General features: G+C 39.3%; 28 protein-coding genes, 1 tRNA gene, 1 rRNA gene and 6 pseudogenes (1 of these 36 running past the window's edge). 11 read left to right on the top strand and 25 right to left on the bottom strand.

Annotated elements, in window-relative coordinates:
• From AYT27_RS09435 to AYT27_RS07000, 6 genes and pseudogenes are all read right to left on the bottom strand, one after another.
• A protein-coding gene (locus AYT27_RS09435; protein ID WP_223396394.1) for a DUF2087 domain-containing protein crosses the window boundary here: on the bottom strand, nt 1–90 show its 5' portion. Its footprint begins 78 nt before the window's first position; the window shows 90 of its 168 coding nt (coding positions 1–90); its start codon is at nt 88–90; its stop codon lies off the left edge, out of view.
• Between the two features lie 273 nt (nt 91–363).
• Nucleotides 364–561 carry a hypothetical protein gene (locus tag AYT27_RS09430; RefSeq protein ID WP_034448018.1) on the bottom strand — a complete coding sequence of 66 codons (198 nt, stop codon included), beginning with the start codon at nt 559–561 and terminating at the stop codon, nt 364–366.
• The gene (locus AYT27_RS09425) at nt 548–715 is read right to left on the bottom strand and encodes a hypothetical protein (protein ID WP_223396391.1); all 168 of its coding nucleotides are present in this window, start codon (nt 713–715) and stop codon (nt 548–550) included. The genes AYT27_RS09430 and AYT27_RS09425 overlap by 14 nt, the downstream gene beginning before the upstream one ends.
• 38 nt (nt 716–753) lie before the next feature.
• Nucleotides 754–1,158, bottom strand: a complete 405-nt coding sequence (locus tag AYT27_RS09420) for a hypothetical protein (RefSeq protein WP_034448014.1) — start codon at nt 1,156–1,158, stop codon at nt 754–756.
• A gap of 92 nt (nt 1,159–1,250) precedes the next feature.
• A pseudogene (locus AYT27_RS07010) lies at nt 1,251–2,384 on the bottom strand (MFS transporter); the annotation flags it as partial.
• 1,261 nt (nt 2,385–3,645) lie between these two features.
• Nucleotides 3,646–4,734 carry a DUF3792 family protein gene (locus AYT27_RS07000; RefSeq protein WP_011181084.1) on the bottom strand — a complete coding sequence of 363 codons (1,089 nt, stop codon included), beginning with the start codon at nt 4,732–4,734 and terminating at the stop codon, nt 3,646–3,648.
• A gap of 569 nt (nt 4,735–5,303) precedes the next feature.
• Here AYT27_RS07000 and rrf point away from each other — a divergent pair.
• Nucleotides 5,304–5,418 (top strand): 5S ribosomal RNA (gene rrf, locus AYT27_RS06995).
• Nucleotides 5,419–5,524: 106 nt separating this feature from the next.
• A tRNA-Met gene (locus AYT27_RS06990) sits at nt 5,525–5,601 on the top strand.
• 1,110 nt (nt 5,602–6,711) lie between these two features.
• Here AYT27_RS06990 and AYT27_RS09415 read toward each other — a convergent pair.
• From AYT27_RS09415 to AYT27_RS06970, 6 genes and pseudogenes are all read right to left on the bottom strand, one after another.
• Nucleotides 6,712–6,879, bottom strand: a complete 168-nt coding sequence (locus AYT27_RS09415; RefSeq protein WP_223396394.1) for a DUF2087 domain-containing protein — start codon at nt 6,877–6,879, stop codon at nt 6,712–6,714.
• A 273-nt stretch (nt 6,880–7,152) separates the two neighbouring features.
• Nucleotides 7,153–7,350 (bottom strand): hypothetical protein, encoded by a 198-nt coding sequence (locus AYT27_RS09410; protein WP_034448018.1) that lies wholly within the window; start codon nt 7,348–7,350, stop codon nt 7,153–7,155.
• Nucleotides 7,337–7,504 carry a hypothetical protein gene (locus AYT27_RS09405; RefSeq protein ID WP_223396391.1) on the bottom strand — a complete coding sequence of 56 codons (168 nt, stop codon included), beginning with the start codon at nt 7,502–7,504 and terminating at the stop codon, nt 7,337–7,339. The genes AYT27_RS09410 and AYT27_RS09405 overlap by 14 nt, the downstream gene beginning before the upstream one ends.
• 38 nt (nt 7,505–7,542) lie before the next feature.
• Nucleotides 7,543–7,947 carry a hypothetical protein gene (locus AYT27_RS09400; RefSeq protein ID WP_034448014.1) on the bottom strand — a complete coding sequence of 135 codons (405 nt, stop codon included), beginning with the start codon at nt 7,945–7,947 and terminating at the stop codon, nt 7,543–7,545.
• A gap of 92 nt (nt 7,948–8,039) precedes the next feature.
• Nucleotides 8,040–9,173: pseudogene (locus AYT27_RS06980) on the bottom strand (MFS transporter); the annotation flags it as partial.
• 1,261 nt (nt 9,174–10,434) lie between these two features.
• Nucleotides 10,435–11,523 (bottom strand): DUF3792 family protein, encoded by a 1,089-nt coding sequence (locus AYT27_RS06970; protein WP_011181084.1) that lies wholly within the window; start codon nt 11,521–11,523, stop codon nt 10,435–10,437.
• A gap of 431 nt (nt 11,524–11,954) precedes the next feature.
• Between AYT27_RS06970 and pyrF the strand changes: the two genes are divergently transcribed.
• Nucleotides 11,955–12,800, top strand: coding sequence for an orotidine-5'-phosphate decarboxylase (pyrF, locus tag AYT27_RS06965; RefSeq protein ID WP_011181159.1), 846 nt, complete (start codon nt 11,955–11,957; stop codon nt 12,798–12,800).
• 141 nt (nt 12,801–12,941) lie between these two features.
• On the opposite strand, the pseudogene AYT27_RS09395 reads toward pyrF, so the two are convergent.
• Nucleotides 12,942–13,489 (bottom strand): annotated as a pseudogene (locus tag AYT27_RS09395) (integrase); the annotation flags it as partial.
• A 1,714-nt stretch (nt 13,490–15,203) separates the two neighbouring features.
• Here AYT27_RS09395 and hisS point away from each other — a divergent pair.
• The gene (gene hisS, locus AYT27_RS06955; RefSeq protein ID WP_011181157.1) at nt 15,204–16,691 is read left to right on the top strand and encodes a histidine--tRNA ligase; all 1,488 of its coding nucleotides are present in this window, start codon (nt 15,204–15,206) and stop codon (nt 16,689–16,691) included.
• 225 nt (nt 16,692–16,916) lie between these two features.
• On the opposite strand, the pseudogene AYT27_RS09390 reads toward hisS, so the two are convergent.
• Nucleotides 16,917–17,460, bottom strand: a pseudogene (locus AYT27_RS09390) (integrase); the annotation flags it as partial.
• Nucleotides 17,461–18,348: 888 nt separating this feature from the next.
• Here AYT27_RS09390 and AYT27_RS06945 point away from each other — a divergent pair.
• Nucleotides 18,349–18,764: pseudogene (locus AYT27_RS06945) on the top strand (helix-turn-helix domain-containing protein).
• A 1,438-nt stretch (nt 18,765–20,202) separates the two neighbouring features.
• Nucleotides 20,203–20,421, top strand: coding sequence for a hypothetical protein (locus AYT27_RS09380; protein ID WP_223396399.1), 219 nt, complete (start codon nt 20,203–20,205; stop codon nt 20,419–20,421).
• Between the two features lie 715 nt (nt 20,422–21,136).
• On the opposite strand, the gene AYT27_RS06930 is transcribed toward AYT27_RS09380, so the two are convergent.
• A complete protein-coding gene (locus tag AYT27_RS06930) occupies nt 21,137–21,661 on the bottom strand; it encodes a peroxiredoxin (RefSeq protein WP_011181155.1) in 525 nt (174 codons plus the stop codon).
• Nucleotides 21,662–21,861: 200 nt separating this feature from the next.
• Here AYT27_RS06930 and AYT27_RS06925 point away from each other — a divergent pair, with 200 nt between their 5' ends.
• Complete coding sequence (locus AYT27_RS06925; protein ID WP_011181154.1) at nt 21,862–23,490, top strand: alpha-D-glucose phosphate-specific phosphoglucomutase; 1,629 nt, start codon at nt 21,862–21,864, stop codon at nt 23,488–23,490.
• Between the two features lie 1,692 nt (nt 23,491–25,182).
• Nucleotides 25,183–25,568, top strand: a pseudogene (locus tag AYT27_RS06920) (helix-turn-helix domain-containing protein).
• 689 nt (nt 25,569–26,257) lie between these two features.
• On the opposite strand, the gene fumC reads toward AYT27_RS06920, so the two are convergent.
• The gene (gene fumC / locus AYT27_RS06915; RefSeq protein WP_011181152.1) at nt 26,258–27,646 is read right to left on the bottom strand and encodes a class II fumarate hydratase; all 1,389 of its coding nucleotides are present in this window, start codon (nt 27,644–27,646) and stop codon (nt 26,258–26,260) included.
• A gap of 226 nt (nt 27,647–27,872) precedes the next feature.
• On the opposite strand from fumC, the gene groES reads away from it, so the two are divergent.
• The 3 genes from groES (at nt 27,873) to AYT27_RS06900 (ending at nt 31,306) form a co-directional block, all read left to right on the top strand.
• Nucleotides 27,873–28,169 (top strand): co-chaperone GroES, encoded by a 297-nt coding sequence (gene groES, locus AYT27_RS06910; protein ID WP_004857291.1) that lies wholly within the window; start codon nt 27,873–27,875, stop codon nt 28,167–28,169.
• Nucleotides 28,170–28,230: 61 nt separating this feature from the next.
• Entirely contained in the window at nt 28,231–29,874 is a 1,644-nt protein-coding gene (gene groL, locus AYT27_RS06905) for a chaperonin GroEL (RefSeq protein ID WP_011181151.1), read from the top strand.
• Nucleotides 29,875–30,973: 1,099 nt separating this feature from the next.
• Nucleotides 30,974–31,306 carry a zinc ribbon domain-containing protein YjdM gene (locus tag AYT27_RS06900; protein ID WP_011181150.1) on the top strand — a complete coding sequence of 111 codons (333 nt, stop codon included), beginning with the start codon at nt 30,974–30,976 and terminating at the stop codon, nt 31,304–31,306.
• A 262-nt stretch (nt 31,307–31,568) separates the two neighbouring features.
• Here AYT27_RS06900 and AYT27_RS06895 read toward each other — a convergent pair whose 3' ends face one another.
• From AYT27_RS06895 to bepD, 9 genes are all read right to left on the bottom strand, one after another.
• Nucleotides 31,569–32,147, bottom strand: coding sequence for a NifU family protein (locus AYT27_RS06895; protein ID WP_011181149.1), 579 nt, complete (start codon nt 32,145–32,147; stop codon nt 31,569–31,571).
• Nucleotides 32,148–32,203: 56 nt separating this feature from the next.
• On the bottom strand, nt 32,204–32,692 hold the full coding sequence (locus tag AYT27_RS06890) for a universal stress protein (RefSeq protein WP_034448192.1): 489 nt from the start codon (nt 32,690–32,692) through the stop codon (nt 32,204–32,206).
• A gap of 63 nt (nt 32,693–32,755) precedes the next feature.
• The gene (gene trpS / locus AYT27_RS06885) at nt 32,756–33,826 is read right to left on the bottom strand and encodes a tryptophan--tRNA ligase (protein WP_011181147.1); all 1,071 of its coding nucleotides are present in this window, start codon (nt 33,824–33,826) and stop codon (nt 32,756–32,758) included.
• A gap of 79 nt (nt 33,827–33,905) precedes the next feature.
• Nucleotides 33,906–35,477 (bottom strand): murein biosynthesis integral membrane protein MurJ, encoded by a 1,572-nt coding sequence (murJ, locus tag AYT27_RS06880; protein WP_011181146.1) that lies wholly within the window; start codon nt 35,475–35,477, stop codon nt 33,906–33,908.
• Between the two features lie 1,320 nt (nt 35,478–36,797).
• Nucleotides 36,798–37,076 carry a hypothetical protein gene (locus AYT27_RS06865; protein ID WP_034448099.1) on the bottom strand — a complete coding sequence of 93 codons (279 nt, stop codon included), beginning with the start codon at nt 37,074–37,076 and terminating at the stop codon, nt 36,798–36,800.
• Between the two features lie 180 nt (nt 37,077–37,256).
• A complete protein-coding gene (bepG, locus tag AYT27_RS06860) occupies nt 37,257–40,388 on the bottom strand; it encodes a T4SS effector BepG (protein WP_011181145.1) in 3,132 nt (1,043 codons plus the stop codon).
• 184 nt (nt 40,389–40,572) lie between these two features.
• Nucleotides 40,573–43,077, bottom strand: coding sequence for a T4SS effector BepF (bepF, locus tag AYT27_RS06855; RefSeq protein WP_011181144.1), 2,505 nt, complete (start codon nt 43,075–43,077; stop codon nt 40,573–40,575).
• Nucleotides 43,078–43,412: 335 nt separating this feature from the next.
• Entirely contained in the window at nt 43,413–44,807 is a 1,395-nt protein-coding gene (bepE, locus tag AYT27_RS06850; RefSeq protein WP_011181143.1) for a T4SS effector BepE, read from the bottom strand.
• A 325-nt stretch (nt 44,808–45,132) separates the two neighbouring features.
• Nucleotides 45,133–46,737: a T4SS effector BepD gene (bepD, locus tag AYT27_RS08835; RefSeq protein WP_011181142.1), complete on the bottom strand. Its 1,605-nt coding sequence runs from the start codon at nt 46,735–46,737 to the stop codon at nt 45,133–45,135.
• Nucleotides 46,738–47,157 lie beyond the last annotated feature (420 nt).

Below are 47,157 nucleotides of genomic sequence, written 5' to 3'. Positions count from 1 at the left end.
ATCTACCGTAAAGAGGTTGCATATCTTGAAGACTTCCGTTTCGCTATAGATTTTTTCCCTTTGAAAGGCTTGGACAATTTTTTGCAGCATTTCTTCTGTTTCTAAGTGTCGGTCACTTAAATTTTCTCTCTCCCGCTCATTTGTATCTTCTAGTGCTTTCCAGAGTGTTCTTTCCGCTTGAAATCCTTCTTTGGTGCTTTGAATAAGACTAAGATTTAAAAGACGATTGATGGATTTGTGAATTTGGCATCACAATCGACATGTTTGAGGATATCAGAAAGATTTCTCGCGCCAAGGATAATGGCTGGCATAAACAGTGCGAAGTGTCTATGAGGTCATGGCAGAGATCAGTGAATTACGGGTCTATCGTTTGTGAAGGGCTTCTTTTCCCATGGGTAAAAGATCATTGCGAATGGGCAGTTCATTGATTTCTATGAGTTCTGCTTGTAGTGATTGTGCGCGTACAATTTGTTCGGCAGGGGTGTGTTTGCGAATGATACCAAGACCACTTTGGCGATATTTGTGGTTTTCGGTGAGGGTTAAAGCCTCATAGGAGCCCATCAAGTCGGTAGAGAGTTTCTTCCCAAAAAGGGGTTCTGACACGGCGAACCCGTTGAGCTCCATCAAGAGCAACGGTTATTGTCATTGTTGGTTCATGAAGACAGAGATAACCATGAGCGGTAATATGTTCCCAAAGTGTGGTAACAAATTGCACATCATTTGCGGGCGTTCCAGCATCAATCCAAGCAAAATCTATTGGTCCCCAAGATTTGAGCGTTTCATCATCAAGAGAGAAGAAATATGGATAAATGTTACCATGTCTTTTTCAATGCTGTTGTCTTGGAGTGGTTTTTGCCATGCTTGTTCGGCGGATTGACCTTCTGCTGAAAAATCATCGATGGTGATCAATCGTGGTTGATAATTCTCAAGGACTCCTGAAGGGTCAAGAAAAGCTGTACGTTCTTCAAAAGTGGTAGATCTTAAAAGTTTTTTATCCTGTTGCCATGCTTGTTTTGCTTTTTGCAGTGCTGTAGCAATCAAGCATGTGCTATCCCCCGCACCGATTTCAAGGACTGTGCGCGGTTTTGCCATTTGAATGAGCGTGTAAAGAAGCTCAATACTGTTTTTTGTTCCCATACCAGGTTGTATCAGGGGCATCTTTTGATCCTTATCATTTTATCAATCGCAGCATCCCTGTTTTGACAAAAAACGCAGTTGTCTGTTCTATGGGGTGTTGAAGATGCATTCCTTTTTTTGCATAGTACTCTGTTCAAGATAAAACTTAATATGCCTGTGATCATGGTCGCGATACCAATGATAAACAGCGTGCTTTGGGTATGATGCACATGGACAAAATCCGCACTGATAAAACCAATGCACACTGATGTTTGTATGATGAAAAGATAAGCGGGCATTTGGCTGTTTCGCTGTTTTTTTCTGGATGGCTTTCATCATAAAACTTGTTATCAGTGCATTTTGCACACCGTTTGTACCCCCCAAGGATAAAAAAGGAAAGCATCATCAGCCACACAATGTGTGTGAGGGAAAAGCGGAAAATGCTAAAGCCGATTATTGCCACGGCTAGTGATGTTCCAGCAGCATTGCCAAAATGGTGGAAAAGACTAGAGAAACAGAGTCGACCAACCATGAGGCCAAGACTTATCATGCTTGTGATTCCATAGGTTTCTGCACTTAAATGCAGCTCGGTGCGGATGCGGACAATCGATAATACGTTGAGAGCAGAGGTGAGGATAATGGTGATGATGAGGAGGTAAGAGCATAGACGACATGTTTTTTACGCAAGAATCCCACTACATCTAATCCCTTTTTGATTTGCTGCGCTGTGTTTGTCGTTTGTGCATGAAGTTTTAAATTTTTAAAATAGTAGATGGTGATAAAGGCTCTGCATAGAGAACCATTATCGAAAACAGGAACAATCCTTTTTGTCCGTTTGATAGACCATACAATACACCGCCTAACAGTGGTCCGGCAATATAACCAAGATTACGGACTGTTTGGGTAATACGGTTTCATTGGTGATCATTATTTGCGAAGTCAGGTACAGCAACAAGAATTGCAGACCAAAAGAGTGAACCAGCACAGCCCAGTGTGAAAGAAAGGGTAATATAAAGCCAAAACTGGTTGACGACTACGGCTGTGGTTATGCATATTGCTTGAAATAATAGAATAATAGGCACTGTTCGTGCTGGCTGGAAGTGATGCAAAAAATGTGGGGCAAGGGGTCCTGCACAAATTCCTCCTATAAGCCCTGCAAAAAGCAGCTCTAAAATAGAGGCAGTACTCTTTGCTCAGTGTAAAGCAAATGTCATTTGAGCCGTTTTATCGGCAAAACCACTTAAGCCCAAAACGAGAAAAAGTCCCATTTAGGCGAAAATCATGGATTTTTTCTTTGTCACAATGCTCCCCAACATGCTAAAGCTTTTACGGCTTTTAAAATTTCCTCCTGCGCATATCTATAGGATTTATCATTTAATTTTGCTCTGTCTAGTTTTTTCCTGATGAAAGTTGGGAAAGGAATCCCTCTAAATGAGAGCTCTATTCAAAACAAGTGCAATGCCCATTTGCAGCGATGAGGAGTTCTTTATTTCGAAGAAGGGGGCCTATTGAAATTTTGTGAGTGGCTGAAGAATGATTTCACTCTCAATTTTAGTAAGTAATATTAAGAGGGGGAGCGATGTATAAACCCAAATTTGAATATCGCTACGCTATACGTCTTTAGAAACTACCTAACGTTGTTTCGATGTTTCTAACAATAAACTCGATAAGATTTTCTGCTTCATTTAAGTAAAATATCATATGTCATCTTCCTTATAGTTTGTCATAATCAGTGGAGGTTTCAGGTAATATCACCGAGAGGAATCTTTTATGAAATTTATTTTTTGTCAAATGTCATTTCGATTGAGAAGATCCTTGATCTCATCTCTTATACTTACATGCTTGTTTTGTTCGAGATATTTTTGAAAAAAAATCAAAAATAGTGTTTATTCTTCGCAATAATAATAAGAAAAAATAAAGTGATTTTTTCTTTTTCTTGAAAAAATAGAGTGAAGAGTTCTAAACGTTTCTCCTAAAGAAATAGTTTGAATAATGAATCATAGAGGAAATAAAAAATTCTGATTTTTTATGGCTTTATAGGTTTCATGTTTTTCTCAAATATAGATTTTTCATTTTTTAGATTATTATGCATATATAAATGTGCTTTCGTCATTATATGCTGTTTTTAAGCTTAGATTTTCAAGAAGGTCTGTTGATTATGTAAGTTGGGTAAAGCCTGTTTTTTTACAGGCTAGTGAGGGGGGAATGCATTTGTGCGATAGTTTGTTTATATGGATATGGAAATTTGGTATGATCATTGAAATGGAATGTCATAACAGTATCGCGTGATTGCGCAAGTGTTTTACAAGGCCCAATGATCGCGCTAATAAATAGGCTCTAATTGGTGATAGGAAAGGTGTGAAAATAACAACAGATTGGTGAGGGGGCAATGTTTTTTCCGTATGAGGATTTTTGAGTGATCTTATGGTATGTTATTGCATACAATAAAGCCATCAAGAAAATTGGCAAAAAAAAGCTGCACAGACTGTACAGCTTTTTATCACTTTCATACTTTGTGAGGAAAAGCTTTTAGAACATAAAAGAAGCCTTACGGATTCTGTAGCCATAATAACCAAAAACACTGGAAATCATAGCACCAATCAGGCTGCCTAAAAAGCCCCACCATCCCATGTGGGATGCTGTTTTCGTGGCTTTTTCGGCGGTATTTTTTGCTCCCTTCATGGCTTTCTCAAGATTATCAGAGAGCGTTTCAGCTTGTTCTTCAAGTGCTTTTAACGCTTTTTCGGTTTTTTCCTCTGCTGTTTTGTAAACATGAAGCGCATTGTTGGCTGCTGTTTGTGCATCCGTGCGTGTCATGCCATTGTTCATAAGGCTTTTGATGATATCGCTTTTATCAATCTTTGCCGTAATGGCTTCTATACGATCAGAAAGGCGCTCACCAAGATCTTTTAAATATGTGCGATAGTGAGATGGATCATTTTTGAAAGCTGTTATTGCCTCCCCAATATCCTTGAGAGCTGCTTGATAGGATGTTTTTAAGCGATCAGGATTGAGAGCAGGGATGTCGCTTTTGTTGAGAAGTGCGCGTAATTCATTGCCCAGTTTATCAAAATCAACGCCATTGTCTTTTGTCTTACGCAAAAACTGTTCAAAGCTCTCGCCATCGAATTTTGAAAAAAGGGGAGAAAAATTTGTTTTGAGGCTGTCTATGGTTTGTCCAATTGCTGAGCTATTTTCTACCGCAGCTTGAGCGCCTAGTTTTGCTGTACTTGAAACCACATGGATGGTTTGCAAGGTCATGAGAAGGGTTAAGAGAGCCCAGGTAAGAAAGCCATGAAGAGCGCCTGACGATTCTGCAAAACGTCCGGCAATAAAACCTCCCAAAGCAAGGCTGATCAGTGTAACGATAAGAGATCCTATGCCAAAGGAGCGTAACGAACCTTCAAAAGGGGTGGAAGACGTGAAATCCATTTGATTGAAGCCTAAGGCTGCAACGAGAAAAGAGAGACAGATCGAGGTGGCTAGAGCTGTCACCAGGCCGGCAAAAATTGCCGACCATGAAATCGGCGTATGAAAGAGGGGATACTGTTCCTCTACAGATGTTTTGCCTAGAAAATGGGTATCAAAGGCTGTGTCTTCAGGTATGCGGGTTTCCATGTGTTTATCTCCTTGAATGATGCTGGAGATACAATGCTTCCTGAACCATTATGTTCCAAAAGAGACAAATTTGTGCCCAAAATAGACGCAAAATACCAAAAATAAACACTGATTATCCTCCCTGAAATTATTATCTTGGGATTATAATACCCCAATGATAAAAGGTCTTGTGGTAAAATCTCAACCTAAAATAACTTTATCAAAAATGTTCGTGCTAAAAAAATAAGCTAGCTAAAATAAAAAAACAGAAGGGATATTTGTGCATTACGAAGCTATCTTATAAAGTGATATGGCTTGTTTTGTTCGTATTCTGTCATGAAATTTGAAAATATTTTCTTTTTTATGAAAACCATGTTACCGGTCATTTTGATAGGAAACAAGTATTCCCTGAGAACCGTGGTAGACTACCACGTTGATAGGTCAGGTGTGGAAGTGTGGTAACACATGAAGCTTACTGATACTAATCGTTCAATCGACTTGATCGTTCCCATTTCCTATAGTCATTCCCACAAAAAAATAAATAAAAGCAAAAAAGAATAGCTTCTCAAATTCCCTATGCATTTCGCTGACTTGGTGGTTATGGCGGAGTGAACGCACCCGATCCCATCCCGAACTCGGCCGTGAAACGCTCCAGCGCTGATGGTACTTTGCCTTAAGGCACGGGAGAGTAAGTCGCTGCCAGGTCTGCTAAATGCATAGAGAAAAACACAATCTTTAAAAGAATAAAAAAATCAATATAACAATTAAGCGTAGACAAAAAATTACGCTTATTTTATTTTATTCCCTATAGCGCGGGGTGGAGCAGCCCGGTAGCTCGTCAGGCTCATAACCTGAAGGCCGCAGGTTCAAATCCTGCCCCCGCAACCAAAAATCACATCAAACAAGTATCTCGCTCACAACCACATTCCCCTATTCACACCCTGCTTTGCACGTAAAAAGCTGCTATGATCGCAGATAAAAACAAAGTGGCAGAGTAAGCGCACCTGAAGCTATGGTTCTTGGGGGAGGGGATAATCGGAAGTCTTCTTGCGTAAAGAGAAAACCCTCAAAAATATAGGGAATGCCATTATGATGATTTGAGCACAAAGCTCTTCATCTTCCTTCAAATCAATGTCATACAACTCTCTCTCACCAAAGTACATCAAATAACAAATTCTTCTCTAAATCCTCTAACCTTCCTTCTATAAAAAAGAGGCTGTTTCCGATGATACATTAAATCTTTCTGCTGCGTTAACGAGATAGGAGAAATATAAAACTCCTTACAGGATTCTTGCTTCTCATCTTTTCGTTTCTATTTACATTAAATGATAGAACAGTCATAAAAGCTAAAAATAAGAGATCTATTTTTGCTTGGGAACATCGATACATAACTCACGCGTAGCTCTCCGCTCATGAAAGTGCAAGAAAAGGAAAAGGGGAAGCAGTGAAAAACGTAAAAGCCCCTTAAAATACTAAAGCTATAGTAAACTGGGGTCCTTCTTGGAAATCTTTCCCCTTAAAAAATAAAAGGGCACTCACTGTGTTTCAACTCTAGAATGGTCCATATAAATTATACTATAAAAAATTGCATTGCTTACTTTATGGGGAAAATGACTGAGATCGCTAACCATAATCACATTCCTTTTTTTGCATAGTGCTATTTAATATAAAACCTAACACACCTGTGATTATTGGGGTGATGCCGATGATAAGAGGGTGTATTGGGTGTAGAGCATACACATGTTTGTAGGATAAAAGAGAGGCGGGCATTTGATTGTGCTTCGCACGTAAAAAAAGAAAATGCTCATGTTTCCACAAGTATAAAATCCATTCTTTATTCTATCTTCATTGCAACAGTTTTGTGAAAAGTTCTGCAAAAATCATTTGTTTTTTTATGCCATTTGAAATGTAATCAGGGTAAAGCTTGCATCGAAAAAGATGATGATTTTATTTAAAGTTCCCTGCTTTTGAAATTATTCCCAAAAAAAATCGTATTTTTTAATGCACGCGTTGATGTTTGCCCCCATGGCGTTGTAAAAAGTCCCTCTCAACAAGGGTACGCCGTAATCTAGCAAAATCTACCGTAAAGAGGTTGCATATCTTGAAGACTTCCGTTTCGCTATAGATTTTTTCCCTTTGAAAGGCTTGGACAATTTTTTGCAGCATTTCTTCTGTTTCTAAGTGTCGGTCACTTAAATTTTCTCTCTCCCGCTCATTTGTATCTTCTAGTGCTTTCCAGAGTGTTCTTTCCGCTTGAAATCCTTCTTTGGTGCTTTGAATAAGACTAAGATTTAAAAGACGATTGATGGATTTGTGAATTTGGCATCACAATCGACATGTTTGAGGATATCAGAAAGATTTCTCGCGCCAAGGATAATGGCTGGCATAAACAGTGCGAAGTGTCTATGAGGTCATGGCAGAGATCAGTGAATTACGGGTCTATCGTTTGTGAAGGGCTTCTTTTCCCATGGGTAAAAGATCATTGCGAATGGGCAGTTCATTGATTTCTATGAGTTCTGCTTGTAGTGATTGTGCGCGTACAATTTGTTCGGCAGGGGTGTGTTTGCGAATGATACCAAGACCACTTTGGCGATATTTGTGGTTTTCGGTGAGGGTTAAAGCCTCATAGGAGCCCATCAAGTCGGTAGAGAGTTTCTTCCCAAAAAGGGGTTCTGACACGGCGAACCCGTTGAGCTCCATCAAGAGCAACGGTTATTGTCATTGTTGGTTCATGAAGACAGAGATAACCATGAGCGGTAATATGTTCCCAAAGTGTGGTAACAAATTGCACATCATTTGCGGGCGTTCCAGCATCAATCCAAGCAAAATCTATTGGTCCCCAAGATTTGAGCGTTTCATCATCAAGAGAGAAGAAATATGGATAAATGTTACCATGTCTTTTTCAATGCTGTTGTCTTGGAGTGGTTTTTGCCATGCTTGTTCGGCGGATTGACCTTCTGCTGAAAAATCATCGATGGTGATCAATCGTGGTTGATAATTCTCAAGGACTCCTGAAGGGTCAAGAAAAGCTGTACGTTCTTCAAAAGTGGTAGATCTTAAAAGTTTTTTATCCTGTTGCCATGCTTGTTTTGCTTTTTGCAGTGCTGTAGCAATCAAGCATGTGCTATCCCCCGCACCGATTTCAAGGACTGTGCGCGGTTTTGCCATTTGAATGAGCGTGTAAAGAAGCTCAATACTGTTTTTTGTTCCCATACCAGGTTGTATCAGGGGCATCTTTTGATCCTTATCATTTTATCAATCGCAGCATCCCTGTTTTGACAAAAAACGCAGTTGTCTGTTCTATGGGGTGTTGAAGATGCATTCCTTTTTTTGCATAGTACTCTGTTCAAGATAAAACTTAATATGCCTGTGATCATGGTCGCGATACCAATGATAAACAGCGTGCTTTGGGTATGATGCACATGGACAAAATCCGCACTGATAAAACCAATGCACACTGATGTTTGTATGATGAAAAGATAAGCGGGCATTTGGCTGTTTCGCTGTTTTTTTCTGGATGGCTTTCATCATAAAACTTGTTATCAGTGCATTTTGCACACCGTTTGTACCCCCCAAGGATAAAAAAGGAAAGCATCATCAGCCACACAATGTGTGTGAGGGAAAAGCGGAAAATGCTAAAGCCGATTATTGCCACGGCTAGTGATGTTCCAGCAGCATTGCCAAAATGGTGGAAAAGACTAGAGAAACAGAGTCGACCAACCATGAGGCCAAGACTTATCATGCTTGTGATTCCATAGGTTTCTGCACTTAAATGCAGCTCGGTGCGGATGCGGACAATCGATAATACGTTGAGAGCAGAGGTGAGGATAATGGTGATGATGAGGAGGTAAGAGCATAGACGACATGTTTTTTACGCAAGAATCCCACTACATCTAATCCCTTTTTGATTTGCTGCGCTGTGTTTGTCGTTTGTGCATGAAGTTTTAAATTTTTAAAATAGTAGATGGTGATAAAGGCTCTGCATAGAGAACCATTATCGAAAACAGGAACAATCCTTTTTGTCCGTTTGATAGACCATACAATACACCGCCTAACAGTGGTCCGGCAATATAACCAAGATTACGGACTGTTTGGGTAATACGGTTTCATTGGTGATCATTATTTGCGAAGTCAGGTACAGCAACAAGAATTGCAGACCAAAAGAGTGAACCAGCACAGCCCAGTGTGAAAGAAAGGGTAATATAAAGCCAAAACTGGTTGACGACTACGGCTGTGGTTATGCATATTGCTTGAAATAATAGAATAATAGGCACTGTTCGTGCTGGCTGGAAGTGATGCAAAAAATGTGGGGCAAGGGGTCCTGCACAAATTCCTCCTATAAGCCCTGCAAAAAGCAGCTCTAAAATAGAGGCAGTACTCTTTGCTCAGTGTAAAGCAAATGTCATTTGAGCCGTTTTATCGGCAAAACCACTTAAGCCCAAAACGAGAAAAAGTCCCATTTAGGCGAAAATCATGGATTTTTTCTTTGTCACAATGCTCCCCAACATGCTAAAGCTTTTACGGCTTTTAAAATTTCCTCCTGCGCATATCTATAGGATTTATCATTTAATTTTGCTCTGTCTAGTTTTTTCCTGATGAAAGTTGGGAAAGGAATCCCTCTAAATGAGAGCTCTATTCAAAACAAGTGCAATGCCCATTTGCAGCGATGAGGAGTTCTTTATTTCGAAGAAGGGGGCCTATTGAAATTTTGTGAGTGGCTGAAGAATGATTTCACTCTCAATTTTAGTAAGTAATATTAAGAGGGGGAGCGATGTATAAACCCAAATTTGAATATCGCTACGCTATACGTCTTTAGAAACTACCTAACGTTGTTTCGATGTTTCTAACAATAAACTCGATAAGATTTTCTGCTTCATTTAAGTAAAATATCATATGTCATCTTCCTTATAGTTTGTCATAATCAGTGGAGGTTTCAGGTAATATCACCGAGAGGAATCTTTTATGAAATTTATTTTTTGTCAAATGTCATTTCGATTGAGAAGATCCTTGATCTCATCTCTTATACTTACATGCTTGTTTTGTTCGAGATATTTTTGAAAAAAAATCAAAAATAGTGTTTATTCTTCGCAATAATAATAAGAAAAAATAAAGTGATTTTTTCTTTTTCTTGAAAAAATAGAGTGAAGAGTTCTAAACGTTTCTCCTAAAGAAATAGTTTGAATAATGAATCATAGAGGAAATAAAAAATTCTGATTTTTTATGGCTTTATAGGTTTCATGTTTTTCTCAAATATAGATTTTTCATTTTTTAGATTATTATGCATATATAAATGTGCTTTCGTCATTATATGCTGTTTTTAAGCTTAGATTTTCAAGAAGGTCTGTTGATTATGTAAGTTGGGTAAAGCCTGTTTTTTTACAGGCTAGTGAGGGGGGAATGCATTTGTGCGATAGTTTGTTTATATGGATATGGAAATTTGGTATGATCATTGAAATGGAATGTCATAACAGTATCGCGTGATTGCGCAAGTGTTTTACAAGGCCCAATGATCGCGCTAATAAATAGGCTCTAATTGGTGATAGGAAAGGTGTGAAAATAACAACAGATTGGTGAGGGGGCAATGTTTTTTCCGTATGAGGATTTTTGAGTGATCTTATGGTATGTTATTGCATACAATAAAGCCATCAAGAAAATTGGCAAAAAAAAGCTGCACAGACTGTACAGCTTTTTATCACTTTCATACTTTGTGAGGAAAAGCTTTTAGAACATAAAAGAAGCCTTACGGATTCTGTAGCCATAATAACCAAAAACACTGGAAATCATAGCACCAATCAGGCTGCCTAAAAAGCCCCACCATCCCATGTGGGATGCTGTTTTCGTGGCTTTTTCGGCGGTATTTTTTGCTCCCTTCATGGCTTTCTCAAGATTATCAGAGAGCGTTTCAGCTTGTTCTTCAAGTGCTTTTAACGCTTTTTCGGTTTTTTCCTCTGCTGTTTTGTAAACATGAAGCGCATTGTTGGCTGCTGTTTGTGCATCCGTGCGTGTCATGCCATTGTTCATAAGGCTTTTGATGATATCGCTTTTATCAATCTTTGCCGTAATGGCTTCTATACGATCAGAAAGGCGCTCACCAAGATCTTTTAAATATGTGCGATAGTGAGATGGATCATTTTTGAAAGCTGTTATTGCCTCCCCAATATCCTTGAGAGCTGCTTGATAGGATGTTTTTAAGCGATCAGGATTGAGAGCAGGGATGTCGCTTTTGTTGAGAAGTGCGCGTAATTCATTGCCCAGTTTATCAAAATCAACGCCATTGTCTTTTGTCTTACGCAAAAACTGTTCAAAGCTCTCGCCATCGAATTTTGAAAAAAGGGGAGAAAAATTTGTTTTGAGGCTGTCTATGGTTTGTCCAATTGCTGAGCTATTTTCTACCGCAGCTTGAGCGCCTAGTTTTGCTGTACTTGAAACCACATGGATGGTTTGCAAGGTCATGAGAAGGGTTAAGAGAGCCCAGGTAAGAAAGCCATGAAGAGCGCCTGACGATTCTGCAAAACGTCCGGCAATAAAACCTCCCAAAGCAAGGCTGATCAGTGTAACGATAAGAGATCCTATGCCAAAGGAGCGTAACGAACCTTCAAAAGGGGTGGAAGACGTGAAATCCATTTGATTGAAGCCTAAGGCTGCAACGAGAAAAGAGAGACAGATCGAGGTGGCTAGAGCTGTCACCAGGCCGGCAAAAATTGCCGACCATGAAATCGGCGTATGAAAGAGGGGATACTGTTCCTCTACAGATGTTTTGCCTAGAAAATGGGTATCAAAGGCTGTGTCTTCAGGTATGCGGGTTTCCATGTGTTTATCTCCTTGAATGATGCTGGAGATACAATGCTTCCTGAACCATTATGTTCCAAAAGAGACAAATTTGTGCCCAAAATAGACGCAAAATACCAAAAATAAACACTGATTATCCTCCCTGAAATTATTATCTTGGGATTATAATACCCCAATGATAAAAGGTCTTGTGGTAAAATCTCAACCTAAAATAACTTTATCAAAAATGTTCGTGCTAAAAAAATAAGCTAGCTAAAATAAAAAAACAGAAGGGATATTTGTGCATTACGAAGCTATCTTATAAAGTGATATGGCTTGTTTTGTTCGTATTCTGTCATGAAATTTGAAAATATTTTCTTTTTTATGAAAACCATGTTACCGGTCATTTTGATAAATGTATTTCTTTTTGGTTGTATTAGAAAGTTTAAAAAGACGCTTTATGAGGGTGTGGAATGTTTCATTCAACTTTTTTTAAAAATCGTAAAATCTACGGACCGCTTTGTATCGGTTTTGACCCTAGTCATAAAGTTTTACAATCATGGAATTTGAGCTGTGATTATAAAGGTCTCAAAGACTTTTGTGATATCCTGTTAACAGCGGTTGTGGGCAATGTGGGCATTATTAAACCGCAAGTCGCATTTTTTGAATTGTATGGTGTGGAAGGTCTTCAAGTTCTCAAAGAGCTTATTGAAAATGCACAGGAACAAGGTTTATTGGTAATCGCTGATGCAAAAAGGGGGGATATTGGGTCTACTGTTGAAGCTTATGGTCAAGCTTGGCTTGGTTCAAGCAGTGCGTTCAAAGCGGATGCGATAACTGCGAATGCTTTTCTTGGTTTTGATGCTCTTATCCCTTTGATAAAAATTGCAGAAGAAACAGGAACAGCAGTTTTTGTGGTTGTTCAATCCTCGAATCCGGAGGGAAAGCAAATGCGCAATGCGCTTATTGGTGATCAAACACTTTCTGTTCATTTGGCACAGCGTATTTGTGACTATAATAGCCAGTCTTTGGAAAAGAATTATTCTATTGGTCCCATTGGTGCGGTTGTTGGAGGAACACTCGGCAGTGAAGCAAAAGATACAATCAAACAGTTAAAAAATTGCTTGTTTCTTGTACCGGGTATTGGTGCTCAGGGAGGAACAATAACACAACTGACAAACCAGTTCCCTCAAAGTTTATGGCAGAATATTATTCCTTCTATTTCAAGGTCGATTACAGACGCTGGTTCCAATATTGTTGATTTAAAAACGCGCATCAATGACTTTGCTATGTGCGCTAAAAACGCGCTTATGTCTTGAGGACTTTTGTATAGGCACTCAATTGGCGAAGCTCTTAAGAGGAAGTTTTTATAAGAGTGCTTCTTTCAAAGAGTTAGCTTCGGCTTAGCCAAAATCAATCGTTGTTTTGTCTCTAAAGAAGCCTTTATGTGTCTTTCAGTTAAGATAAAGATTAAGATGGATAACGGTTTTCTCTGCTGTTGCAGTTTTTATATGCCAAATAGGAGCAAGGGTATTGCGTATCTTTGTTTGTGTCATTTTTGAAATGGGTATACAACCTAATTTGAGGAAAGTATAAAGTTGTAAAGGTGAAAACCAGTTCTCCCATTCTTGCCATCTCCTTTTAATTCTGCTGTATGGTTTTCAAAAGCACCCACGGCAACATCTTTTAAATAATGCGGAGTGTGCATTGCCTCACGCTTTTGTTTATTGCATTCTTTAATGGAGACAAGCCCTTAAACGTAAAACAGAACGCCATTGAGTTGCAGATTCACGTACTTGTTTTAAAAAAACATTTTTCAAGGCACCAAGCTCATTTCACGACGGAGTCTATGAAGGTAATGGGGCATTGTGTACCAACATCTTTACGCTTATAGAGGGGTAAGCCGGCACCATCATGTTTCTTTGCTAGCTCCCAATGTTGCTATAACCCTTGCACTGAGACGGTTTATAGAGGCATTTTTACTTTTTTCTTGTACAGTTTTACCCACACGCCAGCTCCATTTATGATGGGTAAGGGTGTAGTTTTGTTTGATTCAGCATACTCAGATTTAAAATGGAAGAATCTTACGATATTCGAGTCTCTCATTTAACATGAAAAACCTAATTTATCCTTATAAATCAATTTCTTATATATTTGATATTGGGAGAGAAGATAAAATACGTGAAAGAATGCTTAGGGAGGAAAATAAGCATTGGTGTTTTAAGAGGGAAAAAGAGAACGTGGTGATTATGGAAAACATGTTTAAGAGAAAAATTACTTCGATAGTAAATAAGTAAAAACAACACTCATAATGGGGATGTATGGGGCTTGTGCTTGAAAAGTAAGTTATTGATTTTTCTGTATAAAACATCAATATTGGTGCAATATTAGACAGTTTGATCTTGCATGTTTTTCTGTTGTGTGCACAAGTCACAAGTCACAAGTCACAAGTCACAAGTCACAAGTCACAAGTCACAAGTCACAAGTCACAAGTCACAAGTCACAAGTCACAAGTCACAAGTCACAAGTCACAAGTCACAAGTCACAAGTCACAAGTCACAAGTCACAAGTCACAAGTCACAAGTCACAAGTCACAAGTCACAAGTCACAAGTCACAAGTCACAAGTCACAAGTCACAAGTCACAAGTCACAAGTCACAAGTCACAAGTCACAAGTCACAAGTCACAAGTCACAAGTCACAAGTCACAAGTCACAAGTCACAAGTCACAAGTCACAAGTCACAAGTCACAAGTCACAAGTCACAAGTCACAAGTCACAAGTCACAAGTCACAAGTCACAAGTCACAAGTCACAAGTCACAAGTCACAAGTCACAAGTCACAAGTCACAAGTCACAAGTCACAAGTCACAAGTCACAAGTCACAAGTCACAAGTCACAAGTCACAAGTCACAAGTCACAAGTCACAAGTCACAAGTCACAAGTCACAAGTCACAAGTCACAAGTCACAAGTCACAAGTCACAAGTCACAAGTCACAAGTCACAAGTCACAAGTCACAAGTCACAAGTCACAAGTCACAAGTCACAAGTCACAAGTCACAAGTCACAAGTCACAAGTCACAAGTCACAAGTCACAAGTCACAAGTCACAAGTGATTGCATGCCAAAAAGAGGATGCATATGAGAACTATAGTCCTTTAAATGTAAGAGTTGTGGCAAAACGCGATGTTGCTAAAAATAAGAGGGTATTCGTCTCTGGTTTCTCTCATTTTTGATGAATGCGTGTAAAAAGATCAATACAGAGCTTACTCCATAATAAGTCAATATATTGATCTATAATCATAATTTTCCGTTATTCATACTTAATAAGAGTCTCGAATAACGTAAGATTTTCTCATTTCAAATCTGTGTATGCTGAATTAAACAATACCCTTGCACATCACAAGCGAGAGTAGCGTGTGGGTAAAAACTCTTAAAGACAGAAAAAAAATTTCTCTTCTCAACGCTCTCAAATGTAAAGGCTCTCACAACATTGGGGGCTGGCAAAGAGAATGATGGTGCAGCTTTGCTCCTTACATAATGCAAACTCTTTTATAGCTGATTATTCTAAAGGCGGTTGATATTCCCTTTGATAAAGCATAATCCGGTGTATGTGGCATTGAGGCATGTTGCCAAAGCACTCAGATTGATAAAGTCATTGCAGCGTTTGTTTCTATAAGATAAGACACATATTATCTGTGAACATAAATTGTTGCTAGAGAATAACATGTCATCGAAACAAGAAAAAACCAAAGCTCGTTTACCCCGTGGTTTTGTTGATCGCACAAGTGCACAATTATATGCAATCGAAGTTATGATTGCACAAATTCGTCAAGTTTATGAACTTTACGGTTTTGAAGCCCTGGAAACACCAATTTTTGAATATACCGATGTGTTAGGCAAGTTTTTACCTGATGAGGATAGGCCAAATGCTGGGGTTTTTTCTCTACAAGATGATGATGAACAGTGGATGTCTTTGCGTTATGATCTCACTGCACCTCTTGCCCGTTATTTTTCAGAAAATTTTGAAACTTTGCCAAAGCCTTATCGGAGTTATCGTCTAGGCTTTGTTTTTCGCAATGAAAAACCTGGACCGGGACGTTTTCGGCAATTTATGCAATTTGATGCTGATATTGTGGGAACGCCGACAGTTGCTGCAGATGCCGAAATTTGCATGATGGCAGCCGATAGTTTGCAAAAATTAGGATTTCAGCATCATGATTATGTCATTCGTTTGAATAACCGGAAAATTCTGGATGCTGTTTTGGAGAAAGTTGGCTTGGCGGGAAGTGAGCAGGCTCAAAGGCGCTTAACCGTTCTGAGAGCAATTGATAAACTTGATAAATTTGGTCTTGAAGGTGTACGTTTGCTTTTGGGAAAAGGGCGTTTGGATGAAAGTGGTGATTTCACAAAAGGCGCAGAGCTTAAGGACAAAGAGATTGATGGTATTCTTTCCTTGCTTACCATAGAGGTTGGAACTGCAGAGGAAACGTTTGACGCTCTTAGAAAAATCGTTGACCAGAGTGAGGAAGGGCTTGAAGGGGTTCGCGAACTTGAGGAGATGCAGGCAATTTTTGCTGAAAATGACACTCAAAACCGTATCAAAATTGATCCCTCAGTTGTGCGTGGATTGGAATATTATACGGGACCTGTTTTTGAGGCAGCATTGCTTTTTGATGTTCTCAATGATGATGGCCAAAAAGTTGTTTTTGGCTCCGTTGGTGGAGGCGGGCGCTATGATGGGTTGGTGGCACGCTTTCGTGGTGAAAATATTCCAGCAACAGGTTTCTCAATTGGTGTTTCACGCTTGATAGCTGCTTTGCAAAATCTTGGAAAATTGCCTGTAAAAGAAAAGACTGGGCCTGTTGTGGTGCTGATGATGGATAAAGAACCAGAAATTGTTGCACGCTATCAAAAAATGGTCATGCAGTTGCGTAGTGCGGGGATTCCTGCTGAACTCTATTTGGGGGCATCAGGGATGAAAGCACAGATGAAATACGCGGATCGCCGTCAGGCGCCTTGTGTGGTGATCCAAGGTTCTCAAGAGCGCGAGAGTGGAACAATACAGATCAAAGATTTGGTTGAAGGGGCACGTTTGTCTCATGAAATTAAGGATAATCAAACATGGCGTGAAAGCCGACCAGCGCAAGTGACGGTTGATGAAGAGCAATTGGTCAAAACGGTACAAGATATTTTGGCTGCTCAAAAACGGTAAGAGAACAGTTTTTAGACAAGAGATTGTTTAGTAGATTTCGGAAATTCTCAATTCAATTTTCAAAATCTGTATTTTGCTTGTGCAGATATGCTTACGGACAAGTTCAAGATTGCATCGTTTTTTAGTTGCGCAGTATAGGATGGAAATCCTTTTAAGTGGGAAAAAGGCGTTTTATTATTCCTAATAAAACACATGCTTTAGCTGTTGCTTGTCAATCAACATTTAACCTAGTGCAGCAGCATGTTTGAGATGCAGATCAATACGGTTCAGTGCTCTACGAACAGTTTCAGCTTTTGTATGCTAGATAGGAGTGAGCGTATTAAGTCTCTCTATTTTTGTAATTGTCTGAAATGGATATACAGCCTAAGTTGGGAAGAATATAAAGCCGTAAAGGTGAAAACCAGCTTCCATCTTTACACTCTCCTTTTAATTTGGCTTTATAACTTTCAAAAACATCTACGATACTGTCTTTTAAAAAGTGGAGTATGCGCATTGCCTCACGCTTTTGTTTCTCACGTTCTTTAATGGGAGCAGGCCCCTAGAACAGAACGCTATTGTGTTGTGTATTATTCACACACTTGTTTTAAAAAACATCTCTTAAAGCACCCAAGCCCATTTCACGATGGCGCTCGTAAAGAACCCATGAATAGGTATAACGGTAAAGCCATTGGATAGCACCCTCTTTACACTTATGAAGGAGAAAGCCGGCACCATCATTCTCTTTGTCAGCGCAAAATGTTGCACCAGCCTTTGCATTAAGACGGTTCATGAGAGGGCATTTTTATTTCTTTCTTTACGGATACCTACACGCCCACCCTATTTTTTATGTGCAAGCAAATAGTTTTGATTGCTTTACTATTATAAACAGCTTTGAAATGAGAAAAGCTTACGATATTTGAAGAACGAATTCAAGTTAAAAATAATAATTTATCTTTATAAATCAATATATTATCAAAATGTGAGATAGGTAACTCTCTTGTGAACACAATTTTCAATTTGATGAAGTTGAAACAAATAATATTATTGCAAATACAATTTTAGCAATCATCTAGAATAGAAAAATGATGAAATATTTTTTAATTTTTATCATCATATCTATACTCAATGCATTATCATTTTTTTATGGGGATGCCTTTTTAAGATGCCGTTTCAGTGCCATGAGAATCTCTCCCTAGAAAATCATGATTTCACAACCGCGTAACGTAAGAAGGATAAAATAAGCCATTTGGTTATTGGTTAAGGAGGTTGTTAGGCGCCTCATAGGGAGGGTCTTGACTTTAAGAATCGAGTCTTGTTCGCCTCCTCAATAAAAGCGGGTCGGATATCGTAATTTTAGAAAGCAGTTATTAACAGTTTAAGAAGCGACCACCTCTCTTCTTCAAAAATGATCCATTAAGAAAAGCTGTTTCAATTTTTTTAGCTTCTTTAAGACCAAGCATTGTAAATCCTCTGCAATTACTTTATGATTTAAAAGGTATTTTGGTCGCGTACGCAACGACCAATAGAGCCTTGAAAACCCGAAACCTCGATACATAAGAATGAACCCACTGATGTGGGTATTCCGAAATTCCGGGAGATTTTGCTATGTCCAGGTGCTACAAGCACTAAAAGCAAAATGCTGATTCGAGGTCAGTGTTTTCAAGCTCCCGGAATACCAATGCGAGGGCGCTCGCAACCGGTGGGGGAAATGCAAGCCAAAAATCTTCATCAAGCAAAAAATCTTTATAATGACATTTTCGTGGGCAAAAAAATTCGCTTTAGGCGAAAAATGCTGAAAATGTCTCAAAAAACATTGGCTGACCACTTGAGGGTAAGCTCCCAACAAATTCAAAAATATGAAACAGGATTAAATCGTGTGAGCGCGGGGTGTTTAAAGGAAATTGCTGATATCCTGAATGTTTCTATTGCCTTTTTTATGCCGATTTCTTAACACAACAAAAGCACCCCACCCAGCATGATGAAATCATCTCGAGCAGAGAGGAATACCTGCTTTTAAAAAGATTTCGAGTTCTCACCTCAGTAAAACAAAGAGCAATTTTACAATTAATCTCTGATCAGAATGAAAGTTTTTAAATTTATGCTCTAGGGTGCTATACTCTCTGCTCATAAGCATTCATGCGTCTTTTTTAAAAGGTAGCCTCTCTTCTTTAATGTGAATGCTTTTTAATTTTAGACGATGCGTACTTAAAGAGTGCTGTTTAGATGCTGGGTATCTTTTTACTTCCTCTCCACCCTAAAAGACAAAAGTTTCTACCACAACTGGTCTGTAAATAGCTCGACTTCTTGTTTAGCGGATTTCCCTTGGCTTCTACCCATGGGCTTCACTTCACAACGTTCTCCAGGCAAGTCATGCTCTGAATATTTACTACACTCGCCAATAAAAATACCACATGGCTAAATTTAATATCTTATATCATCGCTCTAAATAACAGTGTTTTACGGCATAACACAATAAAACACTTCATTGCAGAAAAGAAAAGCATGAAGAAAGAGCAAGATCTATTTGCATCAGCGATAAAGACGTAAAAAACCTAAAAAGGAAAAATCATATAAAAAACTGCAAGAAACAGCAAAATTATCTCAGAACCAGAAGAAGCATAAAAAATGGGCCATATAAACCCATTTCCTTTTATCTTTATGAAAGGATTTAAAAATGTCCATTCGACCATCAGGCGTTGGTGTGTCTTTCGTTTAAAATAAATTCTTTTGAGAGTGTGATAAGAGCATTTTAGTGAACCAAAATATAAGAGAAATTTGAGGTGGTTATATCATCACATTCAAAAAAATTGATTAGTCAATAGTTGATAAAAATATTGACAGTTCAAATGAGCTTATACGCTTTACCACATTCACGGTCGCTGTTATAAAATAGGCTTAGAAGCCTTGAGAAATGTTTCTTTAAAACAAGCATGTGAATTGGCAACACAATGGTGTTCTGTTTTGTATGAGGGATATGATTCTATTAAAGAGAACCCGATAAACAAAAATATGAAGTAATACATAGTCTTCATTATTTAAAAGACAGTGCGTGGATGCTTTTAAAAGCGGTGTCTTTGTACTCTCATTTGCTGGCATTAGATTCTCTGTATTTTCTTGTAGAAGCACAAAATTTAGCACGAGCAAAAGAGGAGAGAAGTCGAGAGTATTTTATTCTAGAAAACTTTTTTAAAGCTTCACAAAACAATAGAATAACTTTAATCAGACAATTTTTTACAGGAGGATATTTGGATAAATTGTAAGCTGTTAAAACAGTAACTAGTTGATAATATTTATTTTTTATAAACTCAACGTATTAATGGAGAAATACAATGGGGTAATACGATTTTACCGTGTTCTATGAAAGAACCTCTTTTATTCTTGAAAAACAGAGAATATTGGAAAATCATTTGCACTTTCTCTTTTAAACTTCAGATTTGCAGATCTCACCAAAATCACTGTCTCATGAACGTTCGAGAGGTGGCCTATGATTCTTTCTTGAGTTCTCATTTATTGTTTTGAAAAGCTTTTTGTTATGTTGTGGCAAGTGGGTAAAATGTTAGATGAGGATGATGTGAATTTATGGTTTAAGCAGAAAATATTGGATCATGGTATTCTCAATGAATTTTTGATCTGTAACTTTTTAACCGAAGAACCGCAATATCTTGATTTTGAAACTTTTAAAGAAAGTATTAATGAAGGAGAATGTAAAAAGATTGTAGCGAAGGAAACAAAAAAGATTGTTATTTCATAATTCTAGATATTGTCTGGTTTCCTGAATGTGATGAAAATTTTGCATTCAATGAGTCTGAAGAAACGAATGCAGTATTTGCGACAGAATACTCGAATAAACAACTACTGTAAAAGTTATTTTTTAAAAGAAATTAACTCTTAAAATGAATACTCTTAAAAAATAAAATTTAAGACAACTGGTTATCACAATTGCATCAAAGTTAATCCTCAGAGATATGTAGATTGAATTGTTATACGGAACCAGTTTTCAAGATGGTATTATTCTTTGCTGTTTTCGATGATAATAGATAAAAAATTGTTTTTGGATTTTAGAAGTAAACAGGCGCTATGATGAGCTGATAGGATGTTTTGGTGCTGAAAAATTTCAGCAACAGGTCTTTCAATAGTATTACACAGCTTGATAGTTGCTTTGCAAAAACTTTGAAAATTACTTGATCAATATTGATTCTTCAGAAATGTGTGGTGGATTATTATACGAAGCCGGTTTTTGAAATGGTGTTATTCTTTGCTGCTTTCGATGATGATGGATAAAAATTGTTTTTGGGTTTGTGTAAAGAAGTGGGGGCTATGATGAGCTGTCATGTTTTGGTGGTGAAGACATCGCGGCTTAACAGGTTTTGCAATTCAAAATTCGTAAAATAAAAACAGCACAAATTCCTTTGCGAAGAAAGTTGTGCCGTGAAGTTTTGTTTAAAATGCGTGTATTTGGTTGGAAATTAGCCTTTTAGGGTTTTTAAAACGTTTTGTGGTGAGGAGACTTCATAAGGATCTGTTGCGCAATTATCTGAAAAACCTTGTTCTTCAAACCAATGTTCAATGACACCATCATTGATCACAGCAGCATAGCGCCATGAGCGCATTCCAAAACCAACATTGTCTTTAGCAACCAGCATACCCATTTTTCGTGTGAATTCACCTGAGCCATCAGGGATTAATTTTACGTTTTTAATACCTTGTGCTTTTCCCCAAGCGTTCATGACAAAAGCATCATTGACGGAAAGGCAATAAATTTCATCAATGCCAACTTTTTTAAATTCATCATAGAGTTTTTCAAAATCAGGAAGCTGAAAGGTTGAGCAAGTAGGGGTAAAAGCTCCAGGAAGAGAAAAAAGAATAACTCGTTTCCCTTTAAAATATGCATCGCTGTTCACCTCTTGCCATCGATAAGGATTATCTCCACCAATTGATTCATCGCGTACACGTGTATGGAAAGTGGTGTTGGGAACTGTTTTTCTTATCATAATTATGCTCCTGTATTTTTTATGGGAATCGTGTTTTAAAAGTGATTTTCATCTTTAAAAACACATTGAAAAGGACGTCTTAAAGAGTCCCCTTTTTGGACAAGTTTGCAAATATTTCACTGCCGCGTCAAGTAGAATTAATAGTCGACTTTGGTGGAACTTCACTCTAAAATCGAGCAAAACATTATGAAGGTGCTTCCATGACTCTCATGACAGTTTTGACTAAGGCTTTTGATGATCAAAAACTTGGAACGTTTGGTTTGCGCAAAAAAGTGTCGGTTTTCCAACAGCCCCATTATGTTGAAAATTTTATTCAATCTCTTTTTAACAGCATTGGGTCTGTTGAGGGAAAACTGTTTATTCTTGGAGGAGATGGACGCTATTTTAACCGCAACCTTCTTCAAATTGTGTTGAAAATGGCCGCTGCTCATGGTGTTGCTTGTGTTAAAGTCGGAAAAGAGGGACTGCTCTCCACGCCAGCTGTCTCACATCTTATTCGTAAATATCATGCTTATGGTGGTATTATTCTCTCAGCAAGTCACAATCCTGGGGGAAGAGAGGGAGATTGTGGCATCAAGTACAATATTGCCAATGGTGGTCCTGCTCCCGCTTCTTTATGTGATGCTGTTTTTGCAGCATCTAAGCGTCTTTCTTCTTATCGGATTATGGAGGTACCAGATATTGATTTAGAAAGAGAAGGTACAACTTTTTTAGGACCCATGCAGATTGATATAATTGATCCTGTCGCCGATTATGTCGCTTTGATGCAGGAGATTTTTGATTTTGATTGTATTGCCAAGGCTGTTGCAGAAGGGCTCACTTTGCGTTTTGATGCATTGCATGCGGTAACAGGGCCTTATGCGCATGAAATTTTTGAAAAATGCTTAGGGTTTTCTGAAGGAACGGTGGTCAATGGCGTTCCTTTGCCAGATTTTGGAGGGAAGCCACCAGATCCCAATTTGCTTCATGCTAAGGCTCTTTATGATTTAGTGATGTCGGATCAAGGACCTGATCTTGGTGCTGCCTCTGATGGGGATGGAGATCGTAATCTCATTATGGGGCGTGGGCAATTTGTTACACCTTCTGATTCTCTTGCGATTATGGTTGATCATGCCCATCTGATTAAGGGGTATCGGCAGGGGATTGTGGGGATTGCTCGCTCCATGCCAACAGGGCGTGCGGCTGATTTGGTTGCTGAAAAAAAAGGATTAAACTTTTTTGAAACACCAACCGGGTGGAAGTTTTTTGGAACGCTTTTGGATGCTGGCTACGTGACCTTTTGTGGTGAAGAAAGCTTTGGTACAGGTTCTAATCATATCCGCGAAAAAGATGGTTTATGGGCTGTGTTATTTTGGTTGAATCTTTTAGCGGTGACAGGAAAAACTGTGGCACAAATTGTGCAGCAGCATTGGCGCACTTATGGGCGCTTTTACACTTTACGGTATGATTATGAAGAAGTAGAAACATGTAAAGCTTCCGCAATCATCAATGCATTACGTGCATATTTACCAAAACCAGGAAGCGAAATTGCGGGACTCTCTGTCGAAAAAGCAGACGATTTTACTTATCATGATCCTGTTGATCAAAGCATCAGTACTGGGCAGGGTGTGCGTATTTTTTTTAAAAATGGAGCACGACTCGTGGTACGCTTATCGGGGACAGGAACAGTAGGCGCTACCTTACGCCTTTATTTTGAGCAGTTTGAGGGCGATCCCCGTAAACATAATCAAGATCCACAAAAAGTGCTTCAGCCTGTACAACAGGCAGCCTTTCAATTATTAAACATAAAACAACATTTGAGGCGCACACAGCCTGATGTTATCACATAGAGAACGGTTTCACATTGTCTCTTTCTGGTAAAAAACATTAGTTTATAATGATAAATCATCATTTTTCAACTTTAATCAGAATTTCGAATACAGTAAGCTTCTCTTATCACAAGCACTTCTCAGATTGAATCAATTAAAAACACTTGTTTGCACGTCATAAGTGGAAGTAGCGTGTGGGTAAAAACTGTTAAGGACAAGAACTAAAGGGGTAAAAATGCTTCTTATGAATCGTCTCAAATATCAAGGGCTTGTCGCAACATTGGAAGTCTGGCAAAGAGTATGATGGTAAGCCGGGTTGTAGAGTCATATTTGCTGTTACAGATAGTTAATTTTTTCTCCCATGATGGGGGATTCTAAACCTTATTTTCTGGAAGGTTTCGTTCGCTTATAGAGAAGCGTTCACAATCTGATTTTCAAAAAAACAATATTCTATTTTTGGTAACAAGACCGTGAGTGTGAACACTGCGATGTTCTCATATAAACATAAGGAGCTATCCTGAGGAAGCAGACATTCTTTTATCTCTTGGGTATTTCTTGCAAATCAATCTTCTTTTGGGAATTCGGCTTACGGTTATAATCCTTACCAATCCTCAAATTTGAATGCTTTTGTGCGTAAAGTCGTGTCCTTTTTATGCATAAAAATTTCTTTAATTTTTTTAAACAGCGCTCGGTAAGATACGTTTCTTTAACGCTATAGCGTTATACGCAAATGAAAACTAAGCAGCTTATTTTTACGCTTCTTCGTTTCTTCGATTTTACGATTTTCAAAACTATCTAGAGCGATCTCTTTTAAAGAGTAGAAATTGCACATTGCTTTATGCTTTTGTTTTTCATGTATCTTATGGAGCATGTCCTTCACACAAAACAGAATCCCTAAAATAGAATGTTGTTGTATTGTTTATGAATGTGTTTGCTGTAAAAAACATGTCTTAATGCACTTAAACCTCTTTAATGGTGCCCTCCGTGAAGGGGGGTATAATAGTAAATCTATATTCTCAACTTTACGCTTATGAAAGACATGAAGGAGCAATTTGGCACCATCATTTTCTTTTCGAACGCTTCATATGAGAGAGTTTCTCAGGGCACTTCATAAGAAGTATAGTGTATTTTCAGCTTAAAATTTTAAGCGATTTTTACTCGACAGCAATTCCGCTTATAACGGTTTTTTGCTGCTCAAGGAGAGAGTTTTGATGATAACATAGTCCAATATTCAAAATTTTTACTCAAGTTATAAAGTTAAACGACTTATAAAGATAAAGGCGATCAATCCATACTTTTACTTAGCAAAGCAAAACACTTTTATTTGCTTTAGCAAGCAATATCCAATGCGCAAAATAGCTAAACTATTTCGAAAATTCCGAAGTCTCTCCTTTTCTCATTGTTTTTGATTGAATGAAAAACACGTCGCCTCTCATAAAAACAAAACTGTTTTAATTGTTATTGTAAATCCCCTGAAATTCCTTTATGACTTAAAAGATGTTTTGGTCGCATACGCAACGACCAATAGGGAAAACAAGCCCGAAAGCTTAATACATAAAAATGAACCCACTGATGTGGGTGTCCCGGGATTCCGGGAGATTTTGCTATGTCCAGGTGCCACAAGCACTAAAAGCAAAAAAAGCTGATTTAGGTTCAGTACTTTCAAGCTCCCGGAATACCAATGCGAGGGCGCTCGCAACCGGCGGGGGGAAGATGCAAGCGAGAAATCTTCGTCAAGACAAAAATCTTCATAATGACATTTTTGTTGGTAAAAAAATTCGTTTTCGGCGAAAAATGCTGAAAATGTCTCAAAAAACATTAGCTGACCACTTGAAGGTCAGCCCTCAACAAATTCAAAAATATGAAACAGGATTAAATCGTGTGAGTGCAGGGCGTTTAAAGGAAATTGCTGATATTTTGAGTGTTCCTATTGCCTTTTTTATGCTGATCTCTTCACACAACAAGAGCACCTTATCCAGCATGATGAAATCATCTCGAGCAGAGAGGAATACCTACTGCTCAAAAGATTTCGAATTCTCACCTCAGTCAAACAAAGGGCAATTTTACAATTGATCTCTGATCAGAATGAAAGTTTTTAAAATCATATAGAGGGCGCACATTGCTTCATATTTTTGTTTATTGCATTCTTTAATGGGGGAATGGCTTCCCATGAAAAACAGCGCACCATTGTGTTTTTTATGCACACCCTTGCTTTAAAGAGATATCTTCTGTTACTTCTCAGCTCATTTCATGATGTTATCCGTGAGGATAATCCAAGATCTATTGGATGCCACCACCTTTTGTGTAAGGTATAAGCCAGCAGCATTATTCTTTTTGCCAACCTCAAAATGTTGCGATATCCGTTGTATTGAGATGGTTTATGAGAGGTATTTTATTTCTCATGTTCAATGGTTTTTATCGACATACTCATCTTGCTTATGATATGCAAGCGAATGATTTTTATTGCTTCTGAATACGAGGGTTTGAAATGAGAAAATATTTTTGTATTCGAGGCTCTTATTTAACAAATAAAAAATTCATTATTATTTTTGGGGCTTGATCAGATAACAAAGGAAGGCACTCTTATGCCTTTGGTATGAGAAATATAAAAACTTTCTATGTCAATATGCCCAGGATCAAAAGTTCTCCAAGTTTTGCAAAAGGTTACATTTAACAGATTTTTGCAAGAGAGGATGGTAAACTATTTAACATACAAAAACATCGGACTATGGGATAGTCCGATGTTTTTACAAAAAGGGTTGTTTCAAGAAGATTTGTACCTTGTTCCTTATTGTGGATGGATCATCTTTTTGGGATCAACCAACCGATCATAATCTTCTCCAGAAACTCCTAGTTTGAGTGCTTCGGTACGCAAAGTTGTGTCATTTTTATGCGCTGCTTTGGCAATTGCGGCAGCTTTTTCATAGCCAATTTCTGGTGCAAGCGCTGTCACCAACATGAGAGAACGTTCCATGAGAGAATGAATGTGAACTCGATTGGCGCGTAATCCTTGAATACAATGAAGATCAAAAGAGCGCATGCAATCCCCAAGAAGCGTAATCGATTGTAAAACATTGTAGCCAATGACAGGTTTATAAACGTTGAGTTCAAAATGCCCTTGGCTTGCGGCAAATGTTACACTGGTATGATTGCCAAAGACTTGGCAAGCAACCATGGTCATTGCTTCACACTGTGTGGGGTTAACCTTGCCTGGCATGATGGAAGATCCTGGTTCATTTTCTGGTAAGCTTAGTTCCCCCAAGCCTGAGCGTGGACCGGATCCCAAAAACCGAATGTCATTGGCAATTTTAAACAGATCAGCTGCTAATGCATTTAAGCTACCATGGAAATGCGCAAGAGCTCCATGATGAGCGAGGGCTTCAAATTTATTGCTAGCGGTTTTAAAGGGTATTCCTGTAAATGTACTGATTGTTTGCGCAAAAGCTATGTCAAAGCCTTGCGGTGCGTTCAGCCCTGTTCCAACAGCTGTACCTCCTTGGGCAAGCATTTGAACATCACAAAGAGCATTTTCAATGCGTTGGCGGTTGGCTTCGAGTGCAGTGCGATAGCCCGAAAATTCTTGCGCTAAAGTTAAGGGTGTGGCATCCTGGGTATGAGTACGTCCAATTTTGATGATATCGGCAAATTCTTCTTCTTTTTTCTTTAAAGTGGTAATAAGTGCGTCAAGGATAGGAAAGAGGTGTTGGCGCGTTTGTAGGGTAGTAGCAATGTGAAGTGCTGTGGGAAAGGAATCGTTTGACGATTGGCTCATATTGACGTGATCATTGGGATGCACAGGTGTTTTGCTACCCAATTTTCCTCCCAAAAGCATATTGGCATGATTGGCGATCACTTCATTGACGTTCATATTGCTTTGTGTTCCAGAACCTGTTTGCCAAACAGAAAGGGGGAAATGCGTGTCAAATGCACCGGAAAGCACTTCATCGGCAGCAGTAATGATGGCTTTTCCAATGTTTTTTGCGAGTTTGCCTTTTTCCATATTCACAACAGCTGCTGCTTTTTTGATAAGGCTTAAGGCATAGATGATGGTGAGGGGTTGTTTTTCTATGCCAATATTAAAATTATGCAATGAGCGTTCAGTTTGTGCGCCCCAATAACGGTCTTGACGGACTGAAATCGTCCCAAAGCTATCCGTTTCTTGACGTGTTTCAACCATGGTTAGATCCTTTTGTGTTCAGTGGTTAATAAAAGAGATTAGATAACGCGAAATAGAAAAAGGAGGCAAGGCTTTGAAGTCTCCTAAGAGAAATTATTTTAGAGAGAATCCTTGACATTAGGAAGTGGCAATTTTATATTCCAGTCATTGTTAGCACTCTTTCTTAAAGAGCGCTAACAAAGACTTAAGATTAATTCATTTATATTAAATTTTAAGGATTTAAAATATGGCTAACATACAATTCCGCCCACTTCACGATCGTGTTGTTGTCCGTCGGGTTGAATCTGAAAATAAAACTGCTGGTGGGATTATCATCCCCGATACAGCGAAGGAAAAACCTCAAGAAGGTGAAGTTATCGCTGTTGGTAATGGAGCTCTCGATGACAATGGGAAGCGTGTGCCTTTAGAAGTAAAAACAGGGGACCGTATCTTGTTTGGAAAATGGTCTGGAACCGAAGTGAAGATTAATGGGGAAGACCTTTTAATCATGAAAGAGTCTGACATTATGGGGATTTTGGGTTAATCCAACCTCTCAATTTTTTTCATTTTCTACTATTTAGGACATAACTCCAAGGAGAAATTAAATGGCTGCTAAAGAAGTCAAGTTTGGCCGTGAAGCGCGTGAGCGTTTGTTGCGCGGCGTTGATATCCTTGCTAACGCTGTTAAAGTAACACTCGGCCCTAAAGGGCGCAATGTGGTGATCGATAAATCATTTGGTGCGCCTCGCATTACAAAAGATGGTGTATCCGTTGCAAAAGAAATCGAACTGGAAGATAAGTTCGAAAATATGGGTGCGCAAATGTTGCGTGAAGTTGCTTCTAAAACCAATGACATTGCTGGTGATGGAACAACAACGGCAACTGTTTTAGGACAGGCTATTGTCCAAGAAGGTGTAAAAGCCGTTGCTGCAGGCATGAACCCAATGGATCTCAAACGTGGTATCGATGCTGCTGTTGATGAAGTGGTGGCAAATCTTTTCAAAAAAGCGAAAAAAATCCAAACTTCAGCAGAAATTGCACAAGTGGGAACAATTTCCGCTAATGGTGCTGCTGAAATCGGCAAAATGATCGCTGATGCCATGGAAAAAGTTGGCAATGAAGGTGTCATTACCGTTGAAGAAGCAAAAACTGCTGAAACGGAATTAGAAGTCGTTGAAGGAATGCAGTTTGATCGTGGATATCTTTCCCCTTACTTTGTCACCAATGCTGAGAAAATGGTGGCTGATCTTGATGATCCTTACATTCTTATTCACGAAAAGAAACTCTCTAATCTCCAATCCTTGCTTCCAGTACTTGAAGCTGTTGTTCAGTCTGGTAAACCACTTCTCATTATCGCTGAAGATGTGGAAGGTGAAGCTTTGGCAACGCTCGTTGTCAACAAACTGCGTGGTGGTTTGAAAATTGCTGCTGTGAAAGCTCCAGGATTTGGTGATCGCCGTAAAGCCATGTTAGAAGATATTGCAATCTTAACATCCGGACAGGTTATTTCTGAAGATGTTGGCATTAAATTGGAAAATGTCACTTTGGATATGCTTGGTCGTGCAAAGAAAGTCAATATTTCTAAAGAAAATACCACGATTATTGATGGTGCTGGACAAAAGAGCGAAATTAATGCGCGCGTCAACCAAATCAAGGTACAGATCGAAGAAACAACTTCTGACTATGACCGTGAAAAATTGCAAGAAAGACTTGCTAAACTCGCTGGAGGTGTTGCTGTTATCCGTGTTGGTGGAGCAACAGAAGTTGAAGTGAAAGAAAAGAAAGATCGTGTTGATGATGCCTTGAACGCAACACGTGCAGCTGTGGAAGAAGGTATTGTTGCCGGTGGTGGAACCGCATTGTTGCGTGCAGCAAATGCCCTGACTGTTAAAGGAAGCAATCCTGATCAGGAAGCTGGTATCAATATTGTTCGTCGTGCACTCCAAGCGCCAGCACGCCAAATTGCTACCAATGCCGGTGAAGAAGCAGCGATTATCGTTGGCAAAGTGCTTGAAAACAATGCAGATACATTTGGTTACAACACCGCAACCGGTGAATTTGGTGATTTGATTGCTTTGGGAATCGTTGATCCTGTGAAGGTTGTGCGCTCTGCTCTTCAGAATGCTGCCTCAATTGCTAGCCTTCTCATTACAACAGAAGCAATGGTTGCTGAAGTTCCAAAGAAAGACACACCAGTGCCTCCAATGCCTGGTGGCGGAATGGGTGGAATGGGCGGAATGGATTTCTAAGCCCTTGATAAAGATAAAAGAAAACGGGCCTCTCTGGCCCGTTTTTTTGTAGGTTTTTCCTGTCTCTTATCAAATTTCTCCATTTTTTACGATTTTCTGGCTTTTATGTGATTTCGTGGTAGACAAGACATTGATTTATAAGAATAATTCACTCATTCATATATTGAATAAAAGCTGCGAATATCGTAGGATTCTCTCATTATAAACCCTCTTAAAGTGAATCAATGAAAATCACTTGTTTGCACGTCACAAGCAGGGATGACGTGTAGGAACTTCATAAAGAAAAACATAAAAATGCCTTTCATGAACCGTCTTAATGCAAGGGCAGGTGTAAGATTTTGAGCTGGCAAAGGAGAATGATGGTGCCGATTTGCTCCTTCATTAAGTGTAAAGAGGGGGGCACAATGGCTTTACCGTTATACCTTTCATGGGCTTTTTATGGGCGCTGTCGTGAAATGGGTTTGGGTGCTTTAAGAGATGTTTTTTTTAACAAATGCGTGCATGCACGACACAGTAGCGTTCTGTTCTTCATGAGAGGCGTAGCCCCATTAAAGAACGTGAGAAACAAAAGCGTGAGGCAATGCGCATACTCCACTCTTTAAAAGACAGTATCGTGGGTGTTTTTGAAAGTTGTAAAGCCAAATTAAAAGGAGAGTGTAAAGATGGAAGCTGGTTTTTACCTTTACGGCTTTATATTCTTCCCAACTTAGGCTGTATACCCATTTCAGACAATTACACAAATAGAGAGACCTAATACGCTCATTCCTATCTGGCATCAAAAGCTGAAACTGTTCGTAGAGCTTGTTTTTATGTGTCTCAAAGATGTATCGTTATTGTGCTATCAGGTGTTGTGTTTCTCTTATGCTTTTTCTTTTTTGCTCAAACTAAGTATTTTTATGGAAAGCATTTTTTTTTGAGAATGTTTTGTCGCGGTATTTTGTAAATTTTGTTCTCATTTATTGTGGTATGTTTCATTCTTCAGAGTTCTAGGGTAAAATGCTGTATTTGCTAGCTGTTTTGCTTTAGCAATGGACAGTAAGCACTTCTTACTCTATGAAAGCTTAGAGGAATGATTTTGCTTAAACAAAAGAGAGAATGTATGAACCAATACCCCAAATGTCCTCATTGTGGCGGCCTTTATACTTATGAAGAGGGTGAAAATTTTGTTTGTCCTGAGTGTGCACATGAGTGGCCACAAAAGGACGAAGATACTTCTGCTTCCAATATCGTTGATGCCAATGGCCAGATTTTGGCAAACGGAGATAATGTTATTGTGGTCAAAGACCTTAAAGTTAAAGGTGCTGCATCCGTTCTTAAGAGTGGTACGAAGGTGAAAAATATTCGCCTTGTGGATGGAGATCATAATATTGATTGCAAAATCCCTGGAATGGGCCAAATTGGCTTAAAGTCGGAATTCGTGAAAAAAGTTTAATTGGTTACAATGTTTGAAACATCGCTTGTTTGGTAAAATGTAGGTACACAGTTGAGGGGCTTATTTTAGGAAATAATTTACTTTTCATTCTCTTTAAAGAGATCGTCTCTAGTGTTGTATAGGAGTGATGAGATTTATCGGAGACTGACTTATTCGTAGCAATCATGTTCAATACTGTGGTGTTTTGTACTTCGACAGTAAGCCAGCTAAGGCCGCTATGGCGTTTGTGCTTTTAAGCACTCTTTTATCAGATCTCATTTGTTTATTGAGGCATGGCTTCAACACCTACAACTTCTGGAATAAAATGGCGTAAAAGATTTTCAATACCATGTTTTAGCGTTGCGGTTGAAGAGGGACATCCGGCGCAAGCACCGCGCATATTGAGGTAGACAATACCGTTTTCAAATCCGCGAAAAGTAATATCTCCACCATCATTGGCAACGGCTGGGCGAATACGTGTTTCAAGGAGTTCCTTAATTGTTAAGACGATATCGGCGTCTTTTTCGTTATAAAATTCTTCGTTAAGGGCGTGCGTTTGTGCTTGTCTTGTGGCATTGGTATTGATAACCGGATCACCAGACAGAAAATGTTCCATAATAGTACCTAAAATGGCTGGTTTGAGATGTTGCCACTCTCCCTCTTTTTTGCTCACGGTAATAAAATCATAGCCAAAAAAAACACCATTGACATTTGGAATATTAAACAGTTTGGCTGCTAAAGGGGAATTTTTAGCAGCTTCTTCACTGTCACGAAATTCTAACACACCTTCGGAAAGTACCACACAACCTGGCAGAAATTTCAGTGTTGCAGGGTTTGGTGTGGTTTCAGTTTGAATAAACATAGACTCTCCTTTTATGGGATGGATCAGGGCGCTTCTTGAATGAAGAATACACTATTTTAGGCAATGGATTCAATATCTTCATCAGCGAGATTACTTGGAATAACGATAACAGGGATTGAAAAAGCTGTTCCCCGATTGCCAATTAATTGCACAAGCGGTCCGGGTCCTTCTGTATGTTCACTGGCAGCTAAAACAATAAGTGCAATTTGCTTATCTTCGTCAATCAGTTTGGCAATCTCATCAATTTTTTTGCCTTCACGCACAGTTATTTGCGTTTCAAGGGAATGCGTAGTGCGTACATCACTGGCAATTTCTCCTAAAACTTTATGGGCAGTTTGTATTGCTTCTGTTCGCATAACATTGTTGACGCCCAAAAAATGTTGAAATTCTACACTATCAACAATACAGAGTAGTACCAATGTTTTTTTAGTATTTTGGGCATGCTGTGCAGCAAAGGCGACAGCGCGCCGACATTCTGGTGTCTCATCGATAATGACTAAAATTTTCCGCTTGTGATTTGTTTTCGCTTTGTTTTGCTTAGAAATCCTGAGGTTTTCTCTATTTTTTGCAGACAAATTCTTTACCCTTACAGCTTCAGCTTAATTGGTTCATATATTGTGCAAAAATCCAACAATTTCACGGACTTTTTTCATATTTTTTTCTGCTAATGCACTGGCACGTTGTGCACCATCGTGCAAAACAGAGTCAATATAACTACTTTCTTGATGAAGTCGACGGAGTTCTTGGGTGATTGGTGCAAGCTTCTCGACAGCAAGGTCAGCTAAGGTTGTTTTAAAAAGCGAAAATTGTTGTCCGGAAAACTCTGAAAGAGCTTTTTCTTTGCTTATTTGTGCAAAGGCAGCATAAATACCAAGCAGGTTATCGATTTCTGGCCGTTCTTCTAAGGCTGCAAGCGTGTCGGGAAGAGGGGCGGAGTCCGTTTTTGCTTTGCGTATTTTTTTTGCGATAAGATCAGCATCATCTGTTAGATTAATGCGCGAAAAATCGGAAGGATCCGATTTCGACATTTTTTTTGTGCCATCGCGCAACGACATAACGCGCATAGCTGTATCCCCTATCAGCGCCTTTGGAAGAGGGAAAAAAACTTGTTTTTTTTCCTCACCCATTTGCATTGTAACAGAAAAGTTTAAATCTACAATACGCTGTGCATAATCATTATTGAATTTTTGAGCAATATCACGGGTGAGTTCAACATGCTGTTTTTGATCTTCGCCCACTGGAACATGTGTGGCACGATAGAGTAAAATATCGGCAGCCATCAGACTTGGATAAGCAAAAAGTCCAAGGGATGCTTTTTCACGATCTTTTCCTGCTTTATCTTTAAATTGTGTCATGCGCTGGAGCCAACCAATACGGGCGATACAATTTAGAATCCATGCGAGTTCGGCATGTTGAAAAACTTGAGATTGATTAAAAATAATGTGTTTTTTTGGATCAATACCAGCAGCTAAAAAGGCTGCTGTAACTGCTCTGGTAGATTCACGCAAGGCAAGTGGATCCGGATTAACGGTGAGGGCATGCATATCAACAACGCAGTACAGACAATTATAGGACGTTTGCAGTTCAACCCAATGCTTGATGGCTCCAAGATAATTGCCAAGATGTAAGTGACCACTCGGTTGTACTCCGGAAAAGACAAGTGGTGTGAAGGTGTCCATAGGAGTGTTCTTTCTTTAGTAAAGTTATTTGTTTTATGTTTTTTTGACAAAGCCTCTTGCTGAAAGCAAGACAAAATATTTATAGGCGTTTTTTAAAGTTTTTGAGGGTGAGGAAAAAGGAACGGGTGTCCAGTAAAAAATAGGCGAAACAGTGTACCAAGAGTATGGCAACCATTATCCCTGCCAAGGTGGAAGCACGCAAGAAAAACGATGCTTGTGAGGATAAAGGGAAAGACAAAAAGTCAATCACATCAAAGACGTAATAAAGGGCTATAGTATTTAAAAGAGTGGTGATAATCAAACATGTTATTCGTTTTATCAGTTGTATGTCGTATTTCCAATAGCCACGTTGAATGAGAATAGTCCAAAGCAACAGTGCATTCATCCATCCAGAGGTAATTTCAGCAATGACAATGCCCCGTGCTGACAAAATTGGAAATAATATTAAGGCTAGGCTGATATTGATGAAAACGCAAATGCCTGTGATAATCATCGGTGTTTTTGTATCTTCATGGGCAAAGAAATTAGGAATAAAGATCTTTATTAGGACAAAAGCGGGAAGTCCTAGCCCATAAAGTTTAAGCAGTTGGGCAACATAGTGTGTTGACAAACTGGTAAATTGCCCACGTTCAAAAAGTAAACTAACAATGGGGGTGGAGAGTATTAAAAATGCCACAGATGCGGGGAGCGTTAATAACAGAGTTAATTCAATAGAGCGGTTTTGTAAATTATGAGTTTCTTTGTGATTTTTGCTGCGAAGGGCTCTTGTTAATTCTGGTAAAAGAACGGTCGCAATAGCAATTGCTATCACTCCTAAGGGCAATTGATAAAGGCGATCGGCATACATCAAAGAGGATACGGCACCTGATTGACTAGAGGCAATATTGGTATTAATTAACAAATTGATTTGTGTAATCCCTCCTGTAATAGCAGCAGGGAATGCTAACGTTAAAAGTTTGCGAACATTGGAGCTGAAACGGGGACGGCGGAGGAAAATTTTCATTCCACTTTGACGTAGTGCAGCCGCAATCAAGGTGAGTTGGAGAAGCCCTGCGGCCAAGACTCCCCAAGAAAGATTTAAGCCGATATGCCAAGTGTCAAGCTGATAGATCCAAGCATAGGCGAGCACGCTAATCAAAATAATATTTAAAAAGAGGGGAGCAATGGCTGCGATAAAATAGCGTCGCAAGGCATTGAGCATTCCTCCCATCATAGCTGCTAAAGACATACAAGTTAAATAGGGGAACATGATTGCTGTAAAATGAATCGTAGCGTTAAATTTTGTGGCATCCTCTGCAAAACCTGGAGCGATAATGGTTCGTACCAAAAAAGGCATGCTTAATTCCATGGCGATGGTTAAAAGGAGCAGCAGTGAGAAGAGAACGCCAAATACCTCTTCTGCGAATTTGCATGCAGTTTCTTGACCATCTTCAGTGATTCTTTTTGCAAAAAGAGGAACGAAAGCCGCATTAAAGGCTCCTTCAGCAAAAAAACGACGGAATGTGTTAGGAAAACGAAAAGCAGCGTTAAAGGCATCGGAAACAGGACCAGTTCCAAGGGCTGCTGCCATTAGCATTTCACGAACAAAGCCAAAAATACGGCTCATCAGGGTTCCAGAAGCAACGGTTGCAAATTTTTTAATCAGGATCATAAAAATATATCTGGTTTGTCATAAAAGAGAGGGAATGAAAAAATCAATAAAATCATTTTAGATTGTAAAAATTTGATTAGCGTGCCAATATAATACCACATTTTTAAAGCGTTGTACGATGGTGTTTATCCTTCTATCAACAAGAGGGCTTTTATGCTCTTTAAGCTGTATTTATTATTGCTTTCTTATATTTTGTCTTGCTTCGCTAAAACAATCAATATTCTTTTTTCTTAAGCTGAAGAGATAGAATAGTGCGATAAAGAGAAAAAAGGCACAGGGAATTGCGGAAGCTGGCTTATCGTTCGTTTTATCAGTTGTGTGTCGTATTTCCAATAACCACGTTTAATGAGGATAGTCCAAAGCAAGTGTATATTTCATGCAAGCTTATCATGTTTGTGCCTTGTTTCATTTTTTTCGGATAAGCGAGGGATGGGAGCTTTTTGCTCTGTTGCTGAAGAGGATTAGTTTGCACACTTCTATGGCAGTGGTTAAAAGGAACAGCAGCGAAAAGAGAACGCCAAACTTGTTCTTTTTATCCTTCAACTCTTCTAAAATAGAAATATAGTTTCGAAGAGTATTCATAAATGATCTAAAACGCTTCAATGTGCCACTAATAAATTGTAAGATATTGATTTATAGAAATAAATCACCGTTTTGCGTGTTGAATGAGAAACCTGAATATCGTAAGGTTCTCTCATTGCAAACTTGTTTATGTTGAATTAAAAAAACTATTTCTTTGGCTATCGTAAGTGGGGCTAGCGTATTGGGTAAAAACACTTAAAGAAAAGAGGTGAAAATGCCTTTTAATGAATTGTCTCAATACAAGGGCTGTCGCAACATTTTGAGCTGGCAAAGAGAATAAGGGTACCTCCTTGCTCCTTCATAAGTGTAAAAATTGTGGTGCTCAATCGCTTTATCTTTATACTATTCAAAGGTATTGGCGTGAAATGAGTTTGTCAGCATTGAGAAAAGTCTCGCTTTTGGATTGCACCTTGCCTAAATTTTGAAAGAACATTTGTTATGTGCTTTATTGGTTTGCTCTGAAAGGGAGTGTATAGTTTAGCTGTGTAACCATTTCAGGGTCATTTTAAACAGATGCTTGGCGGGTTAAATCTTTTAAATTATTCTTTTCTACAAGCATTTTATTTAATTTGTTTAGTTTTCTTTGGACTTCTCTTCCGGCGGTAAAAGGTTTTGTCAATTCTTTTTCTTTTATGACTTGTGTAAAGGTAGTACTACCATTTGCAAATGTAAAGGAGAGGTTACGAGTCTGTCCAGCCCATTCAAACCTATTTTTAAAGAGGCTGTGATGCATATGTTTTAGGGATGCAAAATTAAACTGTTCTGGTAGTGGTTTTCAGCGCAGTCTGGCCATTGCTTTTTTACATCATAGATACATTGTTTCTTTAAAGCGCTTGCCTCTTTGATCCCATGCTTATTTTTGAGTACTTTACTCTTAGAATAACAGAAATTCTTTGATGCTGAATTTATTTTTTCATGAGTTTTTACATCAATTTCTTGGCGGGTTTGTATCGATTCTTTTGCTATAAGAAATAAAGAATGGTTCGTTTGGTTTTTTTCATAGATATTTCCTTTCAAGCTTTCTCAATAGCAATATTTGTTTTTGAAAGCTTCTTTTGTGCACTCTCCACCTTTACGTTATTTTTATAGCTTTACTTAAAAGAGAAATGTCAATTTTTATGATTAAACAACATCTCTTCGACAATCTACACAAAACAATCGCACAAAGGGACCATATAAACACAGTTTCAGGTATGCTTATCTACTCATAGAAACTACTTTTGCAGTTTCAACTTTTGGCGGTCGAACTATCTGTTCTACTGCTTTTAATGATGTGATCTTTTTTGTCATTTGCGTTGCTTTAATTGCTGACATGTTGACTTTTGCAGTCTCTCTGCCATCACTTTTCATGATAGATTGATACAGACCAAGTTTTTCCTGCTGTTGAAGAATCTGGACAACGTCTTTTGTTTGTGTGAGGATTTGTGCAATTTTTTCTGCTTGATTTACTGATGTGCCAAGACTTTCAGCAAGTTTTGTATGAGATCTTTCACTTATAGCCTGAAGATCACTTGGTGAGAGACGGTCATAGAGTTTTTGAGAATAAGCCTTTACCTGTGTTCTCAGTTCAGGAGAGGTTAATAAAACTTCTTTCTGTTGTTCTTGAGTGAGAGAAAATAGATTTGTTATCTCTTCACTGGGTGTTTCTACCGACTGTGCACAGCGTTCTTGTTCCTTAAAATAGGCTTCTAGAATATCCTTTTCTGCTTGTTTTACACTATGTGCGTAACTAAAAATAGCATGGCTTAAGGGCAAAAAATTCTCTTCAGCATGGGCACGTGCTTCACTTTTTATCCCCAAAAAACTGAAGCCAACGATCTTACCACAAGAGGATGGAAAGTTTCCAACCTGGCGCGCGAACTTTTCTAACTCCTCGACATTCTTATTTGTCACTGGAATTCCCATCTTCGGCATTTTGCCTTCCAAAATATCGGGATTGCCATAAACAACACTACACAAAGTTTTAATTTTTTGCATGCTGCTTTTAACGACTTCACTTTCTCGAATCTTTGAAGCAACGTCCACGTAACTAAGAGGTGGAATTATTTCTTTTTCAATAAGCATTTTTTGCGTTTCTTGAGTGAAAGATACTGAAACTACTTTTGCGGTTTCAACTTTTGGCGGTCGAACTGCCTGTTCTACTGCTTTGGATGCTTCGAACTTTGTTGTAACTTCCGTTGCCTTAATTGCTGACATGCTGACTTTTGCAGTCTCTTTGCCATCACCTTTCATGATAGATTGATACAGACCAAGTTTTTCCTGCTGTTGAAGAATCTGGACAACGTCTTTTGTTTGTGTGAGGATTTGTGCAATTTCTTCTGCTTGATTTACTGATGTGCCAAGACTTTCAGCAAGTTTTGTATGAGATCTTTCACTTATAGCCTGAAGATCACTTGGTGAGAGACGGTTATGGAGTTTTTGAGAATAAGCCTTTACCTGTGTTCTTAGTTTAGGAGAGTTTGATAAAATTTCTTTCTGTTGTTCTTGAGTGAAAGAAAATAGATTTGTTATCTCTTCACTGGGTGTTTCTACCGACTGTGCACAGCGTTCTTGTTCCTTAAAATAGGCTTCTAGAATATCCTTTTCTGCTTGTTTTACACTATGTGCGTAACTAAAAATAGCATGGCTTAAGGGCAAAAAATTCTCTTCAGCATGGGCACGTGCTTCACTTTTTATCCCCAAAAAATTGAAGCCAACGATCTTACCACAAGAGGATGGAAAGTTTCCAACTTGACGCGCGAACTTTTCTAACTCCTCGACATTCTTATTTGTCACTGGAATTCCCATCTTCGGCATTTTGTCTTCCAAAATACGGGGATTGCCATAAACAACACTACACAAAGTTTCAATTTTTTGCTTGCTGCTTTTAACGACTTCACTTTCTCGAATCTTTGAAGCAACGTCCACGTAACTAAGAGGTGGAATTATTTCTTTTTCAATAAGCATTTTTTGCGCTTCTTGAGTGAGAGAAAATAGATTTTGTATTTCTTCACTGGGTGTTTCTACCGACTGTGCATAGCGTTCTTGTTTCCCAGAATGGGCTTCTAGAATGTCTTTTTCTGCTTGTTTTACATTATGTGTGTAACTAACAATAGCATGGCTTAAGGGCAAAAAATTCTCTTCAGCATGGGCACGTGCTCCACTTTTTATCCCCAAAAAACTGAAGCCGGCAACCCGACCAAAAGAGGAGGGAAAGCTTCCAACTTGGCGCGCGAACTTTTCTAACTCCTCGACATTTCTATTTGTCACTGGAATTCCCATCTTCGGCATTTTACCTTCCAAAATATGGGGATTGCCATAAACAACACCACACAAAGTTTTAATTTTTTGCATGCTGCTTTTAACGACTTCACTTTCTCGAATCTTTGAAGCAACTTCTTCGTTGGTAAGAGATGGAATTGTTTCCTTTTCAATAAGTGTTTTTTGCGCTTCTTGAGCGAGAGGCACTGAAACTACTTTTGCGGTTTCAACTTTTGGGGGTTGAATTAGCTGTTCTACTGCTTTCAATGCTTCGGACTTTGTTGTAACTTTCGTTGCTTTAATTGCTGACATGCTGACTTTTGCAGCCTCTTTGCCATCACCTTCCATAATAGGTTGATGCAGACCAAGTTGTTCTTGCTGTTTTTGCGTTTTTTGACTGAGAGGCACTGTGCGTGGTCGAGCACCAAGCCGGTTCCATTTAGCTTGCATAGAGCTTTCAGTAGATTCTTGATGTCTGTCTTCTGGTGAGTGTTCAGGTAGTTTAGGAGGTTTCGATAAGCTTTGCTGTTTTTGCAAGTCTTGAGAAGGTTCAGAGGAAAGTTCTTGGCGGTTTTGTTGTGCTTGATGGGCTTGTACAATGCTTTTTCTTACCTGTTTTACCGTATCTGCATATGTTTCAATGGCGTTACACAGGGAAGAGATACCTGCTTCAGCTTCTTTGCGTGCACTGTTTTTTATGCCAAGGGTTTGACTGCCTGCAAGCTTATGAAAAAAGTGAGGATTTTCTGAAATTTGCCATGAAAGTTCTTCTCCTATCTCAGGAATTTTTTGCATGTCTTCAATTCTGTACTGCAAAACATAAGCGTTGCCAAAAACAATTTTGCACCAATATTGGATTTCTTCTTCACAAGATTGAACCAATGGATCTCTTTGAACTCTGTTGAAAATTTCCTCATTCGATAGAGACGCCATCTGAGTAACGCTTGCGGATGAAGGTGTTGAAGGGGCTGGTTGTTTTTTTTTCATGTGTGTCTCCTTTCGAGATTTTAATTTGCTTTTAGAAAACCTCTTTGGTGTATTCTCCACTTTTATGTTTTGAGAGTTTTTCCTTTCAGAGAGAATGTCCATTTGAATAATTTCAAAAGTTTTTTTTCATGGATCATAATCACTATTTGTATTTGTAATTTTTATATAGTAAGGGCACATGACGGGGAGGGGGTGTTATAGATTTTCCGTAATACTGCCCAATACTGCTTGGGGACTTTTTATAAAGTGATAAGTACCGAAAGGTCAGATGAAAGCTGATGCATCTTTAGAGTGCCAGCACCATTTTTTGTGTTTTCTCAGCTTCGCTTGATCGAACGTTCGACGGTTTTTGTTGTGCTTGCCTAGAGGCTTCCAAAGCCTGATGACGTGGGATTTCTGTTGAGCGCTCAGGTAATTTAGGAGGTTTCGATAAGCTTTGCTGTCGTTTCACGTTTTTATCTTTCTTTGGAGATTGTTCCTGATGGTTTTTTACAATGTCCTCTCTTACTTGTTTTACAATCTCTGTGTAATGATCAATGGCAGTGCATAGGGAGGGAATAGCTTCTTCAGCATGTTTACGTGCGTTATTTTTTATGCCAAGCACTTGCTTGCCAGCAAGCGGAGCAAATATTGTAGAAAAGTTTGCAACTTGCCATGAGAGTTCTTCTCCTAGCATGGGAATTTTTTTGATATCTTCAGTGGTATGTTGCAAAACAAGTGGGTTATTATAAACAATATTACACCAATTGTAGATTTCTATTTGAGCACGTTGAACAGAGAGATCGTTTTGAACTCTGCTTGCAATTTCTTTATGTGAGAGAGGTGTTTTTTCTTTTTCAGGTGTAAGGGATTTTTGCTGATTTTCAGTTGTTTGCTCTCTCGTTGTTTTTTGCTCTGCATGAGAAGTAGGCAAAGTGCTCTCTTGTGTGTGTTTTTTGTGTGTTGTCACTGTGCGTGGTCGAGCACCAAGCCGCTCCCACTCAGTTTGCATGGAGGTTTGAGTAGTTTCTTGATGCGCGTCTGTTGGTGAGTGTTCAGGCAGTTTATGTGGTTTGGATAAAGTTTGTTGTTTTTGCAACTGTTTAGCCGGTTCAGTAGAAAGTTCTTGGCGACTTTGTTGTACTTGATATTCTTGTACAATATCCTCTTTTGCTTGTTTTACAGCATCTGCGTAACCTTCAATGGCGCTACAAAGGCAAGAAAGACTTGCTTCTGCGTGTCTGCGCGCATCATTTTTTATGCCAAGTATCCTCTTTCCTGCGAGCGGAGAAAAAAGACTAGGATTGTTTGCAACTTGCCATGAAAATTCTTCTCCCATATCGGGATTTTTTTGAATGTCTTCAATTCTGTACTGCAAAATATAAGGGTTGCCAAAAACAATTTTGCTCCAATATTGGACTTCTGTTTGGCTATATAGAACCGATGGCTCTGTTCGAATTCTGTCGGCAAGTTCCTGATTAGAGAGAGGTGCTCTCTCCTTTTCAGCGCTTTGCGTTCTGTGTGTTTGTTGTTCATCGCGGGTGTGTTCTGTATGCGGAGCATGCAAAGGTTTTTGTTGTGAATATTTTAAAGTATAAACATAACTATTTATGGTGTCACGCAAAGCTAGATAATTTTCTTCAGCTTTTCTGCGTGCCTTCGTTTTCACACCAAGCATTTTTTTACCCGCAAGCTTAGAAATAGACTTAGGATGTTCTGAAACCTCCCATGACAGCTGTTCTCCCAGAGCAGGGTTTTCTTGAATCTCTTCTATTCTTTTCTGCAAAATAAGCCGATCGCCATAAACAATTCCGCACCAATATTTAATTTCTTCCTTATATGCTTCAAGCAATAAGTTTCGTTGCATTGTGTTTACAGATTTCTCTTCCATGCGTGGTGATTGTGATGGAGCAGCTGTTGCGTAGAGAGGTTCGTTGTCTTGGCTTGATGTGTTGCTTTGCGTCCTTTTTCTCACGGGCTGGCGTCTTTGTGGAAGAGGTGTTGCGTAGAGAGGTTCGCTGTCTTGGCTTGATGTGTTGCTTTGCGTCCTTTTTCTCACGGGCTGGTGTCTTTGTGGAAGAGGTGTTGCGTAGAGAGGTTCGCTGTCTTGGTTTGATGTGTTGCTTTGCGCCCTTTCTCTCATGGGCTGGTGTCTTTGTGGAAGAGGTGTTGCGTAGAGAGGTTCGCTGTCTTGGCTTGATGTGTTGCTTTGCGCCCTTTCTCTCATGGGCTGTTGTTTGTGGGGAGAAGGTGTCGCGTATAGGGGTGTGCTGTCTTGGGAGGCTGCTTTGTGTAGCTCCTTGTCTTTTGCGCGCGGTGGTCTTTGTGGAGGTGTCTGAACTGATTGTTGTGGAGAAGGTGTCGCGTATAGGGGTGTGCTGTCTTGGGGGGCTGTTTTGTGTAGCTCTTTGTCTTTTGCGCGCGGTGGTCTTTGTGGAGGCGTGCGAACTGGTTGTTGTGGAAGAGGTGTTGCGTAGAGAGGCGTTTGTGATGAACTTTGTTGCGGCGTTACAGCAAATTGCTGTTCATGGTGTATTGGCAATTGTTCAGGACTTTGCTGTGTGTGAGGTTGTCTTTTTTCTTTTGGAAAACCCCTTGCAGAGAGAGCTTCTTGAGAAGCTGTTAGGGAAGCAGTTTGTTCATAGCGTTTTCTTAATTCTTCCAACCTCGAGGAAGGCTGTTTTTTTTCTTTTGGAGCACTCCCTGCGGAGAGTTGGTGTAGAGTAGAGGCTTCTGCGGCAGTTTGTTCATAGCGCTTTTTTAATTCTTTCACTGAGGGAGATGTGGAAGAGGATGGTTGGTTTTTTTTCATGCATGTTTCCTTTCAAGATTTTGTACTATTCGTTCTTAGAAAACCTCTTTGGTGCGCTCTCCACCTTTATATTTTGATAGTTTTTTCTTCAAAGAAGGATACACATTTGAATGCCCCCAAAGGATTTTGCGTTTTTTGCCCAGAGTGTAATCAATATTTGTCTTTGTAATTTGATGCGTTATTCAGGTTCAGTGACGGGGTGTTTGATGAAATATGTACCACAACATCAAACACACACTCTTGACGCAATCCTTCTAAAACGACTAGAGCCAAGAGATTAGATCAAACAATCTCATGAAACAGCAAAGCTGATGCGCGCTGAGCGTTGATGCCGTTTAGATGGCGAAAGCTATTGCCTTTGCTCCTCCAACTTTGCGTGGTGGAACTTCCGGTGATTGTTGGTGTGTTCGCTTAGAGGCTTCCGCACCTTGATGATGGGTTTGATGCCCATGCTGTTTAGGACTTGATAAGGCTTTTTCTTTGTGCAATCCTTGCTTCACTCCAACAGATTGTTCTTGGCGGTTTTGTCTCGTCTGAGCCTGATGTCCTCGCGTAATACTTTCTTTTATTTGTCGAACAGCATCGGTATAGTTATCAATGGCATCACATAAATGTGAAAGACCTGATTCAGCATGTCTGCGTGCACTTGTTTTTAGGCCACATACATTATGCCCCGCAAGCTTATGAACAGATTGAGGATATGCTGCAACTTGCCATGAAAGCTCTTCTCCCTCAGATAGGTCTTGGAGAATGCCTTCCATTTTTTCCTTCAAAACACTTGAATTGCCATAAACAATTTTACACCAATGCTCAACTTGTGCTTGATATCTTTGTATTGATGCATTCTCTTGCACCATACCAAGAAGTTCTTGATTTGAGAGAGATTGTCTCTCCCTTTCAGGATGACGCGATTGTTGTAGCCTCTCGGCTCTTTGTTCACTCTCTTGTCCATAGCGTCTTGCTTCTGCCTGTGGAACATGTTTAATATTTTCTTGTGCTTGTGTTACAGCACTTGTATAACCATCAAGAGCTTGGCACAGGTGCATAAAACCTTCTTCAGCTTGTCTGCGCGCATTTGTTTTCAAGCCACACAGGTTGCGACCTGCGAGTTTATGAACAGACGTCGGATTTTCTGCAACTTGTCGTGAGAGATCTTCTCCCTCAGACGGTTTCTGGAGTACCTCCTGCATTTTCTCCTTCAAAACATCTGAATTTCCATAAACAATTTTGCACCAATGCATCACTTCTTGTTGATACGCTTGGACCAATGGATTGTGTTGCATCCTATCTGCAATTTCCTCTCTTGTTAGAGATGGTATTGTGCTTTGCATAGCAACTTCTGCGTATAAAGTTTCGCTTGCCGGATCTCTCCTCGTGTGTTTGCTGTGCAAGGGTGTGTGAGTGACATCTGCGTAGAGTATTTCTGCTTGTGTTGTGCTTTGAGAAGAAACTGTCGTATATATAGTTTCGCTTTCTAGATTCCTTTCCGGGTATCTCTCTCTTGGATGATGTGATCTATTTTCAAAATCAAGCGCTGCGTATACGACTTCTTCCTGTTGGCTTAGTGGTTTGTTTAGTTCTCTGTCTTTTGCGCGCGGTGGTCTTTTGTTCACCGTTGCGTATAAAGGTTCTGGTTGCGGTGAAGGTGCTCTTATCGCAGATTGTCCATAGGGTTCTCTTTGTTTTTCTGTGGAATGAGTTGTCGGAGGGGGTGGTTGATTTCTTTTCATGCATGCTTCCTTTCAAGCCTTTTGTTTTTAGAAAACCTCTTTGGTGCACTCTCCACCTTTAAGCTTTAAGAGCTTTTATACAAAGGAGGATAGCTACTTGAATGACTTCCAAAGATCCTCCGCTATTTGCTATCCAGATAATCGACATTTATGTCTTTTATACAGTTTTTTTGTGAAATTTTATCAATAAGTTATATAAAATCTCCGAAGCTTTTTTAGTGATTTTTTTGTAACATTTCATAACACTTCTTGGCGCAAATCATCTTATTTTAATTGCACCAAGAAATCAACGAAAGGCAAAAATATCTGTATTTTTTATGCACGCTTACATACCAAAGGCCATTCCTTTTTGATTTGTGGGATTATTTCTGCGTCGTGCTTCCTGCTCTGAAGCACCCTGTTCTCTCTCTTGTGAGTGATGACGACGATGATGTCTGTGTTCCTGCCTTTCTGGGCTTGTCTCTCTCTCATGTCCACGTTGTTTTTCCTGCTCAAGGGTAAAATCTTTGTGTAGCTTTTGTGTAATAGCTACATGTCTTTCAAAAGCAGCACAAAGGGAGCCAAAACCTTCTTCAGCTTGTTTGCGGTCTGGACTTTTTATGCCAAGTATTTTTTGACCCGCAAGTTTACCAGCGCTTTCAGGATCTGCTGCAAGGTCCCATAGAATTGTGTCTCCTGCTTTAGGATTCTCAAGAATCTTACAGAGTTTTTTATTCAAGGCATACTGGTTACCATAAACAATTTTACACCACTCTTGGACTTCTTTTACACCATGTTGAAAGTCTGTGTGTTTTAAAAGCTTTGAAGTAACTTCATCTTTCGGGGATCTTGGAGGAGATGTTGCCCTTCCTGGGCCAACTCCTTCGTAGAGGGGATTTTTTAAGGTTTGAGTGTCTTGCCCACCCTCTGTTCCCATGCCAACTGTTGCATAGACAGATTCTACGGGTTTTTGGGGGGAGCGCCCACCTTGTGTGTCAAATTCAAGCTCTGCATAGAGATGTTCTGGTTCTTGAGGATGTGGCCCACCATGGGCACCCCCGCCAACTCCCTCATAGAGGGGATTTTCTAAGGTTTGAAAGTCTGCCCCCCTATCTAGATTCTGTACATCAGTTACTGCATAGGGGTCTACTAGTTTCTTGGCACGTCGCCCATTCCTCGGCCTCCCACCAAGTCTGTCATAGGGATTTCCTAGAGGTTTTTGGGGTGCATAGATAGTTTCTGGTGGGTTTTGAGGTGCATAGATAGTTTCTTCTGATGATTGGGCACGGTGCTCTCTGGGTGGTTTATTTACCTGTGCATAGAGGGGTTCTGCTTGCGGTGAAGGTGCCCTTGCCTGTTCTTGTTCTTTTTCCGTAGAATGGGGTGTCGGAGGGGGTGTTGTCTTTCCTGAGCCAACTCCTTCGTAGAGGGGATTTTTTAAGGTTTGAGTGTCTTGCCCACCCTCTGCTCCCATGCCAACTGTTGCATAGACAGATTCTACAGGTTTTTGGGGGGAGCGCCCACTTTGTGTGTCAAATTCAAGCTCTGCATAGAGATGTTCTGGTTCTTGAGGATGTGGCCCACCATGGGCACCCCCGCCAACTCCCTCATAGAGGGGATTTTCTAAGGTTTGAAAGTCTGCCCCCCTATCTAGATTCTGTACATCAGTTACTGCATAGGGGTCTACTAGTTTCTCGGCACGTCGCCCATTCCTCGGCCTCCCACCAAGTCTGTCATAGGGATTTCCTAGAGGTTTTTGGGGTGCATAGATAGTTTCTGGTGGGTTTTGAGGTGCATAGATAGTTTCTTCTGATGATTGGGCACGGTGCTCTCTGGGTGGTTTATTTACCTGTGCATAGAGGGGTTCTGCTTGCGGTGAAGGTGTCCTTGCCTGTTCTTGTTCTTGTTCTTTAGAACGAGATGTCGGAGGGGATGGTCGATTTTTTTTCATGCATGCTTCCTTTCAAGCTTTTTGTTTTTAGAAAAACTCTTTGGTGCATCCTCCACCTTTATGCTTTAATAGCTTTTATACAAAGGAAGATGGTTACTTGAATGACCTCCAAAGATCCTCCGCTATTCACAATTATCATAATCGACATTTATGTCTTTTATACAGTTTTTTTGTGAAATTTTATCAATAAGTTATATAAAACTACCGAGTCTATTTTGGTGGATATTTTCTGTCATATTTTGTAACATTTTTTCACGCAATCATTTATAAAATGACTTGTACCAAAAGAGGAGAGGAAAAGGTACAGCTCTCTTTCCTGTATTGCTGCTAAAAGCCTTTACTGCGCATTGGCCGACTTGGAGTGTGCGCAGTTTGTATTATTGTACTTTTTGAGTTTATTTTACGGTTTTCATAATCTCT

It is taken from the genome of Bartonella henselae str. Houston-1, assembly GCF_000046705.1.
Taxonomy (GTDB): domain Bacteria; phylum Pseudomonadota; class Alphaproteobacteria; order Rhizobiales; family Rhizobiaceae; genus Bartonella; species Bartonella henselae.
The sequence above is the reverse complement of the archived record's forward strand: the minus strand, read 5'-3'. Positions and strand labels throughout refer to the sequence as shown.

Coding starts and splice junctions, on each gene's coding strand:
- AYT27_RS09430 (WP_034448018.1), bottom strand. CDS start 561: ATGGGCTCCTATGAGGCTTTAACCCTCACCGAAAACCACAAATATCGC.
- AYT27_RS09420 (WP_034448014.1), bottom strand. CDS start 1,158: ATGCCCCTGATACAACCTGGTATGGGAACAAAAAACAGTATTGAGCTT.
- AYT27_RS07000 (WP_011181084.1), bottom strand. CDS start 4,734: ATGGAAACCCGCATACCTGAAGACACAGCCTTTGATACCCATTTTCTA.
- AYT27_RS09415 (WP_223396394.1), bottom strand. CDS start 6,879: ATGCTGCAAAAAATTGTCCAAGCCTTTCAAAGGGAAAAAATCTATAGC.
- AYT27_RS09410 (WP_034448018.1), bottom strand. CDS start 7,350: ATGGGCTCCTATGAGGCTTTAACCCTCACCGAAAACCACAAATATCGC.
- AYT27_RS09400 (WP_034448014.1), bottom strand. CDS start 7,947: ATGCCCCTGATACAACCTGGTATGGGAACAAAAAACAGTATTGAGCTT.
- AYT27_RS06970 (WP_011181084.1), bottom strand. CDS start 11,523: ATGGAAACCCGCATACCTGAAGACACAGCCTTTGATACCCATTTTCTA.
- pyrF (WP_011181159.1), top strand. CDS start 11,955: ATGTTTCATTCAACTTTTTTTAAAAATCGTAAAATCTACGGACCGCTT.
- hisS (WP_011181157.1), top strand. CDS start 15,204: ATGTCATCGAAACAAGAAAAAACCAAAGCTCGTTTACCCCGTGGTTTT.
- AYT27_RS09380 (WP_223396399.1), top strand. CDS start 20,203: ATGTTGTGGCAAGTGGGTAAAATGTTAGATGAGGATGATGTGAATTTA.
- AYT27_RS06930 (WP_011181155.1), bottom strand. CDS start 21,661: ATGATAAGAAAAACAGTTCCCAACACCACTTTCCATACACGTGTACGC.
- AYT27_RS06925 (WP_011181154.1), top strand. CDS start 21,862: ATGACTCTCATGACAGTTTTGACTAAGGCTTTTGATGATCAAAAACTT.
- fumC (WP_011181152.1), bottom strand. CDS start 27,646: ATGGTTGAAACACGTCAAGAAACGGATAGCTTTGGGACGATTTCAGTC.
- groES (WP_004857291.1), top strand. CDS start 27,873: ATGGCTAACATACAATTCCGCCCACTTCACGATCGTGTTGTTGTCCGT.
- groL (WP_011181151.1), top strand. CDS start 28,231: ATGGCTGCTAAAGAAGTCAAGTTTGGCCGTGAAGCGCGTGAGCGTTTG.
- AYT27_RS06900 (WP_011181150.1), top strand. CDS start 30,974: ATGAACCAATACCCCAAATGTCCTCATTGTGGCGGCCTTTATACTTAT.
- AYT27_RS06895 (WP_011181149.1), bottom strand. CDS start 32,147: ATGTTTATTCAAACTGAAACCACACCAAACCCTGCAACACTGAAATTT.
- trpS (WP_011181147.1), bottom strand. CDS start 33,826: ATGGACACCTTCACACCACTTGTCTTTTCCGGAGTACAACCGAGTGGT.
- murJ (WP_011181146.1), bottom strand. CDS start 35,477: ATGATCCTGATTAAAAAATTTGCAACCGTTGCTTCTGGAACCCTGATG.
- bepG (WP_011181145.1), bottom strand. CDS start 40,388: ATGGACATTCTCTCTGAAAGGAAAAACTCTCAAAACATAAAAGTGGAG.
- bepF (WP_011181144.1), bottom strand. CDS start 43,077: ATGAAAAAAAACCAACCATCCTCTTCCACATCTCCCTCAGTGAAAGAA.
- bepE (WP_011181143.1), bottom strand. CDS start 44,807: ATGAAAAGAAATCAACCACCCCCTCCGACAACTCATTCCACAGAAAAA.
- bepD (WP_011181142.1), bottom strand. CDS start 46,737: ATGAAAAAAAATCGACCATCCCCTCCGACATCTCGTTCTAAAGAACAA.